This is a genomic window from Nocardiopsis baichengensis YIM 90130 (assembly GCF_000341205.1).
GTDB lineage: Bacteria > Actinomycetota > Actinomycetes > Streptosporangiales > Streptosporangiaceae > Nocardiopsis_A > Nocardiopsis_A halophila.
On record NZ_ANAS01000013.1, the window covers coordinates 1 to 57,671 of the forward strand.

At 71.4% G+C, this 57,671-nt stretch carries 50 protein-coding genes and 1 pseudogene (1 of these 51 running past the window's edge); 31 read left to right on the plus strand and 20 right to left on the minus strand.

Going from position 1 to position 57,671, the window contains the following annotated elements; genetic code table 11:
* The first annotated feature begins 163 nt into the window (after positions 1-163).
* Positions 164-403, plus strand: coding sequence for a hypothetical protein (locus C892_RS0112290; RefSeq protein WP_017557449.1), 240 nt, complete (start codon positions 164-166; stop codon positions 401-403).
* Positions 404-1,141: 738 nt separating this feature from the next.
* On the opposite strand, the gene C892_RS0112295 is transcribed toward C892_RS0112290, so the two are convergent.
* Positions 1,142-1,930 carry an SDR family NAD(P)-dependent oxidoreductase gene (locus tag C892_RS0112295; RefSeq protein ID WP_017557450.1) on the minus strand — a complete coding sequence of 263 codons (789 nt, stop codon included), beginning with the start codon at positions 1,928-1,930 and terminating at the stop codon, positions 1,142-1,144.
* A 122-nt stretch (positions 1,931-2,052) separates the two neighbouring features.
* On the opposite strand from C892_RS0112295, the gene C892_RS0112300 reads away from it, so the two are divergent.
* Positions 2,053-2,691: a TetR/AcrR family transcriptional regulator gene (locus tag C892_RS0112300; protein WP_026124317.1), complete on the plus strand. Its 639-nt coding sequence runs from the start codon at positions 2,053-2,055 to the stop codon at positions 2,689-2,691.
* Between the two features lie 183 nt (positions 2,692-2,874).
* Here C892_RS0112300 and C892_RS28860 read toward each other — a convergent pair.
* The 5 genes and pseudogenes from C892_RS28860 to C892_RS0112325 form a co-directional block, all read right to left on the minus strand.
* Positions 2,875-3,843: pseudogene (locus tag C892_RS28860) on the minus strand (methyltransferase domain-containing protein).
* Between the two features lie 427 nt (positions 3,844-4,270).
* Positions 4,271-4,792 carry a barstar family protein gene (locus C892_RS0112310; RefSeq protein WP_017557454.1) on the minus strand — a complete coding sequence of 174 codons (522 nt, stop codon included), beginning with the start codon at positions 4,790-4,792 and terminating at the stop codon, positions 4,271-4,273.
* Positions 4,793-4,946: 154 nt separating this feature from the next.
* On the minus strand, positions 4,947-5,603 hold the full coding sequence (locus C892_RS0112315) for a DinB family protein (protein ID WP_017557455.1): 657 nt from the start codon (positions 5,601-5,603) through the stop codon (positions 4,947-4,949).
* Positions 5,604-5,648: 45 nt separating this feature from the next.
* Entirely contained in the window at positions 5,649-6,950 is a 1,302-nt protein-coding gene (locus C892_RS0112320; RefSeq protein WP_017557456.1) for a hemolysin family protein, read from the minus strand.
* Between the two features lie 196 nt (positions 6,951-7,146).
* The gene (locus C892_RS0112325; protein ID WP_017557457.1) at positions 7,147-8,070 is read right to left on the minus strand and encodes an NmrA family NAD(P)-binding protein; all 924 of its coding nucleotides are present in this window, start codon (positions 8,068-8,070) and stop codon (positions 7,147-7,149) included.
* A 100-nt stretch (positions 8,071-8,170) separates the two neighbouring features.
* Here C892_RS0112325 and C892_RS0112330 point away from each other — a divergent pair, with 100 nt between their 5' ends.
* From C892_RS0112330 to C892_RS0112355, 6 genes are all read left to right on the plus strand, one after another.
* The gene (locus C892_RS0112330; RefSeq protein WP_017557458.1) at positions 8,171-8,737 is read left to right on the plus strand and encodes a TetR/AcrR family transcriptional regulator; all 567 of its coding nucleotides are present in this window, start codon (positions 8,171-8,173) and stop codon (positions 8,735-8,737) included.
* A 119-nt stretch (positions 8,738-8,856) separates the two neighbouring features.
* Positions 8,857-9,084, plus strand: coding sequence for a hypothetical protein (locus tag C892_RS0112335; protein WP_017541625.1), 228 nt, complete (start codon positions 8,857-8,859; stop codon positions 9,082-9,084).
* A 98-nt stretch (positions 9,085-9,182) separates the two neighbouring features.
* Positions 9,183-10,091: an SAM-dependent methyltransferase gene (locus tag C892_RS0112340; RefSeq protein WP_017557459.1), complete on the plus strand. Its 909-nt coding sequence runs from the start codon at positions 9,183-9,185 to the stop codon at positions 10,089-10,091.
* A 192-nt stretch (positions 10,092-10,283) separates the two neighbouring features.
* The gene (locus C892_RS0112345) at positions 10,284-10,475 is read left to right on the plus strand and encodes a hypothetical protein (RefSeq protein ID WP_239647371.1); all 192 of its coding nucleotides are present in this window, start codon (positions 10,284-10,286) and stop codon (positions 10,473-10,475) included.
* Positions 10,476-10,581: 106 nt separating this feature from the next.
* Positions 10,582-11,034, plus strand: a complete 453-nt coding sequence (locus C892_RS0112350; RefSeq protein ID WP_239647372.1) for a hypothetical protein — start codon at positions 10,582-10,584, stop codon at positions 11,032-11,034.
* A gap of 2 nt (positions 11,035-11,036) precedes the next feature.
* Positions 11,037-11,258, plus strand: coding sequence for a helix-turn-helix transcriptional regulator (locus tag C892_RS0112355; RefSeq protein ID WP_017557462.1), 222 nt, complete (start codon positions 11,037-11,039; stop codon positions 11,256-11,258).
* Here the strand turns inward: C892_RS0112355 and C892_RS0112360 are convergent.
* Positions 11,240-11,923 carry a DUF4386 domain-containing protein gene (locus C892_RS0112360; RefSeq protein WP_026124318.1) on the minus strand — a complete coding sequence of 228 codons (684 nt, stop codon included), beginning with the start codon at positions 11,921-11,923 and terminating at the stop codon, positions 11,240-11,242. The genes C892_RS0112355 and C892_RS0112360 overlap by 19 nt on opposite strands.
* 329 nt (positions 11,924-12,252) lie before the next feature.
* Here C892_RS0112360 and C892_RS0112365 point away from each other — a divergent pair, with 329 nt between their 5' ends.
* A complete protein-coding gene (locus C892_RS0112365) occupies positions 12,253-13,533 on the plus strand; it encodes a purple acid phosphatase family protein (RefSeq protein WP_017557464.1) in 1,281 nt (426 codons plus the stop codon).
* 72 nt (positions 13,534-13,605) lie between these two features.
* Here the strand turns inward: C892_RS0112365 and C892_RS0112370 are convergent, their stop codons facing one another.
* Positions 13,606-15,369 (minus strand): stealth family protein, encoded by a 1,764-nt coding sequence (locus tag C892_RS0112370; RefSeq protein ID WP_017557465.1) that lies wholly within the window; start codon positions 15,367-15,369, stop codon positions 13,606-13,608.
* Between the two features lie 391 nt (positions 15,370-15,760).
* Here C892_RS0112370 and C892_RS32740 point away from each other — a divergent pair, with 391 nt between their 5' ends.
* The 4 genes from C892_RS32740 to C892_RS31295 all read left to right on the plus strand — a co-directional run bounded on the left by C892_RS32740 (position 15,761) and on the right by C892_RS31295 (position 26,465).
* Positions 15,761-17,206: a DNRLRE domain-containing protein gene (locus C892_RS32740; RefSeq protein WP_017557466.1), complete on the plus strand. Its 1,446-nt coding sequence runs from the start codon at positions 15,761-15,763 to the stop codon at positions 17,204-17,206.
* Entirely contained in the window at positions 17,184-19,202 is a 2,019-nt protein-coding gene (locus tag C892_RS32745; protein ID WP_338040848.1) for a LamG domain-containing protein, read from the plus strand. The genes C892_RS32740 and C892_RS32745 overlap by 23 nt, the downstream gene beginning before the upstream one ends.
* 514 nt (positions 19,203-19,716) lie before the next feature.
* On the plus strand, positions 19,717-25,872 hold the full coding sequence (locus C892_RS28875) for an RHS repeat domain-containing protein (protein WP_161631985.1): 6,156 nt from the start codon (positions 19,717-19,719) through the stop codon (positions 25,870-25,872).
* A 137-nt stretch (positions 25,873-26,009) separates the two neighbouring features.
* The gene (locus tag C892_RS31295) at positions 26,010-26,465 is read left to right on the plus strand and encodes a hypothetical protein (RefSeq protein ID WP_152513387.1); all 456 of its coding nucleotides are present in this window, start codon (positions 26,010-26,012) and stop codon (positions 26,463-26,465) included.
* Between the two features lie 98 nt (positions 26,466-26,563).
* Here C892_RS31295 and C892_RS0112385 read toward each other — a convergent pair whose 3' ends face one another.
* A complete protein-coding gene (locus C892_RS0112385) occupies positions 26,564-27,547 on the minus strand; it encodes an EamA family transporter (RefSeq protein ID WP_017557468.1) in 984 nt (327 codons plus the stop codon).
* Positions 27,548-27,663: 116 nt separating this feature from the next.
* Between C892_RS0112385 and C892_RS0112390 the strand changes: the two genes are divergently transcribed.
* Positions 27,664-28,893, plus strand: a complete 1,230-nt coding sequence (locus C892_RS0112390) for an arginine deiminase (protein WP_017557469.1) — start codon at positions 27,664-27,666, stop codon at positions 28,891-28,893.
* Here the strand turns inward: C892_RS0112390 and C892_RS0112395 are convergent, their stop codons facing one another.
* Genes C892_RS0112395 through C892_RS0112410 form a run of 4 tightly spaced genes read right to left on the minus strand, consistent with a single transcriptional unit; the run spans position 28,894 to position 31,274 of the window.
* The gene (locus tag C892_RS0112395) at positions 28,894-29,109 is read right to left on the minus strand and encodes a type II toxin-antitoxin system HicB family antitoxin (protein WP_026124319.1); all 216 of its coding nucleotides are present in this window, start codon (positions 29,107-29,109) and stop codon (positions 28,894-28,896) included.
* Between the two features lie 35 nt (positions 29,110-29,144).
* Positions 29,145-29,534, minus strand: coding sequence for a hypothetical protein (locus C892_RS0112400; RefSeq protein ID WP_017557471.1), 390 nt, complete (start codon positions 29,532-29,534; stop codon positions 29,145-29,147).
* A gap of 4 nt (positions 29,535-29,538) precedes the next feature.
* A complete protein-coding gene (locus C892_RS0112405; protein WP_017557472.1) occupies positions 29,539-30,333 on the minus strand; it encodes an ABC transporter permease in 795 nt (264 codons plus the stop codon).
* A complete protein-coding gene (locus tag C892_RS0112410; RefSeq protein ID WP_017557473.1) occupies positions 30,330-31,274 on the minus strand; it encodes an ABC transporter ATP-binding protein in 945 nt (314 codons plus the stop codon). Before C892_RS0112410 ends, C892_RS0112405 begins: the two co-directional genes overlap by 4 nt.
* A 266-nt stretch (positions 31,275-31,540) precedes the next feature.
* Here C892_RS0112410 and C892_RS0112415 point away from each other — a divergent pair, with 266 nt between their 5' ends.
* Genes C892_RS0112415 through C892_RS0112450 form a run of 8 tightly spaced genes read left to right on the plus strand, consistent with a single transcriptional unit; the run spans position 31,541 to position 38,260 of the window.
* On the plus strand, positions 31,541-32,356 hold the full coding sequence (locus C892_RS0112415) for a helix-turn-helix transcriptional regulator (RefSeq protein ID WP_017557474.1): 816 nt from the start codon (positions 31,541-31,543) through the stop codon (positions 32,354-32,356).
* Positions 32,356-33,768 (plus strand): Fe-S cluster assembly protein SufB, encoded by a 1,413-nt coding sequence (sufB, locus tag C892_RS0112420; protein WP_017541649.1) that lies wholly within the window; start codon positions 32,356-32,358, stop codon positions 33,766-33,768. Before C892_RS0112415 ends, sufB begins: the two co-directional genes overlap by 1 nt.
* The gene (gene sufD / locus C892_RS0112425) at positions 33,768-34,937 is read left to right on the plus strand and encodes a Fe-S cluster assembly protein SufD (protein WP_017557475.1); all 1,170 of its coding nucleotides are present in this window, start codon (positions 33,768-33,770) and stop codon (positions 34,935-34,937) included. The genes sufB and sufD overlap by 1 nt, the downstream gene beginning before the upstream one ends.
* Positions 34,930-35,259, plus strand: coding sequence for a non-heme iron oxygenase ferredoxin subunit (locus tag C892_RS0112430; protein ID WP_017557476.1), 330 nt, complete (start codon positions 34,930-34,932; stop codon positions 35,257-35,259). The genes sufD and C892_RS0112430 overlap by 8 nt, the downstream gene beginning before the upstream one ends.
* Positions 35,260-35,271: 12 nt before the next feature.
* Positions 35,272-36,039 carry a Fe-S cluster assembly ATPase SufC gene (sufC, locus tag C892_RS0112435; RefSeq protein ID WP_017541652.1) on the plus strand — a complete coding sequence of 256 codons (768 nt, stop codon included), beginning with the start codon at positions 35,272-35,274 and terminating at the stop codon, positions 36,037-36,039.
* Complete coding sequence (locus C892_RS0112440; protein ID WP_017557477.1) at positions 36,036-37,325, plus strand: cysteine desulfurase; 1,290 nt, start codon at positions 36,036-36,038, stop codon at positions 37,323-37,325. The genes sufC and C892_RS0112440 overlap by 4 nt, the downstream gene beginning before the upstream one ends.
* An 18-nt stretch (positions 37,326-37,343) precedes the next feature.
* Complete coding sequence (gene sufU, locus C892_RS0112445; RefSeq protein ID WP_017541654.1) at positions 37,344-37,841, plus strand: Fe-S cluster assembly sulfur transfer protein SufU; 498 nt, start codon at positions 37,344-37,346, stop codon at positions 37,839-37,841.
* The gene (locus C892_RS0112450; RefSeq protein WP_017557478.1) at positions 37,838-38,260 is read left to right on the plus strand and encodes a metal-sulfur cluster assembly factor; all 423 of its coding nucleotides are present in this window, start codon (positions 37,838-37,840) and stop codon (positions 38,258-38,260) included. Before sufU ends, C892_RS0112450 begins: the two co-directional genes overlap by 4 nt.
* Positions 38,261-40,202: 1,942 nt before the next feature.
* On the opposite strand, the gene C892_RS0112455 is transcribed toward C892_RS0112450, so the two are convergent.
* Entirely contained in the window at positions 40,203-42,245 is a 2,043-nt protein-coding gene (locus C892_RS0112455) for a hypothetical protein (RefSeq protein ID WP_017557479.1), read from the minus strand.
* A gap of 221 nt (positions 42,246-42,466) precedes the next feature.
* Positions 42,467-42,877, minus strand: coding sequence for an SseB family protein (locus C892_RS0112460; protein ID WP_017557480.1), 411 nt, complete (start codon positions 42,875-42,877; stop codon positions 42,467-42,469).
* 275 nt (positions 42,878-43,152) lie between these two features.
* Here C892_RS0112460 and C892_RS28880 point away from each other — a divergent pair, with 275 nt between their 5' ends.
* Positions 43,153-44,139 (plus strand): SGNH/GDSL hydrolase family protein, encoded by a 987-nt coding sequence (locus tag C892_RS28880; RefSeq protein ID WP_239647373.1) that lies wholly within the window; start codon positions 43,153-43,155, stop codon positions 44,137-44,139.
* Positions 44,140-44,406: 267 nt separating this feature from the next.
* Here C892_RS28880 and fabF read toward each other — a convergent pair whose 3' ends face one another.
* The 4 genes from fabF to C892_RS0112485 form a co-directional block, all read right to left on the minus strand.
* On the minus strand, positions 44,407-45,645 hold the full coding sequence (gene fabF, locus C892_RS0112470) for a beta-ketoacyl-ACP synthase II (protein ID WP_017540678.1): 1,239 nt from the start codon (positions 45,643-45,645) through the stop codon (positions 44,407-44,409).
* A gap of 109 nt (positions 45,646-45,754) precedes the next feature.
* On the minus strand, positions 45,755-45,994 hold the full coding sequence (locus tag C892_RS0112475; protein ID WP_017540677.1) for an acyl carrier protein: 240 nt from the start codon (positions 45,992-45,994) through the stop codon (positions 45,755-45,757).
* Positions 45,995-46,092: 98 nt separating this feature from the next.
* Positions 46,093-47,064, minus strand: coding sequence for a beta-ketoacyl-ACP synthase III (locus tag C892_RS0112480; RefSeq protein WP_017557482.1), 972 nt, complete (start codon positions 47,062-47,064; stop codon positions 46,093-46,095).
* Complete coding sequence (locus C892_RS0112485; protein WP_017557483.1) at positions 47,061-47,945, minus strand: ACP S-malonyltransferase; 885 nt, start codon at positions 47,943-47,945, stop codon at positions 47,061-47,063. Before C892_RS0112485 ends, C892_RS0112480 begins: the two co-directional genes overlap by 4 nt.
* A gap of 220 nt (positions 47,946-48,165) precedes the next feature.
* Between C892_RS0112485 and C892_RS0112490 the strand changes: the two genes are divergently transcribed.
* From C892_RS0112490 to C892_RS0112505, 4 genes are all read left to right on the plus strand, one after another.
* The gene (locus C892_RS0112490; protein WP_017557484.1) at positions 48,166-49,488 is read left to right on the plus strand and encodes a PucR family transcriptional regulator; all 1,323 of its coding nucleotides are present in this window, start codon (positions 48,166-48,168) and stop codon (positions 49,486-49,488) included.
* A gap of 1,388 nt (positions 49,489-50,876) precedes the next feature.
* Positions 50,877-51,752, plus strand: coding sequence for a hypothetical protein (locus tag C892_RS0112495; RefSeq protein ID WP_017557485.1), 876 nt, complete (start codon positions 50,877-50,879; stop codon positions 51,750-51,752).
* Positions 51,753-52,380: 628 nt separating this feature from the next.
* Positions 52,381-52,737: a hypothetical protein gene (locus C892_RS0112500; protein WP_017557486.1), complete on the plus strand. Its 357-nt coding sequence runs from the start codon at positions 52,381-52,383 to the stop codon at positions 52,735-52,737.
* 159 nt (positions 52,738-52,896) lie between these two features.
* Positions 52,897-53,229, plus strand: a complete 333-nt coding sequence (locus C892_RS0112505; protein ID WP_017557487.1) for a thioredoxin family protein — start codon at positions 52,897-52,899, stop codon at positions 53,227-53,229.
* 37 nt (positions 53,230-53,266) lie between these two features.
* Here the strand turns inward: C892_RS0112505 and C892_RS0112510 are convergent, their stop codons facing one another.
* Positions 53,267-53,962 carry a GntR family transcriptional regulator gene (locus C892_RS0112510; protein WP_017540671.1) on the minus strand — a complete coding sequence of 232 codons (696 nt, stop codon included), beginning with the start codon at positions 53,960-53,962 and terminating at the stop codon, positions 53,267-53,269.
* A gap of 283 nt (positions 53,963-54,245) precedes the next feature.
* Between C892_RS0112510 and C892_RS0112515 the strand changes: the two genes are divergently transcribed.
* The 4 genes from C892_RS0112515 to C892_RS0112530 form a co-directional block, all read left to right on the plus strand.
* Positions 54,246-55,472 carry an NRAMP family divalent metal transporter gene (locus C892_RS0112515; protein WP_017557488.1) on the plus strand — a complete coding sequence of 409 codons (1,227 nt, stop codon included), beginning with the start codon at positions 54,246-54,248 and terminating at the stop codon, positions 55,470-55,472.
* 82 nt (positions 55,473-55,554) lie between these two features.
* Complete coding sequence (locus tag C892_RS0112520; RefSeq protein WP_017540669.1) at positions 55,555-56,349, plus strand: LamB/YcsF family protein; 795 nt, start codon at positions 55,555-55,557, stop codon at positions 56,347-56,349.
* A gap of 42 nt (positions 56,350-56,391) precedes the next feature.
* On the plus strand, positions 56,392-57,003 hold the full coding sequence (locus C892_RS0112525; protein ID WP_017540668.1) for a 5-oxoprolinase subunit B family protein: 612 nt from the start codon (positions 56,392-56,394) through the stop codon (positions 57,001-57,003).
* 47 nt (positions 57,004-57,050) lie between these two features.
* A protein-coding gene (locus tag C892_RS0112530; RefSeq protein WP_017557489.1) for a 5-oxoprolinase subunit C family protein crosses the window boundary here: on the plus strand, positions 57,051-57,671 show its 5' portion. The gene runs 249 nt beyond the window's last position; only the first 621 of its 870 coding nucleotides appear in the window; its start codon is at positions 57,051-57,053; its stop codon lies off the right edge, out of view.

The window sequence follows — 57,671 nt, forward strand, 5'->3', positions numbered from 1 at the left end:
GAGCCGTACTCGTCCTTCAACTCCGAGAAGCAGGATGAAAAGGGCTCAATGATCGGCGCCGGGGCGTTGACCATCTGCACAGGTGTCGGCGTGCCCATCGGTGGAGTCGCTGGGGGTCCGGAAACAATCGGATTCGGGGGCACGGCCGTGTGGGGAGGCGGATATGGAGCGGCTGCCGGATTCCCAGCAGGAATCGGAGTCCGTGTCCACGACAGGTGGTGCTGATGAAAAAATTCTGGACCGTAACGAAGACATCGTCGTCGGCAGTGCTCGGCCGGACGCCCTGAGAGAGGTGACCGCAGCCCTGGAGCGACAGGGGTGGGACATCCATGAATCCGACGCGGGGTACGTGGTCGCCGAGCATGGTTCACGGTTCATGTTCGGCTTGACTGGAGAGCGCTAACACGCCGTCGCCAGAGCCGATGGGCCCGCTCCTGTATCGGTCGATGACGGAGTCGAGATTGGCAGGAATTTGAGAAGCATCCTTTTGGTGAAACCCGATACGACAGTGCTATCGCTGGTCTGGCGTTGGTCGTGCCTGTGCTCCTCGCCGCTCTGGGGTCGATGCTCCTGTAGGAGCCGGTTTCACCGGCCGCCCGGACGTAGAGGGCCGCGTTCCACCCTGCCCCGGTCCCCAGCGAGGACGGATTCTCATGACCGACATCCGCTCTACAGGGCAACCGGCGCGCACTGAACGGGACAGCGTCGGCCCTAGCTCGGCGTGGGCATCACACGGCCAGCACGTTCTCCGGCGGATCCACCACCCCACACTTCCTGCTGCCCGTCGAGGCGGACGGTCCCCCGAGCCGGAGGCGCGGCCTTCTCCCAGAGGTCCCGAGAGCCGCAGGCCTCCGTCTCTTAAGGTCCCGGTCCGGGCTCGTACTCTCCGATCGCCCACGCCCCTGAGCCGTCACGGTCGACCACGTCACCGTGGCCTCCCGGGCTGCGGACAGATCGCCCTCAGCGCCCTCGTAAGAGGCGTGGCCTAGTGGGGGAGACCAGGCCCCCAGGACCACCTGCCAGTCCGTATGCCGGGCGGCCATCCAGTGGGGAACGGCCCAGGACGAGCCGGAGCAGGTGGCGGGGCCGCCTCCGTCTACCATGGCGTCCGCGACCGCACACTCCCCATTGCGATGCCGGCTCAAGCCGCGATGTCGGCTTCGGGTCGGAGTGCGGGACCGAGCAGCAGGCCCCCGTCGAGGACGAATTCCGAGCCCGTAGCGAAAGATGCGTCCTGGGAGGTGATGAAGAGCAGCAGGCGGGTGACGTCGGCGGGGTCGCCGAGGCGGGGGACGGCGAAGGGGTCGGGCGAATAGAAGTCGGCGATGGCCGGCTGGCCTGCGACGGTGGGTTCGTTGATCAGCGGTGTGGAGACGACACCGGGGTGGATGGAGTTGACCCGGATGCCGTCCCGCCCCAGCTCCAGCGCGGCCGTCCTGGTCAGCCCGCGCACGGCCCACTTGCTGGCGGTGTAGGGGGCGTAGAAGGCCGTGCCGCCGTGGGCCATGGTCGAGGCGATGTTGACGATGGATCCGCCGCCGCCCTTGCGCATCGACGGAGCCACGGCCCTGATGCCGAGGAACTGGCCGGTGACGTTGACGCGGAAGGTCTGCTCCCAGGTGCGGAGTTCGGTGTGCTCGATGGGGGCCGCCGGGTTCTGGACGCCCGCGTTGTTCACCAGGACGGTGACCGGCCCGAAGCGGTCTTCGACGTCTCGCACCAGCGCCGCCCAGTCGTCCTCGCTGGTGACATCCAGGTGAAGGGACAGGGCCCGATGGCCGAGCCGAGCGGCGAGGTCGCGGCCGGCGTCGTCGTCGCGGCCGGCGATGACGACGTTCGCCCCCTCGGCGTGGTAGCCCTGCGCATGACTGCTGCCCATGCCGCCGCTTCCGCCCGTGACGATGACGGTCCGGCCCTCATAGCGCCCCATGATGCGTCCTTCCGGATGTGCGTTAATGGCGAGCCGAGTGACTCACCTCGCCTCTTAGAGTAGGGTCGGGGGTAGAGGTGAGTCAAGTGACTCACCTCGTAGCGGGGGGCATACTGGAGGGCATGACGGCACAACCTTCGGAGTACCACCGGCGCGTGGCGGCGCAGAAGCGGACGTCCATCATCGAGGCAGCGACGAAGCTGTTCCTCGACTCCGGGTACGACGGAACCTCGCTGGCCCGCATCGCCGAGGCGGCCGGAGTGTCGAGGGCGACCCTGTTCAAGCAGTTCACCAGCAAGGCGGCCCTGTTCGAGGCGATCGTCGCCGAATACTGGAAGGTCGATGACGAGGAGGCGCCCCTCCCCGAGCCGGGGAACCTCCACGCAGGGCTTGAGGCCATCGGACACCGATACGCGGCCCTCCTCACCCAACCCGGCATGGCCGCCCTCTTCCGCATCGTCATCGCCGAGGTGCCGCGCTTCCCGGAGCTCGGCGAGACCCAGTTCAGGCTCGGCAAGATGCCCTACTTCGAATCGGTCCGGCGCTACCTGGCGGCGGAGAACGCCGCTGGTACAGCCCGGCTCGACGATGCGGAGACGGCGGCGACCCAATTCCTCGGGATGATCTCCAACTACGTGTTCTGGCCGCGGATGCTGCTCGCACGCTGGGAACCCGACGACACAGCCGTCGCCAACGCGGTCGACCAAGCGGTGCTGACCATGCTCGCCCGATACGGCGCGCCAGGGACCCGCGGCGCCTGAGACACCGGGCGCCCGACCGCTCTGCGTGACCACCCGAGAGGGGATCGGCTGTCGGGCTTGTTCGAGTCGGACTCGGCGGGGGCCTTGTGCAGGCCCATCACGCGGTCCTTTCCGGGAGAGGGGCTTTCAGGGTGGTCGGCGCGCACGGAACGGGACAGTGCCGGCCCCGGAACGGCGGCGGGATCACACGCCCAGCACGTTCTCCGGGGCGTCCACCCACACTTCCTGGCGCCCGTCGGGGTGGACCGTCACCCCGAGCCGGTCGCGCCCGGGGCGCCCGGCCGCTTCCCAGACGGCGCGCGCTGAGGCGACCTCCGCCCAGAGGCCCCGAGGGCCGGACCGGAGTACCTCGTAGGAAGCGTCGGCAGGGGAGTACTCGCCGATCGCCCACGATCCCGCTCGGTCGTACAGGCGCACCGTCGCTTCGCCCGCGGCCTCGGTGTCGGCGGCGGCTTCGGCCACGTGGGCGACCAGCTCGGGAACGAGGTGCCCCACCACCACGCCCCAGCCGGGATCCGGGTCGGCCGCCACCCTGGGATTCAGAGTGGTCGTGCCCGCGGTCGTGCCGGCGGGGGCGTCTTCGTCGATGTGGTCGCGCCAGGAGTCGACGGTGCGCCGCTGTTCGCGGAGCCACATGAAGGCGGCGTCCCGGAGAAGCCGCCCGTGTGCCCGGCCCCCTTCGTCGGTGACCAGCCTCAGCAGCGCCGCCGACGTGAACCCCGGCCCCCACGGGACGACCACCCGACCACCGGGGCGCACCTGCTCCAGCCACGCAGGGGGGAGCCGTTTGGCGCCGACGGTCGCCAGTACATGGTCGAAGGGGCCGTGGTCCGGGGCTCCGGACGCCCCGTCGCCGGTGAGGATGACGGGTTTGTATCCCAGCTCGCCGAGCGTGCGCCGCGCCTGTTCGGCCACGCCGGGGTCGACCTCGATCGAGACCACCCGGTCATCGCCGAGCCGTTCGCACAAGAGCGCCAGGTTTTACCCGGTGCCGGTGCCGGCGCCGGTGCCGATCTCCAGAACCCGCTCGCCGTCGGCGACGTCGAGCGCTTGGAGCATGGCCACGACGAGGGAGGGCTGGGATAGGGAACTCGTCGGCACGATGCCGGTGCCGTCAGGGCCGGCGGGCTCGCCGTCGTCGACCTGGGTCATCAAGGCGTAGTCCTGGTGGATCCACCGGGACACGTCGGAGTCGGTGCGCGGGTAGGGCGCGAACACGGTGTGGCCCGCGCGCCGGGTGCGGACCCAAACGGTGTCGGGGATGAACGCTTCTCGCGGCACGGCGAGTACGGCTCGGTGCCACGCCGGATCGAGTAGTTCGCCTTTGGCCGTGAGGGCACGGGCGACGTGCGCCCCTGGAACTTCGGTCACTTGTTCGGGTCCTGGCCGTCGCCGCCCCGTCCCTTGCCACCGTCGCGAGGAACGTCCTCATCGCTGTGCTTCCCCGACATCATGGAGTTCTTCCCGGAGGGGACGGCTTCTCGATCACGGTAACCCGGTGATCGCAGGCCGTCACCGCCTTCGTCCGTACACGGCCACGCGATGCCCTCTCGACATGGTCGGCTCGGCCGGGAGGGAGTCAGTCGACATACTCCACGTAAAGCTTGCCCGGCTGCTCCTCTTGATAGCGGAGAAACTGTTCGTGCAGGAGATGCGCGTCGTCGGGAAGGGTTTCCACGAGTTCGGACCAGCCGCACAGGCGGATGCGCCCCGGGATGGGGACGAGCCCCGTGATGGCGTCCCAGAACGCATTCCAGTTGTGTCCGTACATATCCGGGAACCCGAGAGCGAGTTTGAGGATCATGTGAAGGCGGTGTGAGCTGGATACGTATCCGACGTCGATCGTCGCCTCGATCTCGGAATGCGTGTCCGTCAGGCTCACGGTGGCCCAGGGGATTCTCCGGGCCTCGGTCAACGCCTCTTCGATCCCAGGTGCGTCGGCGGGGAAGTCGCGCACGAACTCCGCCCAGTCGGTGACGTGCAGCTCCCTTTGAGGAACCAGAATCGGTCCGTCCCGCCCTTGAGAGATGAGTGATATCCCATCTTTAACCACGGCGAGTGCGTTCGGCTGGACATCTTCGTCTGTGAGATCGACGATCACGGGTCTTCCATCCTGCGGGGAAATGCTCGTATTCCCCACGATAACCGGATGGCGGCTGAGTTATCGGTCCAGAAGACCATTCATTACGGGCCGGTGGCGGTGGCATGTGCCACTCCGCCGCCGACCCGCCCCGTTGTGCTCCCGGGGTCTGGCCCTACTCCCGGGGCTCGCCGTGCCAGCGCCATTCGGTCAGGCGGGGGCGTCCGGCGAGTTCGGTGCGGCCGGTGGCCCATAGCAGCGTGGGCCAGGGGTCGGTGGACTCGGGGGCACCGGGGAAGAGGCGGGCGAGGGCGCGGGCGCACAGGTCGGCGGGCGGGTCCCACTCCACCCCGAGGCCTTCGGCCACGTCGTGGGCGTGCACGAGGGTCTCCACGACCGCCATCGCGGCGAACCCTTCGGGGTCGGAGACACCGTAGACGTGGTACGCGCGCTTGTGCGGGGGCGCCGTGCGCACCATCGCCGCCACCAGCGCTCCGACGGCCTCCCATACCTGGAGCAGGCCCGCCGCGCCCGCGTCGCGGTCGGCGTGGAGGGCGTTCGCCGGTCCTCCGGGCCGGCGGGCCGTGCGCGAGAGGGGCACCTTGTCCTCCACGGGCGGGGTCCTCGGCCCGAGCTGGACGGCGTAGCCGAACAAAGCCTGGACGGTGTGATCGACGGTCTCCCGGCAGTCCCATTCCAGCGAGCCCGCCTTGGCGTCCCAGCTGTCCGGGGGCGCCTGGGCGAGCGTGTCGACGGCCAGGTGGACCGCGTGGTCGACATCGTCGGCGGTGACGGGGGAGCGGGAAGGGCCGGGCTCGGCGGGTCGGTTCATGGAAGGGACCGTACAGTCACCCCGGCGGCGCCCACACCCCCATTTTCACGGGCGCTCGGAGGGCCCGGAGGCCTCGGAGGCGGGGCCGGCCACCTTCACCAGCCGGGTGCGGTTGCCGCTGGTCTGCACGACGGTGATGACCCGCCCCTCCACCGTCACCGCGTCGCCCTCGGCCGGGATGCGCCCCAACCGGTGCATGACCAGTCCGCCCACCGTCTCGTAGGGCCCCTCCGGCAGGGCGAACCCGGCCTGTTCGGCGAACTCCTCCAGGCGCAGCCCGGCATCGTAGGTGCCCGACCCGTTCTCGGTCCCGGCGGGCGGCCCTTCGAGGTCGTGCTCGTCGCGGATGTCCCCGACGAGCTCCTCCACCAGGTCCTCCAGGGTGACGATCCCGTCGGTCCCGCCGTACTCGTTGACGACCACCGCGATGTGGGTCCGCGCGTCGCGCATCTGCCCCAGCGCCGCCAGGGCCTTGTTGGTCGAGGGAAGCGCGGGGATGGGGCGCATGATGCCCCTCAGCGGCCCGCCGCCGCCGTGGTGCGACAGCAGGTCGCGCACATGGAGGAACCCCACGATGTCGTCGATGTCCTCGCCCTTGAGCGGGTAGCGCGAGTAGGGGCGGTCGGCGACCCGCGCCGCGGCCTCGGCGACCTCCATGTCCGCGTCCAGGAACTCCACCTCCACCCGCGGGCGCATCACCTCGCGCAGCGAGCGGTCCGCCGCCTGGAAGACGTCGGCCACGATCTCCCGTTCGTCGGTGGCCAGGTCCGCGTTGGCCGTCACCATCTCCCGCAGCTCCTCGCGGCTGACGTCCTCCCTCTTGGCCGAGGGGTCGCCGCCGAAGAGGCGGACCACCGCGTCGGTGGAGACCGACAGCAGCCAGATGACCGGCCGCATCGCGGTGGCGAACCGGTCCAGGGGCGGCGCCACCACCAGCGAGATCCCGGCCGCCCGCTGGAGGGCGAACCGCTTGGGCACCAGCTCGCCCAGCACCAGCGAGAGGTAGGCGACGAACAGGGTGAGCGCGACGAGCGAGAGCCCGGCGGCGAGCGGCTCGGGCAGGCCGGCCTCCACCAGGAGCGGGGCGAAGTCGGGGGCCAGCGTCGAGGCCCCGTAGGCCGCTGAGAAGAACCCGGTGACGGTGACGCCGATCTGGACCGCGGACAGGAACCGGTTCGGGTTGCGGGCGACCGCCGCGACCTTGGCGCCCCGCCGTCCGCGCTTCTCCAGCTGGCGGATCTGGCTCTCCCGCAGCGACACCAGCGCCAGCTCGGTCCCGGCGAAGACGCCTCCCAAGAGGACGAACGCCAGCACCAGACCGAGGTTGACGAGTGTGTCGAGGTCCATCAGTGCAGCCCGCCCTGGCCCGGTGCGCGATCGTCGTCCCAGGTTAAGAGGCGGCGGCGTTCTCTCCGGCGTCCGAGGTCTCCGGCGTGTCGACCTGGACCCGCGCCGCCTGAAGCGCGATGACGGGGAAGCGGAGCGGCCCTGAGCGGCTCACCTCTGAGCCGACCCACTCACCCCCTCTAGGTCAGGCGCGACCTCAGGCGTCGGCCCGCATGTGGTCCTTCGCCCATTCCTCGAAGCCGGTGAGCGCGATGCCGAGGTCCCTCGCATACTGCGGGCGGGCCGGCTGGCCGACCGCGTTCAACCACGCGTGCGAGGCCCCCATCGCCGGCATGCCGGCGGCCTCGGCCTCCTCCATGGTCATGTCGGGCGCGGACAGGGCCGTTCCCAGCGCGCGCGAGAGGACGTCGGCGATCTCCGTCATCGACAGGTAGTCGCTCGCCAGCTCCAGCTCGATCCGGTCGAAGCGCTCGGGCTCGGCGATGGCCGCGGCCGCCGCCGCGCCGATGTCGTCCACGGCGGTCAAGGAGACCCGGGTCTCAGGCCGCAGGACGGAGACCAGGCCGCCGTCGATGCCGCGCGGGAACAGGTACGCCATGGACGGCAGGAAGTTGTCCATGAAGAAGCTCGGCTTGAGGAGCGTCCACCGGGCGAAGCCGGCCTCCCGGAGCCGGTCCTGGATCGCGCTCTTGGCGCCCAGGGCGGGTTCCATGTAGGACCAGCGGCCTTCGGCCCAGCCAGGCGCGCCGGTGTGCTGACCGGCGCCGCTGACGGAGGTGTGCACGAACTGCGGCACTCCGGCCGCCTTCGCGCCTTCGATGAGGTTGATGCCCTGGGCGGCCTCTCCCTCGAAGTCGACGCCTTCCGCGTCCATGGCGGGCATCTGCACCGAGAAGACCGCGCGGGCGCCCTCGGCGGCGCGGACCACGGAATCACGGTCGTGCAGGTCGCCGACGGCCAGTTCGGCGCCGAGCGCTTCGACGGCCCCGGCCCCGGCCGTGGCCGGGTCGCGCACCAGGGCGCGGACGGGCACGCCCGCCGTGAGCAGGGCGCGTGCGGTGGCGCCGCCCTGCCTGCCGGTGGCGCCGGTGACCAGGACGGGTGCGGAGTCTGCGGACATGGCTCTCCTCAGGTGCTCGAAGCAAAACGGCGGGGCCCGCCGTTTCGCTTGCGCTACGATATGGCGGGCCCCGCCACTTAGCAACCACGGAGGTGACGCCATGCCCGAGCAGCAGCGCTCGGACGCCCGGCGCAACTACGCGCGCATCCTCGCGGTGGCCGAGCAGGAGGTGGCCGCCCACGGCGCCGACGCCTCCCTCGAGCAGATCGCCCGCACCGCCGGCGTCGGCTCGGCGACCGTGCGCCGGCACTTCCCCAGCCGTCGCGCACTGCTGGAGGCGGTCTCCCGGAGCCGCATCGCGGCACTGGCCGACCGCGCCCGCGAGCTGGCCGGCGCGGGCGACGGCCGGAGCGCCCTCCTGGAATGGCTGGGCGAGCTCGTCGCCTACTGCGTCGCGGCGCGGGGTCTGGCGGCCGCGCTGGCCTACGACGGGGCCGGGGCCGACTCGGTGCACGAGAACGCCTGCTCGGCGCCGATCGAGGAGGCCGCCGAACCCCTGCTGCGCCGAGCCGTGCAGGAGGGGGCGGTGGCGGAGGGAACCACCGTCGCGGACCTGATCACGCTGATCGTCGGCATCACGTTGGCCACGGAGCAGCACCCCGACCCCGCGGAAGCGGCGGACCGCCTCTTCCGCATGTCCGTGGCCGGCCTGAGCCCGGCGGCCTGACCCGCCCACCGGGGCCCCGCCCTGCCGTCTCGGCGATCGCACACCGCAGGCGGCAACCTTTGAGCCTCCGGGGACCGTCTTCCCCTCCACAGACCCTGGTCCATCCCGGGAGGTTGGCCATGTCCGTCGAGCCCTACTCGGTCCAGTGGAACGCAGGAAACGGGCACTGGGTGATCAAGTCCGGCACCCGCAGCCTCGTGCCCCGGCCGCGCGGTGCCTCCCGGTACGAGTACGCGCCCACGGTGACCCTGCGCTGCTGCAACTGCGCCTGGGAGTACCGGGACGTCCCGCACGACGAGGCCGAGGACCTCGTCGACCGGCACGCCGAGGACGTCGCGGAGGTCTGAACCGCCTCCATGTGGCCGGAATCGGCCCCCTGCAGGCCTGCCGACACCATTAGGCTCCCCAGGACCGGCGTCTCACCCCCCACCGGAACGGACCCCGCATGACCGACGGCCCCGCCGGCCCGTACGCCCCGCACAGCCCGGAAAGCCCGCACAGCCCGCACAGCCCGCACAGCCCCGCCTGGATGAAGCCTGCCGCCGACGTCTCCGGCGGTGAGGGGCGGCCCGCCCCGGACATCGACACCACCGTCTCCCACCCGGCCCGCATCTGGGACTACTGGCTCGGCGGCAAGGACAACTTCGCCGCCGACCGGGAGATGGGCGACCGCGTCCTGGAGGCCATCCCCGACATGGCCGCCAACGCCCGCGCCGACCGCGGGTTCCTCGCGCGGGCGGTGCGCTGCATGGCGGCCGAGCACGGGGTGCGCCAGTTCCTCGACATCGGCACCGGCATCCCCGGGCCCGGCAACACCCACGAGATCGCCCGGCGGACCGACCCGGGCGCCCGCGTGGTCTACGTCGACAACGACCCGGTGGTGCACGCCCACGCCACGGCCCGGCTCACCGACGGCGCCCCCGGCTCCACCGACTACCTCCACGCCGACCTGCGCGAGCCGCGGACCGTCCTGGACGGCGCCGCACGCACCCTGGACCTGGACGAACCGGTCGGGGTGATGTTCCTGGCGGTGCTGGAGTTCGTCCCCGACAACGCCGAGGCGCGCCGGATCATCACCGAGGTCATGGACGCGGTCCCGCCCGGCAGCCTCCTGGCGCTGTCGCTGAGCACCGCCGAGGTGCGCAAGGAGAACGCCGAGCGCGGCGCCCGCATCTGGAACGAGGGCGGTTCCACACCCCTCCTCCTGCGCAGCGCCGCCGACATCGAGGCGATGTTCGACGGCCTGGAACTGCTCGAACCCGGCGTGGTCTCCTGCACCGACTGGCGCCCCGAGGGCATCGTCCGCCCGTCGGACCGCGTCGCCCAGTACTGCGGCCTGGCCCGCAAGCCCTGACCTCCCGACGTCGCAGCGCAAGGGGGCGCCGCCCTACTCCGCCGTCACCGGTGCGGGCGGACGGATGAGAGGGTGTCTCCCCGCCGCCGGGGACACGTAGAGGCATGCCCAGGCGGCCGCTCACGTCGAGATGTCCTGGAAGGGCGGATGGAGTTCGTCGGCGCGTTCTTGGTCGGGCTCTTCTGTATGTGGATGGGGCGCTTCATCTTCTGTCGCTTCGACCGCTACATGGAGCTGGTCACCCTCTTCGAGACCCTCCCGCGGGGCGGGCGCTTCAGCCAGGCGATGCACCGGTACTGGGGAGGCGGGTTCCTTTTCGTGTTCGGGGCCCTGGCTGTGGTCCTGTCAGTGGTCGTGCCGATCGGAATGCTGTTCGACGGCTGACCCGGCCCCCGACCTGGCGGGCCCGGCGGGCGTCGGCCTCCCCGGCGCGGTGGCCTGGGTGCGCCAATGTCAAAGATCCTTGACATTTCGGTCGCCTTGTGCTTTCGTGGCGCCTCTGGTCGGCGGGGAGAAGGAAGAGCGGGAGGCGGCCATGCCCTACGGGGAGCGGCGCACGTGGGCCTACCTCGTGACGGCCCTCTTGGTCCCCTCGCTCTATGTCGCCGCCGTCCTGGCCGGGCCGGGCCCGGCCCGCTCGGTCGAAGGCGAATTCCAGGCTCCGTTGCTGGTCGCGATCGGTGCCGGACTCGTCGCGAACATGTTCTTCGTCCGGCCGCCGCGCAAGGGGTGGGACCGCCGTGACGAGCGCGATGCCGAGATCGACCGCCGGGGGGAGCGCGTCGGCTTCATCGTGCTGGGCGCGGCGATGATCGCACCCCTCGCCCTGGCGATGCTCGAAGCCGCGTACTTCTGGATCGCCCACGCCGCCTACCTCGCCTATGTGCTTTCGGCGGCCGTGTCCTCGGCCGCGAAACTCGTGTTCTACCGGCGGGGGCTGTAGCCGTGGCCAGGCCGACCAAGGTGACCAACCGGATTCGGGAGCTGCGGTTCGCCAACGGCCGGATGACTCAGGCCGAGCTGGCGGACCGCGTCGAGGTGACCCGCCAGACGATCATCGCGATCGAACAGGGGCGCTATTCGCCCTCCCTGGAGACGGCCTTTCAGATCGCCCGGGTCTTCGGCGCGACGGTCGACGACGTGTTCGCCTATCCCGACCAGGAGTGAACCCGGACGGGCAGGACGACGCGGGAGCCCTTCGCGAGCAGCCAGGCGATGAGGGCGATCTCTCCGACGAAGGTGAACACCGCCGCCTGGAACGCGTAGCCGCTGAACAGGACCGCTCCCAGGCTGTCGGCGAGGTATCCCAGACCGGCCACGACCAGGAGCACTCCGAACGCCGCGTGGATGAAGTCCGCCTTGACGGCCAGCCACCCGATGATGAGCAGGTGGACCCCGAAGACGCCGAGTGCCAGCCCCCACACCGAGTCGAACACCTCGGTCGCCGCCAGCACCGCCTCGGGTTCGTCGAGCCGGTCCACCACCAGTGCGAGGTGTCCGGTCGCCGCCATCAGAACGGCGGCGTAAGCGACTCTGAACCACGCGGCCGCGGTCGCCACCGCCCGGTTCACGCTCTCGAAGACGGAGTACAGGGCGGCCGCCACGACCACGTCGAGCACCGCCACGGCGATCAGGGCCGCCACACCGGAGCGGAACAGGGTCTGCGCTGCGGCGATGTCGGTGGCGGTGCGGACCGCGTCGCCGGGGGTGACCAGCCCCTGCACCACCACGACGCTGCCGAAGACGCCGAGGACGGCCATGAGGATCAATGCGGCGCCGGCCGTGAGGGACGGGGTGCGCAGGGGTCGCACGGGAGGGGGAGAGGTGTTCACGGGGGCTCCTCGTTCAGTGGTGGAGGGAACACCGTCAATGTAAAACACCTTTGACATGATGTCCAGATTTTTTTACATGCTTCGGTCAAGGCGGAAGACCGTCGTGCCTACGCCTGCACCGACGAGGGCCCCAGGGGGCGTTCGGCGCGCCGCGACGGCCGCCGGGCCGGACCGGGAAGGACGGCGATTCCGCCGCACCGCCCCCGACCTGGCGGGTCCGGCGGGCGTCGGCCGAGTGAACCGTCCCGTCCTCCACCCGTTCATCCGGGATTACCCCGCCCTCCTTACCGTCACGTAGGACCGCATCGTCCCCGTGTGGATGAGGAGACATGGCCCTATCCCCCCTGTCCCGCGCCGGCGCCCGGCGCGGGGCCGCAGTGACGACCGCCCTGACCCTCGCGCTCGCCGCCGCCTCCCCGGTCCAGGCCGCCTCCGCCCCCGAGCGCACGACCCTGACGCCCACCGCCGACCAGTCCACCTCCCAGACCGTCACCTGGCGCTCCGCCGACGACTACGCCCCCGTCCTGGAGATCGCCCCCGAATCCGACCCCGGGCAGGTCCGCCGCGTCGAGGGCGAGCGCACCGGCAGCACCGAAGGCGTGCACTACCGCGCCACCGCCGACGCCCTCCGGGCCGGCACCGACTACCGCTACCGGGTCGGCTCGGCCGACGGCTCCTCCTTCGGCGACTGGCTCACCTTCACCACCGCGGCCGAAGAGCACGACCCGTTCCGCTTCCTCTACTTCGGCGACGTGCAGAACGACATCACCAGCGGCGCCGCCCCCACCGTCGAGGCCGCCCTGGCCGACGCCCCCGACGCCCACCTGGCCGTCCACGCCGGCGACCTGGTCAACTCCGGCGGCAGCGACGACGAATGGGGCGAGTGGTTCGGCGCCTTCGGCCAGGAGGCCACCGGCACCATGAACCAGGTGGCCGCCCCGGGCAACCACGAGTACTCCGGGTGGAGCGTGACCGACCACTGGCCGCTGCAGTTCCCCGGCGCCGGCAACGGGCCCGACGACGACGACCTCGAGGACACCGTCTACTACACCGACCACCAGGGCGTGCGGTTCGTCGTGCTCAACGCCAACTACCGCAACGCCCCGTGGTTCGACACCAAGGACTGGCTGGAGGACCAGGCCGCCTGGCTGCGCGGTGTGCTGGAGGACAACCCCAACCCCTGGACCGTGGTCACCTTCCACCACCCGGTCTTCTCCAACACCCCCGGCCGCGACAACGGGAAGTTGCGGGACATGTGGCTGGACGTCTTCGAGGAGTACGACGTCGACCTGGTGCTCCAGGGGCACGACCACAGCTACGGCCGCGGCAACATGGTCGCCAACCGCACCGACGACCCCGACGTGCAGACGGGTCCCGTCTACGTCGTGGCGGTGACCGGGCCCAAGATGTACGACGTCACGGACGCCAACTGGACCGACAACGGAGCCGAGGCGCGGGTGCAGCGCGGCGAGACGCAGACCTACCAGGTCGTCGAGGTCGACGGGTCGCGCCTGGACTACGTCTCCAAGACCCGCGAGGGCGAGGTCATCGACCGCTTCAGCATCACCAAGGACGCCGGCGGCAAGCAGGTCACCGACGAGCTTCCGTAGCCGGTCCCACCCCGCGGTGATCTCGGGGAAGTCGGCCTTATACCGGCCGGTACAACCCCAGGATCCCCGAGATCATCGCGGAGAACCGTCCTTTTCCCAGGGGGAGGGGAACGGGAAGTAGTCCTCCAGGAAGCGGCGCACCGTGCGGTCGACCTCTTCTCGGCGCTCAGGCGGGGTGTCGACGTCGTTCAGGCAGAAGAAGTCATGGGCGCGCTCGGTGCGCAGCTCGTGCAGGCGGTCCTCGGCGTCGTCGGCGGCCACGTCGACGTAGCGGAGCCGGTGCTCGCCGGGGACGGCCCTCCCGGTCAGCAGCGCGTGGTGGTGGTGCAGGGTCGCGGTCATCGCGATGTCGCCCGTCGAGCGGAAGCGGGAGGCGGCCGTCGCCTGTACCGATGCGGCGAACGTCTTCTCCAGCTCGCCCATTACCTCGCGGTTTTGGGGGTGCGGGACGTGCTTGAACTTGTGCGTGATGAACCGGCCATGCTCGGCCTCCAGGAGTGTGCGGACGTTCTTGCCCGCCGAGTTGGGCGCGGGCTCGTCGGGGTGCGGCTCCCCGAGCCCGAACTGGAAGGGGGAGGGGGCCACCTTGGCGATTCCGCTGGCGTGGAAGAAGTCCTCGGCGGCCGCCGGGCGCCCGAAGAAGACGTCGTCGTTCAGGTACAGGTAGCGCTCGCTGAGCCCGGTGATGTGGTGCAGCTGGGTCTCGATGGCGTGGGAGTTGAACACCGGGAGCGCGTCGGGGTCGGTGAAGATGTCGCGGTGGTCGACCACGGTGACCCTGTCTGCCGACGTGTCCAGCCAGTCCGGTGTCTGCCCGTCGGTGACGATGTAGACGTGCCGGATGAACGGCGCGTAGGCGTGCAGGGAGCGCAGGGAGTACTTGAGCTCGTCACGGCTGGTGTACCGGGAGGCGCCGGCACCGTGGGCGGCGATGTCCGATGCCTCTCCCCGGTGGTGCACGCGTTTGGCCGCCAGGTCCGGGTCGTCCCCGTCGACCCAGGTGTAGACGGCGTCGATGGGGAAGTCGACCTGGTCGACCCGGGGGCGGGTGAAGGGCTCGAAGGTGGGGTGGGGACGGCCGGCGACGGGCACCGTGGCCGGTACGCGCTGGTCGGCGGGGAGCACGTCGGCGACCTTGTTGCGGCGCGGCGCCACCCACGAGCGGGAGAGGACGTCCTCGGGGGCCTGGACCCGCAGCCGCGCATACTTGTCCTCGAAGGCGGGGTCGGCCAGGAGCTTCTCCCCGTCGCGCCAGAACTCCACGTCGCACCCGTGCTCCAGGCCGGCGAGGAGCTGGTCGGCGGGGCCGAGGAGGTAGCGGCCGAACCGGATGACCGCGGACTTCTTGACCTCCTCGGGGAGGGCGCCCTCCGCGTAGAGGGCGGGGCCGGCCTCTAGGGCGCCGCCCGAGGCGGGCTTGGCCGCGTAGACCGGGGCCTGGCGGTACAGCTCGCGCATGGCGTCCAGGAACGTCTTCTTGTCGGCGCGGCGCAGGCCCACCACGTGCCGGGTCCGGGAGCGGCCGGGCACGAGGAAGTAGTCCACGCCCGCGCGCACGGCGGCCTCGGTGACCAGGCGTAGGTTGTCGGCGGCGGCCTGGTGCGAGGTGAAGGAGTCGGGGACGAGTCCGATCAGCTCCCGGCCGTCGGGGCCGGTGAAGGTGCGCAGGCGCTCGTCGGAGTCCAGCAGGGCCCGGCGCCTGCGGGCGATGCGTTCGGCACGCTTGCGCTCCTCGGCGGCCGCGCGGTCGCGGCGCCGCTCCTCCTCACGCCGTTCCCGGACCGAGGAGGGGAGGAGCCGTTCGCCGGCTCTCTTGATACGCGTCTGCACGCCCATGCTGCTGTCCTTCCGGAGGCGGAGCGAGGGCGCCTCGGCATCTCATCTGCGGCCCGTCGAACGGGTGGAACTGCTTTTGACCTGCCGGTCATGTGCACAACCAGGAGGTCCGACCGGACGGTACGAACTAAAGATGAAGCGGACATAACGGGAGTAACGGCTCGGTCTCGCTTGTGGCCGGGGGTGGTCACGGGAATTTCGAGAGAAACCTGAGTGGATCCTCGGATGCGCAGGACACGGCGCCATGATCCGCCAGGAAAGTTTCCTGTGTGATCTATGCCATGCATTGCGGCCTCTGTGGTGATCCGCCTACGGTCGACCGCGCACGACCGCCGTCCGCCTTACCCGCTCCAGGTGGGCGCATCCCCCGACCTGGAACAGGTGTGTCCGAATGCCGTCCGGAAGACCTGCGAGCGCCGCCGCACTGGGCCTCGCACTGTCCGCCTCCCTGCTGGCCGCCCCGGCCGCCGCCGACCCGGGTGAGCTGTCCCCGGAAGAGGAAAAGGCCCAGCAGACCGCTCAGGAGACGGGCGAGCGGACCGAGATCGAGGCCTTCACCGACGAGACCACGCAGGTCTTCGCCGAGCCGGACGGCTCGTTCACTATGGAGACCTCCCCGGTCCCCCAGCGGGTCCGCGCGGACGACGGGTGGGCCCCGGTCGACACCGACCTGGCCGACGCCGGCGACGGAACGGTGCGGCCCAAGGCGGCCGCGGCAGAGGTGGCCTTCTCCGGTGGAGGAGACGACCAGCCCATGGCCAGGGTGGGGATCGGTTCCAACGCCGTGGAGCTGGACTGGCCGGACGCGCTGCCCGAACCGGAACTCGAAGGGGACCAGGCCACCTACCCGGAGGTGCTGCCGGGAGTGGACCTCGTGCTGACCGCGTCGGTCGACGGCTTCACGCAGGTGCTGGCCGTCAAGACGCGTGAGGCCGCCGAGCAGGAGGAGCTTGCCGAGCTGAACATGGCGCTGGCGACCCAGGGCGTGACCATGCGCGAAGACGACGGCGGCAACCTCACGGCGGTCGGCGACAACGGCGGCGAGCGGGTCTTCACCGCTCCGGCCCCCGAGATGTGGGACTCCTCCGGGAAGGAGGAGCGCACTGCGTCCGAGCAGGCCGTCGCTCCCAAGGCGGACGCACGCGTCGAGGCCGTGGAGACCGACGTGGAGGTCGACCGTCTGAACCTGAAGCCCGACGCTGACATGCTCGACGACGAGTCGACGGAGTTCCCGGTCTACATCGACCCTTCCGTGTCCGTGGCGCGCCACTCCTGGGCTTACGTGAACAAGCGTTTCCCCAGTACCAGCTACTACAACTCCTCCGATGACGACACCGGGGTGGGCTACGAGCCGCAAGGAGGAAACACCAAGCGCGCGTTCTGGCGGTTCAAGGTCTACGAACGCACCAAGAAGTCCGGCACCCGAATCGACTCGGCCACCATGCGCTTCGAGGTCGACCATGCCTTCGGATGCACCGACGCCACCTTCGAACTATGGCGCACCCGCTACCTGAAGTCGAGCGTGACCTGGAACAACCAGCCCGAGAAGCTGACCAAGCAGGACACCGTCAATGTCGACCTCGGTCGGCCGGAGTGCGGCGGCGAGAACGTGGAGTTCGACGCCACCCAGGCCTACGAGTCCGCGGCGGCCTCGGACAACCAGACGGTCACCTACGGCCTGTACGGCAACGAGACCGTCTCCGGTGACAACTGGGACTGGCGCAGGTTCGAGAAGGACCCCAAGCTGGTCGTCCGCTACAACAACCTGCCGGCCGAGCCTTCGACCTCGAAGATGTCGGACTCCCTGGGGCGGAGTGTGCTCCACCGACAAGAATGACCCGCGGCTGATCAACTCCACTTCGCCGGTGCTGCGCGCCTATGCCCGCGACTACGACACCAAGTTCGCCGGCCAGAAGGTCAAGGCCCGCTTCGCGTGGTGGATCGGTGGCGAGGGGGACCGCGTGGGACAGGCCGACTCCGCCTACGCTGATCCCAAGCCCTATCCGGATGGCATCTACCGCACCGCCACCGCCGAGGACCTTCCTGAGAACGAGCTGATCGGATACCGGGCCATCGTCCACGACGGCCAGGACTGGGGTTCCTGGTCCGATTGGTGCTGGATCGAGGTCGACACCTCGGCACCGGACACCGGCCCGACGGTGACCTCGGAGGACTACCCGGAGAGTGATGAGGCCGCAGGCGGTGTGGGCGAACCGGGCGACTTCACCTTCTCGGCCAACGGGGTGGGCGACGCCGCCGCCTATCACTACAGCGTCAATGACGCCTCGTGCTCCACGAAGGTCGAGCCCGCCGAAACGGGCGGAGACGCCACGGTGACCATCACACCGAAGGACGACGGCCCCAACCTGGTCCACGCCCGCACCACTGATGCTCACGGCAACTCTTCGGAGTGCGTGCTGGTGCACACCTTCACCGTCGCGCCGCCCAGCAATCCGGTCGCGCACTTCACCTTCGATGAGGGATCGGGTACCACCGCCGCCGACAGCATCGATGACGGGCGCACTGCCCAGGCCTCGGAAGGCGCGGAGTGGACGCGCGGTCGTGTGGGCGAACGCCACCAGCTGGAGAATGCGGCGATCGCCACCGATGGGTCGGGTGGACGCATGGCTACAGACGGGCCGGTCTTGGACACCACCGGTGCCTACAGCGTCTCGGCCTGGGTGCGCCTGGACGACAAGACAGCTAATCACTCTGCGGTCAGCCAGGACGGTGAGGTGCACAGCGCCTTCAGCCTTGGCTATCAGTCCACCTACGACTACGACAACTGGGTGCTTAAGCTCCCTCCCGCGGACGAAGAGGGAGCCTCTGGCTGGACACGTGCCGTCTCTGATGAGCCAGCGAAGATCGGTGTATGGACCCACCTGCTCGGTGTGGTCGACCCCGAGAACAATGAAGCCACCTTGTACGTCGACGGGGTGAAGCAGCAGACAACCGAGACCATCGATACTCCGTGGGCGGCGGAGGGTCCCCTAGGGATTGGAGAAGCCAAGTTTGTTGGTGGTCCGGCCGACCCGTGGCCTGGCGCCATCGACGACGTCCGGGTCTGGGACCGGGTCGTCGTCGGCGAACGCCCCACCGACGACCCCGAGGAGCGCTCCGAGCCCTGGCGCCTGGCCAACCAGGTGGCTCTTGAAGGCCGCTGGCAGCTGGACGAGACCGACGGGACCACCGCCGCCGACGCCTCGGACCACGGTTTGGACGCCGCCCTGCACGGCGATCCCTCCACCGTGTGGCCGGAAGATGGCGATGGGGCCACGTTGAACGGCCAGGACGAGCATTTCACCACGGACGGGTCGGCGGTGCGGACCGACCGTAGCTTCTCCGTCGCCGCGTGGGTCCGCCTCGATGAGACCGGCACCAACTCCACCGCGTTGTCGCAGGACGGCCAAGCGCACTCGGGCTTCTATCTCGGCCACCAGAACACGTACGACTGGGATCAGTGGGTGCTCAAGATGGCCCCGTCCGATGAGATCGGCGCCTCAGGGTGGCCGCGCGCGCTGTCGGAAGGGGCGCCCGAACTGGGGACCTGGACGCATCTGGCCGCCACCTACGACCACACCGACGGGCGGATGACGCTCTACCTCAACGGGATCGAGGTCGGCACGGACGTTCAGGAGACTCCCTGGCATGCCGACGGCTCCCTGGTCATCGGCGCCGCCCAGTTCGAGGAACAGCTGACCGGCGCGTGGAACGGCGACATCGACGACGTCCACGTCTACCAAGGCGTGCTCGAAGAGAGAGGTCCAGGCCATCGCCGACGGGTTCCTCCCTTCCCCCAGCAGTCTCTGACCCCGAGCCCGCGATCCCCCTGAGGTATCCCCGGCGGCGCTCCGGCCGTCGGGGTGGAGGCCAACAGTGTCCAATCCCCCCGAGAGCGCGAACGCGACCCCGTCCACCGGCAGCCCGGGCACCCGGCGGCGAGGAACGATCTCCCGGCTCGGAGTCAAGGCCACGGCGATGGTCCTCGTGGCCGGCTCGCTGTTCGCGGTACCCGCATCGGCTCTGCTGTTCAACGACCGGCCGGATGTCGATGACGATGTCTCCATCAACGGGCATTCTGCTGTTCAAGAGGCCATCGCCGCGGACGACACCGTGGACAAGGCGGCGGTGACCGGACTCGACGGGGCCGACTGGCCCGAGCCTGAGCGAGTGGAACTCGCCCTGGACGGTCAGGGGGAGATGCGCTCCTTCAGCGCTCCCGCCGAAGGTGAGCAGTCGCAGGAAGGCGAAGGGAAGGCGGTAAGCCTCGGACCGGTCGAGAGTTCGGAGGCCGAAGAGTGGGAGTCGCCGCTCAAGGGCGCCGGGGCTGAGGACGACGCTGACCGCGTGCATGAGCGTCGGCTGCCTAATGAGCCGCAGGAGGCGGAATCCAGCCCCTCGTCCAGCCCGGCCCCGTCCCCCGAGCCCTCTTCCGGATCCGACCCTGGTGAAGAAGGGCAGGACGAGACTCCCGCCCCTGGGGACGGACAGGACGAGTCCGCCGACGGTGACCAGCCCGGGGAAGCACCGACCGAAGAAGAGACACCGGAGCAGCCCGAGGCCCCTGAAAAGCTGGAAGAAGTCGAGCTGGAGGTCCTTAGCCGGGACCAGGCCGACTCCCTGGGGGTGGACGGCCTGCTCCTGCGCCTCAAGCGCACCGACGGCGGCAGTGAGCACGCCCCGGTGCGGGTCGAGGTCGACTACTCCGACTTCGCCACCGCCTACGGCGGCGACTACGGGAACCGGCTGGAACTCACCGCGCTCGACGCGTGTGCCGACGGCGGCGAGCCCGACTGCGTCGCCAGCGTGGACCTGGAATCCGACAACGACACCGAGGCCCGCACCCTGAGCGCCGTCGCACCGGCCACCTCCGGTGAGGGCACTCTTCTCGCCGCGAGCGCCGACACCGACAGCGAGGGCGGCGACGGCGACTACTCGGCCACCAAGCTCCAGGCCTCCTCCGAGTGGAACGTGGGGCCCCAGACCGGCGGGTTCACCTGGTCCTACCCGATCGGCACACCCCCGGTGGCCTCCGGCCTGACCCCGGACATCTCCCTGGGCTACTCCTCGCAGAGCGTGGACGGGCGCACCGCCTCTTCCAACAACCAGACCTCCTGGATCGGAGAGGGCTTCGACTACCACCCCGGCTACATCGAGCGCCGGTACAAGCTGTGCCAGGAGGACGGCCAGGACGTGGCCGACCAGTGCTGGGAACGCGAGAACGCCACCCTCTCGCTGAACGGCATGTCCTCGGAGCTGATCATCGACTCCGAGGGGGAGTGGCACCTCAAGAACGACGACGGCTCGAAGATCGAGAAGCTCACCGGCGCCGAGAACGGTGACAACAACGGGGAGTACTGGAAGCTCACCACCCCCGACGGCACCCAGTACTACTTCGGCCGCAACCGCCTGCCCGGCTACGGGAGCGGGGACGAGGAGACCTACTCCGCCTGGACCCACCCGGTCTACGGTGACGACTCGGGCGAGCCCTGCCACGAGTCGTCCTTCGAGGATTCTTGGTGCCAGCAGGCCTACAAGTGGAACCTCGACTACGTCGAGGACGCCCACGGCAACGCGATGGCCTACTACTACGGCAAGGAGACCAACCACTACGGCCGCAACCTGGAGTCCACCGCCACGCCTTACGACCGGGGCGGCTACGTGGAGCGCGTCGAGTACGGGCTCCGCTCCGACGACGTCTACGGCACGGCGCCGGCCAAGGTCGAATTCGACGTCTCCGAACGCTGCCTGCCCACCGACGACTTCGCCTGCGACCCGGACGAGCGCACCGAGGACAACGCCGACCACTGGCCCGACGTGCCCATCGACCGCGAATGCGGGGCCGACGAGGACTGCACCGGCAACCACTCCCCAGCGTTCTTCTCCACCAAGAAGCTCGACGGTGTCACCGCAAAGGCCCACGACGGCGACGGCTACACGACGATCGACTCCTTCGAGCTGGAGCACAAGTACCCCAAGCCCGGCGACGGGACCGACCCGGCGCTGTGGCTGGACTCCATCACCCACACCGGCCACACCGGGGGCGGCGACCCGCAGGCATATCCCTCGGTGAGCTTCGGCGGCACCCCGATGGTCAACCGGGTCGACTCCACCTCCGACGGCCTTGCCGAGATGTACAAGTGGCGCGTCACCTCCGTCTACACGGAGACCGGCGGGCAGGTCGACATCTCCTACTCGGCCCCCGAGTGCGAGGCCGGCGAGACGCCCGAGCCGCACGAGAACGCCAAGTCGTGCTACCCGGTGATCTGGACCCCGGAAGGCGAAGAGGAACTGACGGACTGGTTCCACAAGTACACCGTCACCCAGGTCTCCGAGATCGACCTGGTCGGTGACCAGCCCGACGTCATCACCTCCTACGACTACGTGGGCGACGCGGCCTGGGCGCACGCCGAGCCCAACGGCATCACCCCCGAGGAGAACCAAACCTGGTCGGTATTCCGCGGCTACGAGACCGTCAAGGTCCGCACCGGTCACCCGGACGCGACGCAGACGGAGAAGGAATACCTCTACTACCGGGGCATGGACGGCGACGAGCTCCCCGACGATGGTGAACGCTCGGTGACCATCACCGACTCCGAAGGCAACGAGGTCACCGACGACGAGCTGTTCAACGGTCAGACCCGCGAGGTCATCACCCGCAACGGTCCTGACGGCGCGGTGGTGGAGAAGACCATCAGCGAGCCATGGAAGAAGAAGACCGCCGAGCGTGACTACTCCTGGGGCACCCTCGAAGCTCACATCATCAAGACCAAGAGCAGCGAGAAATACACCGCTCTGGGCAAGGACGGCGCGGACGGGTGGCGCACCACCCGCAGCACCAACACCTTCGACGATCGGGGCTATGTCGTCCGCGTCCACGACGAGGGCGACATCGACGATACGTCAGACGACCGGTGCACGCTGACCACCTACAACCGCAACACCGACGCCTGGATCATGGAGACCGTGTCACGGGTCCAGAAGCTCGACGTCGGGTGCGGGGACGCCGAGAGCGCAGACAAGCCCGGCGATGTGATCAGCGACGTTCGGACCCACTTCGACGGCAAGGGCTACGGTGAGGAGCCCACACGGGGTCTGCCTACGACCAGCGAGCGGATCGAGGAGTACGCGGACGGACAGCCGCAGTACCAGGTGACCGAGGAGACGACCTACGACTCCTATGGTCGTGCACTGACCTCCACCGACGCCCTCGAAAACACCACGACAACCGAGTACACGTCGAACGTGGCGGGCGGCGCCCCTGCCACCACGACCGTGACGAACGCTCTCGGGCACACCACGAAGTCCGAGCACGACCTGCGCGGCAACCCCGTCGCCGAGATCGACGCCGAGGGGAACCGTGCTGATCTGACCTATGACGCCTTCGGTCGGCTCACTCAGGTCTGGCTACCGGACCGGCCCAAAGGCAGCAGCTATCCCCGGCCCAGCATGGCCTTCGAGTACCACGTGGCCAAGGACAAGCCGGCGACCGTGGTCACCAAGACGCTCAACGCAAGCGACGAATACGTCACCTCCTACGAGATCTACGACGGGCTGCTACGCGAGCGCCAGACCCAGTCCCCGGCGACCGATGAAGGCCGCCGGATCACCGACGTGTTCCACGACAGTCGCGGCAACACGGTGATCCAACGCGACACCTACTACAACGAAGAGGACCCCTCCGGGGAACTGTTCGTCGTCAACAACCACGACGAGATTCCCCGCCAGACCGAGACCAAGTACGACGGTGCCGACCGGGCCACTGCCAAGGTCCATGTCGCCCGCGGCGAAGAGCAGTGGCGCACCAGCACCGAGTACCTGGGGGACCGCACACGGGTCACCGAGCCCGAAGGCGGCACGGGGACCACGACGATCACCGACGCGCGCGGCCGCACGACCGAGAAGCGCACCCACCACGGTCGCAAGCCCGAGGGCGACTACGACTCCACGACCTACTCCTACGCCAAGAACGACGAGATCGCGACGATCACCGACCCTGGCGACAACACCTGGGAGTACACCTACGACCTGGCCGGCCGGAAGGTCGAGGAGGTCGACCCGGACACGGGGCGCACGACGTTCACCTACGATGCGGCCGACCGGATGGTGACCACCACCGACGCGCGCGGGCGCACGCTGTACAAGGGGTACGACGCACTGGGGCGGGAGACCGAGCGCCGCGACGACGGCCCCGACGGCGAGCTGCGGGCGGAGTGGACCTACGACACCGTGGCCAAGGGGCAGCCCGCTGCCTCCACCCGCTACGTCGACGGTGATGCCTACACCTCGGAGATCGTGAGCTATGACCGGATGAACCGGGTGGAGGAGAAGAAGGTCTCCATCCCGGAATCCGAGGAAGGGCTCGCCGGAAGCTACTCCTACGAGTACACCTACAACAGTGACGGCACCCGAAGGTCGATGATCGTGCCCGGGGTCGGAGACCTGGAGAAGGAGAGAGTCGGCTACAGGTACGACGACATCGGCCAGGAGTACGCGCTCAACGGCACCGAATACGGCATGCAGCACGACATGGTCAAGGAGACCATCTACTCCAAGACGGGCAAACTGCTCCAGCGGGAGTTCACTCGCGGCACCAGTGGGTCCGAGGAGACGTGGGTCACGCGTGATTACGACGAGTCGACGGACCGCCTTGACAAGGCGAGCATGGTCCACAGGGTCGGCGCGGGATCGCTGACCACCCAGACCTACGACTACAACGATGCGGGCAATATCCTGTCCATCCGCGATGAGCCCACGGAGGAAGAGCGGCCTTCGGATGTGCAGTGCTTCGAGTACGACCATCTGCAGCGTCTGACCGAGGCCTGGACGCCCAACGCCACGGGCGAGAGCTCCTGCTCCACTGATCCCAGCACTGACGACCTCGGCGGCGCGGCCCCGTACTGGGACTCCTACACCTACGACGAGTCCGGGAACCGGGTCAGCGAAACCAAGCGCACCCCGGGTGGTACGACCGATCGGGCTTACGTCGGTACGGCGGAGACCGGCGGCCCGGGACATGGTGTGGCGCGGGTCGACCAGTCCGGCCATGGGGGTGAGAGCGTCTCGACGTATGAGTACGACGAGGCCGGCAACATGGTGCGCCGCAACTCTGAGGACGGCGACCAGGAGCTGGACTGGGACGCCGAGGGCAACCTGGCCGGTGTCACGGGTGGTGCTGCTGAGACCGATTACGTCTATGACGCCGATGGTGAGCGGTTGATCCGCCGGCAGGGGACGGAGTGGACTCTGTACCTGCCGGGCCAGGAGGTCACGTGGACCGCGGGTGAGGATTCGGTCCAGGCGACCCGCTACTACGAGCACGCCGGCGAGACGGTGGCGGTTCGCGATGGAGAGGGGCTGTACTGGCTGTTCTCCGACCACAACGGGTCTTCCCAGTTGGCGGTGGATGCGCGTACGGGTGAGACGGTGCAGCGCCGGTTCACTCCGTTCGGCGAGCTGCGCTCGTCGTCGGCGTCGTGGCCGGGCGAGAAGGGTTTCGTGGGGGGAACGGTCGATGAGGCCACGGGGCTGACCCAGTTGGGGGCGCGGTCCTATGATGCGTCGATCGGCCGGTTCATCTCGGTGGACCCGCTGATGAAGGCCGACGATTCCCAGCAGATGAACGGCTATGCCTACGCCAACAACAGCCCGGTTGCCTCCAGCGATGCGTCGGGCCTGCTGATGGTCGGCCCGGGCGGGTGCGGGTGCACGTCGAGTCCGCCGCAGGGGGGCAATGACATCACTCAGATCAAGCAGGAGGCGATGTGGACCCAGCAGGGCCGTGATGTGGCGAAGATGCGCCAGGGGAGTGGTGTCTACCAGAGGCCGTATTACCAGAACTCCAGAAGCACGTTCTACACCGGCGTGACCGCATCGAGTACAAGGTGGAGCGGGGGGGCGTCTCCGACGTATGTCGATCCGTACGACAACAAGTCCTATCAACAGGACCCTGTGAGCGACGCCCTGGACACAGCGAAAGAATGGGGGTCAGCGGCTTGGGGCGCCACGAAGAGTGGGGCATCAGCGGCCTGGAACTGGACGAAGGACAATTGGGAGAACATCGCCACTGTAGGCGTCATGGGAGTGTGTATCGCAACGACAGCGGGCGCGTGCGTATTGGCAGGAGGGGCATTGGTGGGTGCCCAGGTCTTGTCGGATGCCAATAAAAATGGATGGGGTAATGTTTCCTGGAAAAGGCACGGCGTGAATGCTGCGCTCGTTGGGGTCGGTGGAGGGTTTGCCAAATGGGCGATGAGTGGAAAGGTTGTCACCACGCGCGGCTGGAAAGACTTTATGACGAAATTTCCGCATGAAAAAATGACAGTATTTGACCCGAATGCTTATAGGCGGTATCTCGAGGCCAATAGGAAAGTGTACGGCGATTCGATCTCGGAAGGGCAGCCGATCATCACGCCCACACACCCTGGGCAGACGACCTTCAATATGGGAGTGAATGCAGCTTCCTGGACTGTCGGGCAGTCGGGATCCGAGGCCTTCACGTGAAAGTCCTGCACCAAAAGTGTCTAAAGAAGTTTCCTTGCAGGCGGAAGGGTGTGGTGCTTCGAAATTGGTATACTGCGACATTTGCCTTGCTGCTTGGAGGTGGCATCTATGTCGCGGGTACATTGGTGACGTCTCGCATGAAAAATGCTGAGAATGTGATACTGGAGCTCTTGCTTGCCCCTCTGTTCGGTGTTGGATTCCTTGTCTTTGCGCTCTTGCTCGGAGTGTTCTCTCGTGTAGTCGTGACGTCTAATGGGATTGTGGTGACCAATTTTACGGTTAAGCATGTAGTTCCATTTTCCTATGTGAAATCACTTGGCCCTGTGGATGATATGCACATCAATGTTGAGGGGGGCGGGAAAGTGGGAATGATGATTATGGCGAACTCGCCCGTCGGGTTTTTGGCTGGACAGCCGACTAATACTAGGGCTAGGCGGCGACTTCAAGAGGCGATCGACTCGGCCTCTCCTAGTGAGGATGCCGGCGTGCCGCATAAGCACGTTTGGTTCCCCGTAAAATTCACATTGGCGGCCTATGCTCTGAGCGTCCTGACTGCCGGGACGATTTACAGCATCACTGGCGGGGTGGAATGATTCCACTGCGGTATGCGGGGCGGAGCGCTGGGGCTCGTCGGCTGGGACCTCCGGCGCCTTCCCTTGGGTGATGGCTGCGTTGTCGCCGTCAGGTGGGGTTACTCGGGATCTTCTGTAGCCTCGGCGGTCTGCTCGCGCTGTTTGCGCTGTTCTCTGCGCTGCTGGGATCGGGTCGCCCCCGCGCTGGCGGCTACGACGCACAGGACGGCCGCCCACTGCCATGCCGTCAGCATTTCCCCGAGGAGTGCCAGGCCGATGAGGGCTGCTGCGGCCGGTTCCAGGCTCATCAGGATTCCGAAGACTCTCGGGGGCATCTTTCGCAGGGCCTGCATCTCCAGGGTGTAGGGCACTACGGAGGAGAGCACTCCGACCAGCAGGCCGAAGAGCAGCAGGTTGGGGTCGAGGAGGGCGGTTCCGCCTTCGGCGATGCCTGCGGGGGCCACGAGGATCACGCCGACCAGGCTCGCGATCGCCAAGCCGGATGTCCCGGAGAAGCGGCGGCCGGTGGCCGCGCTGAGCAGGATGTAGCCCGCCCAGCCCACCGCCGCCAGCAGCGCGAACAGCACCCCGGCGAGGGTGACCGTGCCCGAGCCGTCGTCGCGGCCGAGGAGCACCACCCCGACGGCCGCCAGCCCGACCCACACCACATCGGTCTTCCGCCGCGACCCGGCGACCGCCACCGCCAAGGGCCCCAGGAACTCGATCGTCACCGCGATGCCCATCGGGATGCGCGCGATCGCCTGGTAGATCGAGAAGTTCATCAGCGCCAGCGACGCGCCGAAGCCCGCCACCACCGCCCAGTCCGCCCACGTGCGCCCGCGCAGCGCCGGCCGGGCCAGCACCAGCAGCAGCGCCGCCGAGGTGAGCAGTCGCAGCCACACCACCGCGCTCGGCGGCAGCACCCCGAACAGGTTCTTGGCGATCCCCGCCCCCGCCTGGACCGAGACGATGCCGATCAGCACCATCCACGTCGGCGGGATCGAATCGCCCAGGGCGCGCAGCCGTCCCGAGGCGAAGGGGTTGGCGAACCGGGGGGAGCGGGGGAGGCCGGCGGAGGGCTCGGCCGCGGCATGGGTACTCACATCCGACCATCCTAGGTATGGTGCGCCACCTCTGGGCCGTGGTCCCCGGGTTCCGGCCGCCTCTGCGGGGGAATGCAGCCTGCGTCGGAACTCCGGAGACGGGGAGGAACGGGCGCATGGTCTTCCGCGTGGACTCCGAGGTCGGCCGGCTGCGGCAGGTCATCGTGCACCGGCCCGACCTCGAACTGCGCCGCCTGACCCCCTCCAACAAGGACGACCTGCTCTTCGACGACGTGCTCTGGGCCCGCCGCGCCTGCGAGGAGCACGACGCCTTCACCGCCCTCCTGCGCGACCACGGCGTCCGCGTGCACTATTTCGACCGTCTCCTCCGGGAGGTCCTGGCCGTCCCCGAGGCCCGGTCGTTCGTCCTGGGCGAGGTCATCGACGAGCGCTTCCACGGCCCCCAGGCCGCAGGCGCCATCCGCGACGCCCTCGACGCCATGGCCGACGCCGAACTGACGCGCTTCCTCGTCGGCGGCATAACCAAGGCCGAGGTGCGCGAGCGCACCGACGACCCCGCGTCGCTGTGGCTGCACTCCCTGGGCGACGACGACTTCGTGCTCGACCCGCTGCCCAACCACCTCTTCACCCGCGACACCTCGGCGTGGCTGTACAACGGCGTGACCATCAACGCCATGCGCAAGAAGGCCCGCCGCCGCGAGACCATCCACTACGAGGCCGTCTACCAGTGGCACCCCATGTTCGCCAGGGCCGGCTTCGAGGTGTGGAACCGGGGCCGTGCCCACGCCCCGGCGACCCTTGAGGGCGGAGACCTGATGCCGATCGGCGGCGGCGCGGTCCTGGTCGGCACCAGCGAGCGAACCCGACCGCAGGCGGTGGAGCTGCTGGCGCGTGAGATGTTCGCCCGCGGCGGCGCCGAGCGCATCCTGTGCCTGCGCATGCCGCACGCCCGCGCGGTGATGCACCTGGACACGGTCATGACCGAAGTGGACTACGGGGTCTTCACCAAGTACGCGGGCCTGGGGATGCTCCCCTCCTCGACCCTTGAGCCCGGTGACGGCGGCCCCGGAGGCAAGGAACTGAAGGTGACCGACCATCCCCCTGAGGACATGCACCGCGCGATCGCCCAGGCGGCGGGCCTGGAGGAGATCCGCGTCCTCACACCCACACAGGACGTGTTCTCCTCGGAACGCGAGCAGTGGGACGACGGCTGCAACGTCTTCGCCCTGGAACCCGGGGTCGTGGTCTCCTATGAGCGCAACGTGACCACCAACGCTCATTTAAGGGCGAACGGGATCGAGGTCCTGCCCATAGCCGGGAGCGAGCTGGGTCGAGGCAGGGGAGGGCCCCACTGCATGACCTGCCCTATTCAGCGAGAGCCGTGATCAGGCGGCTTCGACTTCCGAGCTCGCGACTGTCGAGGGCTCAAGGACGGGGAACCCGGTTTCGCGCAGCCCTTCGATGTGGAATCGGATCGCCCCGCGCATCTCCTCAACGGTCTCGGGGACCGTGTCGCCGACGGCCACGCAGCCGGGCAGGTCCGGGCACCAGGCCCCGAAGCCGTCCTCGCTCTGCTCGATCAGGACCACGTATCGGCTCAACCGTCGCCTCCGGCTCGCAGGGACGAACGCCGCGGTCAGTGCCGCCCTTCGGCCTGCGACGCGGACTCCTCGATGATCATCTCACCGGGGGCTGCGGCCCGTTCCGAGTCCGGGGAACCTGTGCGGCGCGGCCTGAGGAACACCGCCCCCAGCACCAGCAGCCAAGCGCCGAACTCCACCGCGGGCTGGAGGAGCGTCATGATCAGGCCGACCAGGGTCGTCCCGGTGACCCCCGCCGTGGCCTGGAGCAGCAGCCACCCGTACGGCAGCGCCGCGGCGGACAGGTGCGCCAGGACGGCGGCCCACAGCAGGCCCGGGCGCGCAGGGCGTCGGCGCCGGATCAGGAACGCCACCACGGCCAGCAGCACCAGGGGAGGGCCGAGCGAGCGGACGAGCTGGTAGGCCGGGACTCCGATCAGCTCCACGCGCTCACTCCCAGCGGAAGAAGCGGGCGGCCAGTGCGGCACCGGCCGCGGCCCACACGGCGAGTACCGCCACCGGAAGCAGTGACGGCGCCGCACCGTCGGCAAGGACGGCGCGCAGCCCGCCCGCGAGCGCCGTGATCGGCAGCGCCTCCACCGCCGTCTGCGCCGCTCCGGGGAAGCGCCCGGTGTCGAACAGGACCCCGCCCAGTCCCAGCAGCACCACGTAGACCAGGTTGGCCGCGGCCAGCGTCGCCTCAGCGCGCAGGGTGCCCGCCATCAGCAGCGCCAGCGAGCTGAACGCCGCCGTGCCGAGCAGGACCAGGAGCACGGCGTAGCCGAAGGCCGCGGGGCCGCCCTGGGGATCCCACCCCAAGGCCAGGGCCACCGAGCACAGCACCGCGATCTGGATCGCCTCCACGGCCAGCACCGCCAGCGTCTTGGCCGCCAGCAGGCCGAACCGTGAGAGGGGCGTCGCTCCCAGCCGCTTGAGCACCCCGTACCGGCGCTCGAAGCCGGTGCCGATGGCCTGCCCGGTGAAGGCGGTCGACATCACCGCCAGGGCCAGGACGCCCGGCGTCAGGAAGTCCACCCGAGGCCCGTCGCCCAGCTCCACCACGTCGACGGTGCTGAACCCCACCAGCAGCAGCACGGGGATGACCATGGTCAGCAGCAGCTGCTCCCCGTTGCGCAGCATGATGCGCAGCTCCATGCCGGCCTGTGCGGCCACCATGCGCGCCATGGGCGCGGCCCCCGGGGCGGGGGTGAAGTCCAGGGCGGGGCGGGCGGTGGTCTCGGTCATGAGCGAAGGTCCCGGCCGGTGAGTTCGAGGAAGACGTCTTCAAGGGTGCGGCGCTGCACGCGCAGCCCCTCGGGGTGCACGCCGTTGGCGGCGCACCAGGTGCCGACGGTGGCCAGCATCTCGGGCCCGATCTCCCCGCCGTCGGCGCGCGCGACCGCGCACTCGGCGGGGCGCCCCGCGGTGGCCGGACGGGCCTCCACCCGCACGCCGGAAGGCAGGGCCGCCTCCAGGGCGCCGGTGTCCACCGCCTCACGGGCCTCGAAGCGCAGCTCCTGCCCGTCGCAGGTGAGCTCGCCGGTGGCGCCGTCGGCCACCACCCGGCCCCGGTCGATGATCACCACACGGTCGGCCAGGTTCTCGGCCTCCTCCATGTGGTGGGTGGTCAGTACGACGCCGACCCCGGCCGCGCGCAGCTCGGCCACCAGCTCCCAGGTGGCGTGGCGGGCCTGCGGGTCCAGCCCGGCGGTGGGCTCGTCGAGGAAGACCAGCTCGGGGCGGCCGATCACGGCCGCGGCCAGGGAGAGCCGCTGCTGCTGCCCCCCGGACAGGCGGCGGAAGGGCGTCCGGGAAGCATTGGTCAGGCCCAGGCGTTCCAGGAGCGTGTCGGACGAGAGGGGGCGGGCGTGGAACGAGGCCGTCAGGCGCAGCCACTCGCCCGCGCGGGCACCGGTGGGCACCCCGCCGGACTGCGGCATCACCCCGACCCGCGGCTTGAGCCGCGCCGCGTCGGCGGCCGGGTCGAGCCCGAGCACGCGCACGCTGCCGCCGTCGGCCCGGCGGAAGCCCTCGCACACCTCGACGGTGCTGGTCTTGCCCGCTCCGTTGGGGCCGAGCAGCGCCGTCACCGCCCCTCGGGGCGCGGTGAAGGACAGGCCGTCGACGGCGGTGGTCGCGCCGTACCTCTTCACCAGGTCGGTGACCTCGACCGCGGCTGTCTCCATGGCCTCAGAGTCTATGGCCGCCCGTGTGCGGGCCCGCACGGGGTGCGTCTCCGTGGGCGCGCCGCCGCCGGATGAGGCGTTCGTATCGCGAGATGCGCGTCTCGCCATTCGGGCGAATCGGGGGCGTCCGGGGAGCGCGCGCACGACGCGGCGGTCGGACAGGCGTGCAAAACCCCAGAAAGGTAAGGCTTACCTGGGTGATCAATGGCATGGATCACGGTTTGCCCGCAGGGAAGCATTTACGCCACACTGATGTTGTGAAAAAGGTGAGCGACGGACAGAAGACGAGCGGGGGCAGTGCCCCCGGCGTCCCGCGCACGCCTTCGCCCGACCTGGGCGCCGAGACCGGGACGCGCGCGAGGGTGGCGCGACTCATCCTGGAGCAGGGCCCGATCACCGCCTCCTCGCTGGGGGAGCGGCTCGGGCTCACGCCGGCGGCCATCCGCCGGCACCTTGACAACCTCATGGGCGAGGGGCTCGTCGAAGCCCGCGACGCGCGGCCCCTGGGCCGCCGGGGCCGGGGGCGCCCGGCCCGGGTCTTCGCGATCACCGAGGCCGGTCGCGACGCGTTCGTGCACGGCTACGACGACCTTGCCTCCAGCGCCCTGCGCTTCCTGGCCGAGCGGGCCGGACCCGGTGCCGTCACCGAGTTCGCCCGGCGCCAGGTGGCCGAGCTGGAGGAGCGCTACCGCCCCCTGCTGGAGGGCGTGCCCCCGCAGCAGCGGGTGCGCAAGCTCGCCGAGGCGCTGAGCAGCGACGGCTACGCCGCCGCGGCCGACCGGGCCCCGGCGCCCGGCGGGGGCCAGCAGCTCTGCCAGCACCACTGCCCGGTCGGGCACGTGGCGGCGGAGTTCCCCGAGCTGTGCGAGGCCGAGGTCGAGGCCTTCGCCCGGCTGCTGGGCACCCCCGTGCGGCGGCTGGCCACCATCGCCCACGGCGACGGCATCTGCACCACCCACGTGACCCCGCAGGAGGGCACGCAGACCAGCACCCAGCACAGCACCGAGGCCGGGGCCGCCAGCGGCACCGCCGACGGTGACGGCAGAGAATCAGGACGTCTGAGTCCAGGAGGATCCGCGTAATGACGTCTATCGCGCACCCCGAGCTCGAAGGGCTCGGCACCTACGAGTACGGATGGGCCGACCCCGACACGGCCGGCGCCTCCGCTCGGCGCGGCCTGAACGAGGAGGTCGTCCGCGACATTTCGGCCAAGAAGGACGAGCCGGAATGGATGCAGAAGGCCCGCCTCAAGGCGCTGAAGCTCTTCGACAAGAAGCCGATGCCCTCGTGGGGTGCCGACCTGTCCGGGATCGACTTCGAGAAGATCAAGTACTTCGTGCGGTCGACCGAGCAGCAGGCCACCTCCTGGGAGGACCTGCCCGAGGACATCAAGAACACCTACGACAAGCTGGGCATCCCCGAGGCCGAGAAGCAGCGCCTCGTCGCCGGCGTGGCCGCCCAGTACGAGTCCGAGGTCGTCTACCACCAGATCCGCGAGGACCTGGAGGAGCAGGGTGTCCTCTTCCTCGACACCGACACCGCCCTGAAGGAGCACCCCGAGCTCTTCCAGGAGTACTTCGGCACGGTCATCCCGGCCGGCGACAACAAGTTCTCCGCGCTCAACACGGCGGTGTGGAGCGGCGGGTCCTTCATCTACGTCCCCAAGGGCGTCCACGTGGAGATCCCGCTGCAGGCCTACTTCCGGATCAACACCGAGAACATGGGCCAGTTCGAGCGGACCCTGATCATCGTCGACGAGGGCGCCTACGTGCACTACGTCGAGGGCTGCACCGCGCCGATCTACAAGACCGACTCGCTGCACTCGGCGGTCGTGGAGATCATCGTCAAGAAGAACGCGCGCTGCCGCTACACGACGATCCAGAACTGGTCGAACAACGTCTTCAACCTGGTGACCAAGCGTGCCGTCGCCTACGAGGGCGCCACCATGGAGTGGATCGACGGCAACATCGGCTCCCAGGTGACCATGAAGTACCCCGCGGTGTACCTCATGGGCGAGCACGCCAAGGGCGAGACGCTCTCCATCGCCTTCGCCGGCGAGGGCCAGCACCAGGACACCGGCTCCAAGATGGTGCACTGCGCCCCCAACACCTCCTCCACCATCGTCTCCAAGTCGGTGGCCCGGAGCGGGGGCCGCGCCTCCTACCGGGGCCTGGTGCAGGTGCAGGAGGGCGCCGACCGCGCCAAGTCCACGGTCAAGTGCGACGCGCTGCTGATCGACACCGTCAGCCGCTCCGACACATACCCCTACAACGACATCCGCGAGGACGACACCGAGCTCGGCCACGAGGCCACGGTGTCCAAGGTCAGCGAGGACCAGCTCTTCTACCTGATGAGCCGCGGCCTGGACGAGGACGAGGCCATGGCGATGATCGTGCGCGGGTTCGTCGAGCCGATCGCGCGCGAACTGCCCATGGAGTACGCCCTGGAACTGAACCGGCTCATCGAGCTGCAGATGGAAGGAGCGGTTGGTTAATGGCCGGCCCGAACCTCGGAGTCAAGGAGCACAGCCACGGCGGCGAGCTCCCGATCTCCAAGCTGGACGTCCACGGGTCCTTCGACGTGGACGCGTTCCCGGTCCCCACGGGCCGGGAGGAGGAGTGGCGGTTCACGCCGCTGCGCCGTCTGCGCGGGCTGCACGACGGCCGCGACATCAAGGACGGCGGCGTCTCGATCGAGGTGACCGCCCCTGAGGGCGTCACCCACGAGACCGTCGGCTCCGACGACCCGCGGCTGGGCACCGCGTTCCTGCCCACCGACCGGGTCTCGGCGCTGGCCTTCCGCGACTTCGGCTCCTTCGGCGGCGCCACCGTGGTGACCGTCGCCAAGGACGCCCAGGTCGCCGAGCCGGCCTACATCAAGGTCACCGGCGAGGAGCAGGGCGACGCCTACGGGCACGTCCTGGTCCGCGCCGAGGCCCACTCCAAGGCCACCGTGGTCCTGGAGTACGCCGGGCAGGCCGTCTACGCCGACAACGTCGAGTTCATCGTCGAGGACGGCGCCGAGCTGACCGTGATCAGCCTGCAGGACTGGGGCCGCGACGCGGTGCACGTGGGCCACCACTACACCAAGGTCGGCCGCGACGCCCGGTTCAAGAGCTTCGTCATCACCCTGGGCGGGGACCTGGTCCGCATGTCGCCCAAGGTCGCCTACACCGCCCCCGGCGGCGACGCCGAGCTGCACGGGCTCTACTTCACCGGGGACGGCCAGCACCACGAGCACCGCTCGCTGATCGACCACAACGTCTCGCACACCCGCAGCCGCGTCGAGTACAAGGGCGCGCTGAGCGGCGAGGGCGCGCACGGCGTGTGGATCGGCGACGTGATCATCGGCGAGGGCACCGAGGGCACCGACTCCTACGAGTACAACCGCAACCTCGCGCTGACCGACGGCACCCGGGTGGACTCGGTCCCCAACCTGGAGATCTTCACCGGCGAGGTGGAGGGCGCCGGGCACGCCAGCGCCAGCGGGCGGCTCGACGAGATCCACCTGTTCTACCTGCGCTCGCGCGGCATCCCGGAGGACGAGGCCCGCCGCCTGGTCATCCGGGGCTACTTCGCCGAGCTGATCGGCCGGATCAACGTTCCCGAGCTGCGCGAGCGGATCATGGCCGAGGTCGAGGAGAAGCTGGCCGAGCATGAGTGAGGGCACCTTCACCCGGGTCTGCGCGCTGAGCGACCTCCCCGAGGAGGGGGCGCTCGGCGCGGAGGTCGGCGGCACCCCGGTGGCGGTGGTGCGCAGTGAGGGCGAGCTGTACGCGATCAGCGACATCTGCTCGCACGCCGAGGTCAACCTGTCGGAGGGCGAAGTGGAGGACGGCACCATCGAGTGCTGGCTGCACGGGTCCTGCTTCGAGCTGACCTCCGGCAAGCCGATCAACCCGCCCGCCGTCAAGGCGGTGCCCACCTACGCAGTCAAGATCGACGGCGACGACGTCCTCGTCTCGCTGGACACCACCGATTCCTGAGGCTTGAAACAGATGACGAAGTTCGAAATCCGCGGGGTGCGCGCCGACGTCCTGATCGGGGCCGACGAGCGCGAGGAGATCCTCAAGGGCGTGGACCTGACCGTCAACAGCGGTGAGACCCACGCGATCATGGGCCCGAACGGCTCGGGCAAGTCCACCCTGGCCTACGCCATCGCCGGCCACCCCAAGTACGAGATCACCGCGGGCGAGGTCCTGCTCGACGGGGAGAACGTGCTGGAGATGAGCGTGGACGAGCGCGCCCGCGCCGGCATGTTCCTGGCCATGCAGTACCCGGTCGAGGTCCCGGGCGTGTCCATGTCCAACTTCCTGCGCAGCTCGGTCACGGCCGTGCGCGGCGAGGCGCCCAAGCTCCGCCAGTTCTCCAAGGAGCTGCAGGGCACCATGAAGGACCTGTCCATCGACGGCTCCTTCGCCGCCCGCGGCGTCAACGAGGGCTTCTCCGGCGGTGAGAAGAAGCGCCACGAGATCCTCCAGCTGGAGCTGCTCAAGCCGAAGATGGCGATCCTCGACGAGACCGACTCCGGCCTCGACGTCGACGCCCTCAAGGTCGTCTCCGAGGGGATCAACCGGGCCAAGGCCAACACCGACGTGGGCGTCATGCTGATCACCCACTACACCCGGATCCTCAACTACGTGAAGCCCGACTACGTCCACGTCTTCGCCGACGGCCGGATCGCCGAGTCCGGCGGCCCGGAGCTGGCCGACCAGCTGGAGAACGAGGGCTACGAGCGTTTCGTGAAGGCAGGCGCTGAGAAGTGACCCGAGGCGAGCACGCGCCGCTCGACGCCGAGGCGGTCCGGGGGGACTTCGCGATCCTGTCCCGGACCGTCCGCGACGGGCGCCCCCTGGTGTACCTCGACTCCGGGGCGACCTCCCAGAAGCCCCGGCAGGTCCTCGACGCCGAGCGGGAGTTCTACGAGCGCCACAACGCGGCGGTCCACCGCGGCGCGCACCAGCTCGCCGAGGAGGCCACCGACGCCTATGAGGCGGCGCGGTCCACGATCGCGTCGTTCGTGGGCGCCGGTCCCGGCGAGGTGGTGTTCACCAAGAACGCCACCGAGGCGGTCAACCTGGTCGCCTACGCCATGGGGAACGCGGCCACGGCCGACGAGCCCTACCGCCGTTTCTCCATCGGCCCGGGCGACGAGGTCGTCGTCACCGAGATGGAGCACCACGCCAACCTGGTGCCCTGGCAGGAGCTGTGCCGGCGCACCGGCGCCACGCTGCGCTGGTTCGGCCTGACCGAGGACGGGCGGCTCGACCTGTCCGACATGGAGGACCTGGTCAACGAGCGCACGAAGATGGTCGCGCTCACCCACCAGTCCAACGTGCTGGGCACGGTCAACCCGGTTGAGCGGGTCGCCGCCCGCGCCCACGAGGTGGGCGCGCTGGTGCTGCTGGACGCCGCCCAGTCGGTGCCGCACATGCCGGTGGACGTGCGCGAGCTCGACTGCGACTTCCTGGTCTTCTCCGGCCACAAGATGCTGGGGCCCAACGGCATCGGGGTGCTCTACGGGCGCGCCGAGCTGCTGGCCGCGATGCCGCCGTTCATCACCGGCGGCTCGATGATCGGCGTGGTGCACATGGACCACAGCACCTGGGCCGAGCCGCCGCAGCGGTTCGAGGCCGGGGTGCCCATGGCGCCGCAGGCGGTCGGGCTGGCCGCGGCCTGCGACTACCTGTCGGCGATCGGCATGGACCGGGTGGCCGAGCACGAGCACCGGCTGACCGAGTACGCGGTCAAGCTCCTCGGCGGGATCGAGGGGGTGCGCATCGTCGGCCCCACCGACACCGTCGACCGGGGCGGGGCGGTGTCCTTCACCGTCGAGGACATCCACCCCCACGACCTCGGCCAGGTGATGGACGACGAGGGCGTGGAGGTGCGGGTGGGCCACCACTGCGCCTGGCCGCTGCACCGCCGCTACCGGGTGCAGGCCACCACGCGGGCCTCGTTCTACCTGTACAACACGCTCGCGGACGTGGAGGCGCTGGCCGAGGCCGTGCGCACCGCGCAGCGGTTCTTCGGGACCGCCGAGGCGCGCTAGGAAGGGCGGAACGCACCGATGCGCTTGGACGCGATGTACCAGGAGATCATCCTGGACCACTACCGCAACCCGCACAACAAGGGGCTGCGGGAGCCTTTCGAAGGGGAGGCGCACCACATCAACCCCACCTGCGGGGACGAGGTGACGCTGCGGGTGCACCTGACACCCGGATCCGGAGAAGGGGGCGCCGCGAAGGTCGCCGACGTGTCCTACGACAGCATGGGCTGCTCGATCAGCCAGGCCAGCGCGTCGGTCATGACCGACCTGCTGATCGGGCGCACGGTGGACGAGGGCATGGAGATGCTCGAGGCCTTCAACGAGCTCATGCACTCCAAGGGCCAGGGCGAGCCGGACGAGGACGTTCTGGAGGACGCGGTGGCGTTCGCCGGGGTGTCGAAATACCCTGCCCGTATCAAGTGCGCCCTGCTCGCCTGGATGGCGTGGAAGGACGCGACCGTGCAGTCCCTGGAGAGCGACCCCCGCACCAGCGGGGAAGGACCGGAGGGTGTCTCATGAGCGAGAACGAGACCGTGGCCCCGGCCCCGGAGCAGGGGGCCGCTGAGCAGCAGTCCGAGCCGGCCGAGCAGTCCGGGCAGACTGCGCAGGGGGCCCAGGGCGGCATGAGCCAGGAGGCCCTGGCCGAGGAGATCAGCGAGGCCCTCAAGGACGTCATCGACCCCGAGCTCGGGGTCAACGTGGTCGACCTGGGGCTGCTGTACGGGGTGAACGCCGACGAGTCGAGCATCACCCTGGACATGACGCTGACCAGCGCGGCCTGCCCGCTGACCGACGTCATCGAGGACCAGGCGACCAGCGCGCTGGACGAGTTCGAGCGCGAGGTCAAGATCAACTGGGTCTGGATGCCGCCGTGGGGTCCGGACAAGATCACCGAGGACGGCCGCGACCAGCTGCGGATGCTGGGCTTCAACGTCTGATTCAACGTCTGACCGGTCCGCCGGGAGACCCCGGCCGGACCCCCTCCCTCAGGAGCGGACACCGAGGGCCGGGACGCCGAAGGGCGTCCCGGCCCTCGGTCTTTTTCCTGGGGGCGGGGCGGCGGGGCCCTTCGGTGCAGAGGGGGGAGGGCAGCGGCGACGAAGCGGGGGCGGTTCCCCGGGGCCTGGCGGTCGGCCGCCGGGCCGCTCACGGTCCCGGAACAGCAGCAACGACGGCGCGGCCGGTGCCCCGCTCACGGCCCCCGGCCGGGCGCCGGCGCCCCGGGCGGTACCGGCGGTGAGCGGCAACGACGGGTCGGCCGGTGCCCCGCTCCGGCCTGCTTGCCGGGCGGCGGGCCGCCGCGGCGCCGGGGAGAGGGCGGCGACGAAGAGGAGGGGGCGGTTCCCCGGGGCCTGGCGTTCGGCCGCCGGGCCGCTCACGGTCCCGGAACAGCAGCAACGACGGAACGGCCGGTGCCCCGCTCGCGGCCCCGGCCGGGCGGCGGGCCGCCGCGGCGCCAGGGAGAGGGCGGCAACGAAGAGGAGGGGGCGGTTCCCCGGGGCCTGGCGGTCGGCCGCCGGGTGGCCGGCCGCCTCGGCCTTGGAGAGGCCCCTCCCTTTACGCATTCCGGGCATACCGGGCGCGTGCGGCGCTGCTCGGGTATCGAGAGTGGTGATACCGCCGCGCAATGTGCAACCGGGTGGCGGTATCACCACTCACGTTGGAGAACCGGCCCTTCCGGGGCGGTCTCCGACGGACCAGGCCCGCCGGACGTCCCGTTTGTCCGGATCTGACGGGGGTGCGGGCCCCGCGCACGCCCGGAGCGACCCCCGAGACCGGGCGGGCGTACGGTGACAGCCAGACCAGAACGGGATTCGGTGCCCGAGACCCCTTCTACCGGCACACCGGACCCGATAGCGGCGCTCTCGGTCACCCCGGGTGACCGGGGGCGGGGCGACACCGACACGGGCCCCGGCCCGAGCGGGCGCCCCGCCCCTGCCTCGCCGCCCTCTCCCCGCCGGCGAGCGGACGAACAGGGGCAATACGGGCACAGTGGCACCGAACCCCGTTCTGGTCTGGCCGGGATCGCACCCGGGAGCCGCCGCGGGGCGCCGATCAGCGCGCCCCCGCTCGCCCCACCCCTATAACGGTGCGTATTCACCCAGGTCACAAGGGGCCCTCTGGTTGGAGGGGCGCCGGGCGCGGGCCAGGGAGGGGCGCCGCGGGCGGGCGGCGACCGGCCCCGACCGCGCACCCGGCCCGGACCGCGAGAGGCCGGGCAGCCGACTGCCGAGCCCCCGGGGAACCGCCCCGCTTCCTCGTCGCCGCCCTCCCCCTTGCACCCCGAGGACCCGCCGCCCGGCGAGCACCCCGAGCGGGGCACCGGCCGTTCCGTCGTTGCCGCTGTTCCGGGACCGCGAGAGGCCCGGCGGCCGACTGCCGAGCCCCCGGGGAACCGCCCCGTTTCCTCGTCGCCGCCCTCCCCCTTGCACCCCGACGGCCCGCCGCCCGGCGAGCACCCCGAGCGGGGCACCGGCCGCGCCGTCGTTGCTGCAGTTCCCGGACCGCGAGAAGCCGGGCAGCCGACCGCCAGGCCCCCGGGGAACCGCCCCGCTTCCTCGTCGCCGCCCTCCCTTGCACCCCGACGGCCCGCCGCCCGGCCGACAGCCGTGAGCGGGGTACCAGCCGTTCCGTCGTTGCCGCTGTTCCGGGACCGCGAGAGGCCCGGCGGCCGACTGCCGGGCCCGGGGAACCGCCCCGCTTCCTCGTCGCCGCCCTCCCTTGCACCCCGACGGCCCGCCGCCCGGCCGACAGCCGTGAGCGGGGTACCAGCCGCGCCGTCGTTGCCGGCGACCACCTGCACCATCCGCACGCCCGCCACCCGGCAGCGCTACCCGATTGAGCGCCTCCCGTCGGGGGCGAGGGGGTTCCCCGCCCGGCTCAGTGCGGGGTGGCCATGCTCTGGCGCAGTTCCTCGGCGATGTCGTCGTCGCCGCGTTCGGTGAGCATGTCCAGCAGGGTGCGCGGGTCCGGCTCGGGGTTCTCCTCTTCGGTGATCCGGCGGGCGATGATGCGCAGGGCCTCCTCCGTCGGGGCCGGCGCCGTGTAGCCGATCAGGTGCAGCGCCCTGCCCGTGGGGCCGTGCCCGCCCAGGTCGGCGGCGGGCAGTCGGCGGGCGTCCAGGCGGTCGCCGTCCACGGTGATGAACACCCGGTCGCCCGGCTGGGCCGACAGCCGCCGCAGCAGCGGGCGCAGCGAGTCGAAGGCGGGCTGGTCGCGCCAGACCAGCACCAGCAGGTCGGCCCCCGGCGCGGTCAGGCACAGTAGCCGGCCCGGCTGCAGCCCCAGGTGGGTGGCGTACCCCGGGGGCACGGTCACCGGGGCGCCGTTGAGGTGGTCGGCCCCGATGTCCACCCGGTGCCACCACCGGCCGTCGGGCGCGTGGAAGCACCGCGGCGAGGTGGCCACCCCCGGCGGCGCGGGCGCGGACGGCGGCGCGGCCACCGGCCCCTCGTGCGGCGGCGGGACCGCGCCCGCCTCGTGCGCGGCGCCCGGACGCCGCCGGATCGGCAGCCCGCCCGCGGTGGTCGAGCCGTCGTCCTCCGCCAGCTCCGGCCGCCCCCCGAAGGCGGGCGCCGGGGCGGGGCCCTCGGGCGGCAGCGACGGGTCGATCAGCACCCGCCCGTCGCGGACCTCGATCCCCGGCGTGCTCTGCAGCCACGCGCGCAGCGACCGGCGGCGGATGCCGATCCGGTCCAGCCGCGCCGCCGCGTCGTCCAGGGTGGGGGCGTCGCCCAGCATCTCCCGGGTCTGCCAGCGCATCCGCTGCGGGTCGTCGGCCACCAGCCAGCCGTTGTGCAGGCGCCGGTCGGTGAAGAAGGTGATGAGCACCCGCCACAGCGGCGCCTTCAGCGAGGGCACGGTGACCGGGTGGTCGGGGTGGGCCCCGATCAGGGTGTCGATGGTGGTGGCCGCGCCCAGCTCGTCCGACAGCTCGCGCAGGTGCCGGGTGACCGGCTCGCCGCCGGGGGAGGAGAGCCACTGCAGCAGCCGCTCCTCCACGCTCCGCTGGGCGTTGCGGATGTCCCCGACGTCGGCGCCGGTCTGGTCGGCGAGCAGCCGGATGCTGATCGGGTCGGCGGCGAAGAGCCGCTCGGCGGCGACCGTGCGCTCCAGCGGGCTCCACCCGCGCAGGAACTCCTCCAGCAGGTCCACCATCGGGTGGGTGCCCAGATCCGGGGCCGGGCCGCGGTCCCCTTCGGGGGCCTCGCCGCCGGGCGCGCGCTCCTGCTCCCGGGCGTGCTGGTTGCGCAGCGCGCGCAGGGTCCGGATGGCGCGGGTGGCGGGGCTCTGCGGGACGTCGGCGCCCCCCGGGGGCGGCTCCGACACGGACGGCGGCGGCCCCTCGTCCAGGTCGGCGCCGGTGGCCGCGGACAGGTAGCCCAGGGCGCGGCGCACCCGGTCCGGGGCGCTGTCCGGCAGCCAGTGGGCGACCGTGCGCACCGCCTCGATCATCAGGGCGGGGGAGGGCAGCGGACCGATGCGCGCCTCCTCGCCGCAGAACGGGCGCAGCGCCTGCCAGGCGGCCGACCCGATCACCTCGACCGGGCCGCAGTCGGCGGGGAAGGACCAGGCGGCCACACAGGAGGGGGCCGACCCCACCAGCGTGGCCCAGTCCCCGGCCGTGGCCAGGACGGCGCCGCGGACGGGCTCGGCGACCCCGTCCATGTCCACCGGCAGGGCGCGCAGCACCGGCAGGAAGTCGCCGATGGGGATGTGGTCCCAGTACTCGGACATGAGCAGCGCCAGGTTGTGCGCCAGCCAGGCGGGGCCGGCGATCTCCAGCACCCGAGGCAGCGGCAGCGAGCGCCACCAGCCGTCGACCAGGCGGCTGTGCTTGAGGTAGGGCGCGAGGTCCTCGGGCCGGCTCCAGCGCAGCGCCGGTGCCAGGTCGGTCAGGCAGATCGGGGAGATGGCGTTCATCCGCGGTGGACCTCGACCTCCAGGGGTACGGCGCATGGACTCGGGCGGCCGCCGGGACCGGGAGGGGGCGACCGCTGTTCCACTTTATGCGCCCTTGCCGGATTCGGTGCCCGCTGTCCTGCGACGGCCCGGGGCGGCGGGGACACGGGCGCCCAGCGCGCCCCGCCGGTGATCGTACGACGGCGGGGCGCGGAAGGGTAGGGCGCACCCGGGGCGCGGGGTCACTCCCCGGCGAGTCCGGCGACCGTCTCCGGGGCCAGCGGCACGCTCGGGCCGTTGCCGGGGTTGACCGCCAGGCCGACCCCCTCCGGTAGCACCGAGGCCAGGTCGCGCACGGGCAGCACCGCGCAGGGGACCTCCGAGCTGCGCTCGTCGTACTGCTCCTGGGAGGTGAACACCGGCACGTACACCTGGCCCTGGAGCTCCAGTGAGGGCAGCGCGATGGTGCCGTCCTGCTGGGTGCCCGACCCCTCGGGGACGGGGACCCACAGGCTGCCCTGGGCCATGGCGGCGAGGAAGGCCTCGGCGGCCCCTTCGTCGGCGCCTTCGGTGCTCAGAGCCCGGTCCAGGGCCTCCTCGACCGCGTTGGCGGGGAAGGAGGCTGTCGCTTCTGCGCTGTCACTGCTGGTCATGGGGTGTGGACCCGTTCTCTTCTCGGGATCGCCGCGGGGCGGGTGCCAGGTCACGGCGAAGGTCGCTTGCCGGTCTCGGTCAGGCGTCGCCCCGGCCCCGCGTCGGTGGTCGGCGGTATGCTTGTGGGGCACGCCGTACCCCTGCCTTTCTCCTTTGACACGTGCTCGTCGGTGTTGCGAGAGGCACACGTGGCGGTCCTCCTCACCGCGTGCTCCCTACCGGATCCCGACGCGGCGTGCCGCGCGTCAACGCCCGATCGGCATGATAGGTGGAAGTGACTGACCTGCAGATGAATCCCCCTGATGGAGAGCGGGCGAAGGGGCCGGCGCTCATCCGCTCGTACATGGCCATCGGCGACAGCCTGACCGAGGGCCTGGAGGACGTCGCACCCGACGGGGGCTACCGCGGGTTCGCCGACCGCCTGGCCGAACACCTGTCCGCGGACGAGCCCGGCTTCCGGTACGCCAACCTGGCGGTGCGCGGACGGCGGATGCGGCACATCGTCGGCGAGCAGCTGGAGCAGGTTCTGGAGCACCGCCCCGACCTGGTGACCGTGCACGCGGGCGGCAATGACGTGCTGCGCCCGGGGACCGACCTGGACGAGCTGGCCGCGCAGCTGGAGGCCGCCGTGCGGAGCATGCGCACGGCCGGGGTCCGCGTCGTGCTGCTCTCCGGGCACGACACCGGATGGGTGCCCGTGCTGCGCATCTACCGCGGGCGCATCGCGGTGTTCAGCATGCACCTGCGCGCCATCGCCGAGCGCACCGGCTGCGACATCGTCGACCTGTGGTCGATGGAGGCGCTGAACGACCCCCGCGCCTGGAGCGAGGACCGGCTGCACTTCAACGGCGACGGCCACCGGATCGTGGCGGCCCGGATCGCCGAGCTCCTGGGGCGGCCGATGGGGCCGCGCGAGCTGTGGGCGCACCCGTGGGAGACCCCCCGGCAGCGGCTGCCGCTGATCCTGCGCCGCCGCGAGCACAGGCGGTGGGCCCGCGAGTACCTCGTGCCCTGGGTGGGGCGCCGGGTGATGGGGCGCTCCTCCGGCGACGGGCGTGAGCCCAAACGGCCGGAGCTGACCCCGTTCCAGCCCCCGCCCTGGGCCGAGCGCTCCCCCGGGGCACCGGCGAACGGGGAGCGGCCCGAGGGCGTGCAGGCGGCCGGAGGAACCAAGCGGATCAACGGCACGGCACGCGTCCCCGGCACGCCCCCGAAGAACGGCGCCCCCCGGACAGAGAACTCCGAGGCCACCGAAACCTGACCAGAGGGCGCCGGAGGGCGGCGGCCCGGACGGCCGGAGAAGCTGCCCGCGGTCGCCGCCGCGCCCGACCACCGGGGGCGTGTTCCGCGTGCATGCCCGAACGGGGGTCGGCCTTCGGCCCCCTCCCTTGCGGCCCCATGGGCCGGACACGCGAAAAGGGCCCGCCGATCGTCTGATCGGCGGGCCCTGTGCGTCCTGCGTGCCCTGTGCGTCCTGTGCTCCGCGTCGGCGCATGTGCCGGGCGAAGCGCCCCGGCCGCCGGCCGGATCAGGCCCGGCGGAAGGCGACGGCGACGTTGTGGCCGCCGAAGCCGAAGGACTCGTTGATCGCGCCCACCGCGTCGGCGGGCAGGTCGCGGGCCTTGTCGCGGACGATGTCCACGACCACGCCCGGGTCCAGCTCGTCGATGTTGATCGTCGGAGGCATGCGCCCCTCGTGCAGGGCCAGCACGGTGGCGATGGCCTCGACCGCGCCGGCGCCGCCCAGCAGGTGGCCGGTCATCGACTTGGTGGAGGTGACCGCCACCCGGTCGGCGGCGGCGTCGCCCAGCGCGCGGCGGATCGCCAGCGTCTCGCCCACGTCGCCGGTGGGCGTGGAGGTGGCGTGCGCGTTGATGTGCGCCACGTCGCCGGGGCGCATGTCCGCGTCCTCCAGCGCCATGGTGATGGCCCGCGCCTGCCCTTCGCCCTCGGGCTCGGGGGCGACGATGTCGTGGGCGTCGTCGGAGTACCCGGCGCCCGCGGCCACCGCGTACACCCGGGCGCCGCGGCGGGCGGCGTGCTCGGCCGACTCCAGCACCACGATGCCCGCGCCCTCGCCCATGACGAAGCCGTCCCGGCCGGTGTCCCAGGGGCGCGAGGCCGCCCGCGGATCGTCGTTGCGCGTGGACAGCGCCCGCATGGAGGCGAAGGAGGCGATGTTGAGCGGGTGGATCGCGGCCTCGGTGCCGCCCGCGATGACCATGTCGGCGCGGCCGGAGCGGATCATCCCGATCGCGTCGGCGATCGCCTCGCTGCTGGAGGCGCAGGCGCTGACCGGGGCGTGCGCGCCGGCGCGGGCGGTGAACTCCAGCGCCACCGCCGCCGAGGGGCTGTTGGGCATGAGCATCGGCACCGTGAACGGCGAGACGCGCTTCCAGCCCTTCTCGCGGAAGATGTCGTACTGCTCGAGGATGGTCAGGATGCCGCCGATGCCGGAGGAGACGACCGTGCCCAGGCGGATCGGGTCCACCTCCGGGGCGCCGGCGTCCTGCCAGGCCTCCTGGGCGGCGATCAGCGCGAACTGCTGGGTGCGGTCCAGCCGGCGCAGCCGCTGCCGGGGCAGCTTCTCCGAGGGGTCCACCGCGGCGCGCCCGGCGATGCGGGCGGGCAGCTCCTGGGCCCAGTCCTCGGTGATCTCGGTGATGCCGGACCGACCTTCGAGGAGGGCGGACCAGGTCGACGAGACGTCACCGCCCAGCGGGGTGGTGGCGCCCAGGCCCGTGACGACGACTTCGGTGCTGTTCATCGGCCTTTCGCCCTTCGCGTCATGGTAGGTCGTACCCGGCGGCGCGCCGGGGCAAGGGGGGAGGGTGCTCCGGCGGCGGCGCGGTGGCGCCGCCGCCGGAGAAGGGGCGCTACTTCTGGATGAAGTTGATCACGTCCTGGACCGTCTTGAGGTCCTTGAGCTGGTCGTCGGGGATCTCGACGCCGAACTTGTCCTGGGCCGCGACCGCGATCTCGACCATGGACAGCGAGTCGATGTCGAGGTCGTCGACGAAGCTCTTCTCCGGCGTGACCTCGGCGGCGGGGACTCCGGCGATCTCGTCGACGATCTCGCCGAGGCCGGCCAGGATCTCCTGCTCGGTGTGCGCCATGTTGCGGTATCTCCTTCTCGGTGCGCCCCGGAGTCCCGGGGCCGTGTTCGTCGCCGTAGCGGCCCGGCCGTGCGCGGACGGACCGCGACGGCAGGCACTTAGGGGATGCGCAGGACCTGCGCCGCGTAGGTCAGTCCGGCGCCGAATCCCAGGGTGAGCACGGTGCTCCCCGATGGCAGCTCGCCGCGTCCGCCCATGCGCGCGATGGCCAGCGGGATGGACGCGGACGAGGTGTTGCCAGCGGAGACGATATCGCGGGCGATGAGCGCCTGCGGCGCCCCCAGCTTGCGCGCGATGGCCTCCACGATGCGCAGGTTGGCCTGGTGCGGAACGAACGCGGTGAGCTCGGAGGGCTCCACCCCGGCCCGCTCCAGGGCCTCCAGCGCCACCTTGTGCAGTTCGGTGGTGGTCCAGCGGAAGACCGCCTGGCCCTCCTGGTACAGGTAGCGGTTCTCCCGCAGGTAGATCTTGTCGGCCCGCTCGCCCGAGCTGCCCCAGACCACCGGGCCCACGCCGTTGTCCTCGGCGGGGGCGGCGCCCACCACCGCGGCGCCGGCGCCGTCGGCGAAGATCACGCAGGTGGACCGGTCGTCCCAGTCGACCCAGTCCGAGAGCTTCTCCGAACCGACCACCAGCACGTTGCGGGCCGAGCCGCCGCGCACCGCGTCGGCGGCCAGCCCGGTGGCGTAGCAGAACCCGGCGCAGGCGGCGTTGACGTCGAAGGCGCCCGGCGCGGAGATCCCCAGCCGCGCCGCGACCGTGGCCGCGGCGTTGGGGATCTGGTCGCGCTGGGTGCAGGTGGCCACGATGACCAGGTCGATGTCGTCGGGGGAGAGCCCGCCGGCCGCCAGCGCCTTGCCGCCGGCCGCGACGGCCATGGACTCCACCGAGTCGGAGTCGTCGGCGATGCGGCGCTCCTCGATCCCGACGCGGCTGCGGATCCACTCGTCGCTGGTCTCGACCCGCCGGGCGAGGTCGTCGTTGGTGACGACGTTGGCGGGCTGGTACTCGCCGAAGGCGAGAACCCGTGCGCCCCCGAGGGAACGGGGGACGGGCAGGGCGGTGCTCATCGGGATCGGCCTTCCGAAGCGGCGGTGGTGCCGGCGTGCTCCGCGACCAGTTCCCGGGCCCGGTCGAGGTCGTCCGGCGTCTTGACGGCCAGGGTCTCGACCCCGCGCAGGGCCCGCTTGGCCAGGCCCGCCAGGGTTCCGGCGGGCGGCAGTTCGATGAGCGCGCTCACCCCGAGGTCGGCCAGGGTGGCGGTGCAGGCGTCCCAGCGCACCGGGGAGCTGATCTGGGAGACCAGCAGGTCGAGGTAGTCGCGGCCGGAGGCGACGACGGAGCCGTCGCGGTTGGTCAGCAGGCGGGTGCGCGGGTCGGCGGGCGCCGCGCCGCGGGCCGCCTCCTGTACGCGCTGCACCGCGGGGGCCATGTGCTCGGTGTGGAAGGCCCCGGCGACCGACAGCGGGCGTAGCCGGGCGCGGGCCGGGGGGTTCTCGGCGAACGCGGCGAGCTGCTCGGCGGTGCCGGCGGCGACGATCTGCCCCGACCCGTTGTCGTTGGCGGCGGTCAGCCCGGCCGCGGCGAGGGCGGCCAGCACCTCGTCCCGGTCGCCGCCCAGCACGGCGGTCATCCCGGTGTCGGCGGCGGCGGAGGCCTCGGCCATGCCGCGGCCCCGCTCGGCCACCAGGGAGAGGGCCTCCTCCGGGGTCAGAACCCCGGTGATCCCGGCGGCGGTGAACTCGCCCACGCTGTGCCCGGCGACGGCGTCGGCCGTGTCGGCGGCGGTCGCCAGGTCGCCGAAGAGCGACGTCGCGGCGGCCAGCCCGGCGCTCACCAGCAGGGGCTGGGCGACCGCGGTGTCGCGGATCTCCTCGGCGTCGGCGGTGGTGCCGTAGCGCACCAGGTCCAGCCCGGCGACCTTGGACCAGGCCTCGAAGCGCTCGGCCATGCCGGGCGCTTCGAGCCAGGGGGAGAGGAAGCCGGGGACCTGGGCGCCTTGGCCCGGAGCAACGATTACAAGCACGACATCAACCTTGCCCTGTAGGACATCACCATCTGGATGAGGACAACGACGAAGTTTACGAGACGGCGTTTGTGAATAGTCCACAAACTCCCGGGTCAGGCGTGCGCTGGCGGGACAGGCGCGGCGGGGATGCCACTCTGGAGGGGTGAGCACCGAGATGAACGACCGCGACCGCGAGGCGGAGGGCGCCGACGGCAGCAACGGCACCGATGGCACGGACGGCCCCGACGGTACCGACCACACCGACGGAATCGACGGCACCGACACCACCGACGGCGGCGCCGCGGTCCGCGCCGAGACCGTCAAGCGGCTGGAGAAGGCGATGGGCGCCCTGGGCACCGCCGCCGTGGCGCGCATGGAGAGCCGCCTGTCGTGGTTCCGCCGCATGTCGGCCGAGGACCGGTCCTGGGTGGGCCTGGTCGCCCAGTCGGGGGTGGCCGCCTTCGTCGACTGGTTCAAGAACCCCGCCCGGGGGCGCCCCGCCATCACGGTGGAGGTGTTCGGCACCGCCCCGCGCGAGCTGACCCGCTCGGTCTCCCTGCAGCAGACCGTGGACATGATCCGGGTGGTCATCGACGTGGTGGAGAACCAGGTCGAGGAGCTGGCCGCGCCCGGCGGCGAGCAGCAGCTGCGGGAGGCGGTGCTGCGCTACACCCGGGAGGTGGCGTTCAGCTCGGCCAAGGTCTACGCCCGCGCCGCCGAGGCGCGCGGGGCCTGGGACGCCCGGCTGGAGGCGCTCATCGTCGACGCGCTGCTGCACGGCGACCGCGACGAGGGGCTGCAGACCTGGGGGTCGGCGCTGAGCTGGTCGCGCACCCCGGTGGTGGCGGTCGCCGGGGCGGCCGGTGACGACGGCCGGGGGGTCATGGAGGACCTGCGCGGGGCGGCCCGGCGGGCCGGGCACGACGTGCTGGCCGGTCAGCAGGGCGACCGCGTGGTGCTGGTGCTGGGCGTGGGCGCCAAGCTCGCGGCCCGGGAGGCCGAGGGCGAGCTGCCGATGGCCGCGGCCGAGCCGCTGGCGGGGCTGTTCGCCCCGGGGCCGGTGGTGGTGGGGCCCCCGGTGGCCGAGCTGCGGGGCGCGGGCACGTCGGTGGCGGCCGCGGTCAACGGGCTCAGGGCCTCCGTGGCCTGGCCGGACGCGCCGCGCCCGGTGCTCGCCGAGGACCTGCTGCCCGAGCGCGCGCTGGACGGCGACCGGGCCGCCCGCAAGCAGCTGGTGGAGGAGATCTACGAGCCGCTGTGCAAGGCGGGGTCTCCGCTGCTGGACACGCTGTCGGTGTATCTGGAGCACGCCTCCTCCCTGGAGGCGACGGCCCGGATGCTCTTCGTGCACCCGAACACCGTGCGGTACCGGCTGAGCCGGATCTCCGAGCTGACCGGGCACATGCCGGCCGACGGGCGGGGGTCGTTCATCCTGCGGGTCGCGGTCACCCTGGGCCGCCTCACCGAGGGCGCCGCACAGCGTTGAGCGTCCTTACCTCCTCACCTCTCCTATGAGTGCTGACGGGGCGCTGCGAACGGCTCGTTCCGTGGAGAGAGGCAGGAGCGCCTGGGGCTCCCAGAGGCCGCTCGGATGCCGCTGGAGCGCGGAGCCTCCCGAACGGTGTCCGGCCGCCGGTGTGGTGTCGTTCCCCCCGTTCCGAATGGCGGCCGGGTCCTCCTGCGCACATCGATAGTGGCGGAACCACCACTATCGGCGCTCTGGAGTGGTGGCACTTTCGTCCGCGTCCTTGTGAACAGTGCGGCCGCTGCGGCGCGATCGGCGGCCCCGCCCCGGGTGCGCGCCCCCTCCTCGGCGTTGATCTCGGGGAAGCCGGGGTAATACCGGCGAGTATTACCCCGACTTCCCCGAGATCAACGGGGGTGTCGGTGTGGGCGGCCGGGGCCCGGAGAGTTCCACCACGCCAGCGGACACGACCTCGCAATCCCGGCAGCACGAGCGGATCGGGGGGACGCGCCCCTCTGGAGGGGCCGCACGTGTGCAACGGCCCTTTGCAGGTCATGTCCCGCAGAGTGGTGCAACTTCGTTCGACTCGGAGGCAGCAGGGACACCAGCTGGTTGGCCACCAGGAGCGCATCTGTTCGAACGGCGCCGTGAAATTGCACCACTCGGCGGGACACCATCCCTCTGCGCAGGGCCGTCTTCGACACCCGACGGTCACGTCCGCTGGAGTGGTGGAGTTTCCGTCCGGCCGGTTCAGCGCCATCGTCACGGCTCTGAGCCGGGCCCGAGTCGCCTTCGCAGCTCCGACCGGCGCTCCGCCCACCGGCGACGGCCACGGCCGCCGAAGGTTCCACCGCTCCAGCGGACGCCATCCTCCTGCGGATGCGGTCCATGCCGGAATTCTTTTCGGATGTGGTGTTCGCCGCCGATTCAAGGGAGGGGCGGATCACTTTCGCGCGAAGGCTGCAAGGCCCCGCCTCTGCCCCTTTAGGGCGGATCCACGCTGGGCCGGGCTGCGGAAACCGTCTCTGAGCTGGGAAGGCCTGCTCTGTGGAGAGGGTCCGCCCACGCCGTCGACGCGGGCCGTCCGCGGTCCCCCGAGCCCCGTTTCCCCTCCCGGCGCGTCGACCCCCTTCATCCACAGGCGACCTGCTTTATCCCCGGTTGACCCGCGATGCGATAGACCTGGCCACACAGTGCGCGATCGTCGTCCGAGTGCTGGAACGCGGCGGTTGCCGCGGACGTTTGCGCAGGAGAGGATGAGAGGTGTGTTCCGCCTCTCTTCTCCCGTTCGGGGAGTGAACCTCCCTTGAGGCGGCGGCGTCCTGTCCGGTGAGCGGCCGGGAACAGGACGCTTCGAGGAGGGGCCGGCCGCACCGACGACGGCCATGTGAAGGTGTGGGGGCGTTGCAGTGGTGAAGAGGCTGTGGGAGACCGCGAAGCGGCTCTATGACGAGGCGGCCGAGGCCGTCCTCGCGCCGACCGAGTCCGGTCAGCTCTGGCGCAAGGTCCTGTTCTTCGTCCCGGTGCCGATCCCCGTCCTCGCCCTCGTGGCGCTGATGGTCGGCGGTCAGGTGTCCGCGGCCGGCGTGTGGATCATGGCCTCGGCCTCGGTGGCGGTCGCCTCGCTGCTGCTCGCCTCGGTGGTCCAGCCCACCCCGCTGCCCGAGGGCCTGTCCACGGGCGCCTCGGTCCGCCGCTCGCTGCACCGGTTCCGGCAGATCACCTCGTTGCGGATCGCCCTCGCGCTGACCCCGGTCGTGGTCGGCGCCGGCTTCGCGGTGGCCGGCGGCGGGCTGCTGCCGCTGCTGACCGCGCTCGCCCTGGCCTGGCCGCAACTGGTGCTGGCGGCGCCGACCTTCTTCGTGATCACCCGCGCCCGCCGGGCCATGGAGGCCTGGGGGACCAAGGCCTACCTGTGGGCGGGGCTGGCCCAGCCCGCCCCGGTGGAGTGGCCACTGGCCACCGAGCTGGCCGCGCGGGTGCGCGCCTTCCGCGCGGCGCGCGCCCAGGGCGCCCCGAACGCCGGGGAGAAGTCCTCCGCGGGCGGCGACGCCGGGGACGCGGGCGCCTCCGGCGAGGAGGCCGACGGGGAGGCCGAGGCCGCCACCGGCCTGCCGACCCGCCTGGCCACGCCCAGCGGCACCCGCTCCGAGCCCTCCGACCTGCTTCCGGGCTTCCCGGCCGAGGGCGCCCCGCCCGCGCGGCCCATCGCCCGGGGGAGCGCCGCCGGCCGTCGGCTGGGCCGCCTGGCCCGCCGCGACCGCCGGCCCCGCGCCAAGAGCTGACCGCACCGCACCGCACCGCGCGGCCGGGCAGGGGAGCGTCCCTGCCCGGCCGCGCGGCGTTTCCAGCGACATCTCCGTTCGGCTGCGGCGTTCCCGTGCTCGGTGCGCCGTCCTCGGGTCTTCGAAGAGCCCCGGCCGCGGGCGGGGCGCCGTTTCCGCAGGGACCTCACCGTTCCTGCCTGATCGCCTGTTCGGCGCCGCTTTGGGTCCTGTCCGCTGCGATGCGCGCCCCTCCTCGGCGTTGATCTCGGGAAAGCCGGGGTAATACCGGCGAGTATTACCCCGGCTTTCCCGAGATCAACGGGGGTGTCGGTGCGTGCGGCGGGCCCTGTCCCTTTCCCGTGGGGAGAAGAGGTTCGGTGCCCAGGGTGAGGCCGGGGCGGCGCCCGACGGCGGGCGGGTACGGCAGGCGGGGCAGAGGGGGCCGGGGAGCACACCGACGGGACAGAGGGGAAGAGGCGGCGAATTCGGCCGCGCCTAACGGCGCCCCCGATTCCACCTGCTGTCATGGCCGTATGTGTTGTTGCTATTGCCCTGTGTGATCACACCCTCGATACTCGATCCGGCGGACGGGCAGCGGCTCCACCGGAGCCGCCCCGGACGGGAGCGACATTCGAGAGGAAGTGCGATGCACGCTGGTGGGAAGGGTGTCCGCGCCGCGGGGGCGGTCGGGGGTGCGCTGCTGACCGCGGCGGCCGCCGCCGCGATCGCCGGGGCGCCGTCGGCGTCGGCGCAGGAGGCGCAGGCGCAGCGGTCCCCGGCCGCGCCCCTGTCGTACTGCACCACCTGGATCGACGGCGAGTGGGGCAAGGCGCGGTGCTACAACGACGCCGGGTTCACCCGCACCGCGTGGATCCAGGTGACCTGCGTGGACTGGTGGGACCCGGACGTGCGCAACACCGCGACGGTGCAGCACGGCAGTGACGCGCTGCTGAGCGGCCACTGCTGGGGAGGCGTGGAGAAGGTCGAGGCCGGCTGGGAGTGATTCCGGGCCCGCGGGCGCGGGGGCCGGTGATGGGCGGCCCACCGCGCCCGCGGGTGCGTCGGCGGCCGCCCCATCGGGTAGGAGAACGGTGGCATCGGTGGCGCGGCCGGTCCGGGGGCGGCCCTGCGCGCGCCCTTCACCCGGCAGAAGGGAGCCGTCATGGGGGACGAGGTCGTCCATGTGACCGATGAACGGTTCGAGGCGAAGGTCCTGGGGGCCGCCGAGCCGGTGCTGGTCGATTTCTGGGCGCGGTGGTCCGGGCCGAGCAGGTACATGGCCTCCGTCCTGGACGAGATCGCCGACGAGTACGCGGACCGGCTGACCGTCGCCCGGCTGGACATCGACCACGACACCGCCACGCCTCCCGCCTACAAGGTCGAGAGGGTGCCGACCCTCATCCTCTTCAACGGCGGCGTGGAGGTCGGGAGGAAGGCCGGGTCGCTCACCGCCCACCAGGTGCGCGAGTTCATCGACCGCCTGCTCCCCGACTGACCGGCGGCCCGGAAGACCCCGTCGTCCGGGCCCTGCCTCACCCGGGCTCTGCGGAGAAGGCCTCCACCAGCTGCCGTTCGGCCGTGTCGAAGTAGTCGGCCAGCTCGTCGGCCGCCTCCTGGAGGCGGCCCTCTTCCAAGAGGCGGTGGATGCGGCGGTTCAGGGCGACGTAGGGGACGTGGAAGTCCCGGGGGGCCGCCATCGCGTGGAAGACCAGACGCAGCTCGGCCAGCAGGCGCCGCACCACCTCGTCGGTCCGGGGGCTGTCCGCCAGCGCCGCCAGCGCCTGGTGGAAGCGCATGTTGGCGGTGCCCACCCCCCACCAGTCGCCGCGCCCGGCGGCCGCCTCGCCCTCCTGCACGGCGGCGCCCACCCGCGCCACCGCGCCCTGCGGGGCCCGGTCGGCGCGGCGGACCGCGTCCAGTTCCAGGGCGCGCCGCACCCGGTACAGGTCGACCACGTCCTCCAGCTCGGGCACGGCGACGAACACGCCGCGGTTGAACCGGTGCACCAGCAGCCGCTCGTGGCCCAGCAGCCGGAACGCCTCGCGCAGGGTGTTCCGGGACACCCCCAGGGCCTGGCCCAGGGCCTCCTCCGACAACCGCGCCCCCGGGGCGAGGTCGCCGTCGATGATCCGCTCGCGCAGCGCGTCCGCCACGCGCTCGGCGGTGCTCGACCGCTCCAGCGCCCCCCGCAGTGCGGCCAGCGCCTCCAGCCCCTCGCTCGTCGTCACCCTGGTCCCCGCTCCGTCGCCGCGTGTGCCCGATCCGTCGCCGGGGCCGGCCCGGGCGGCCCCGCCCCCCAATTCTGTCGGACGCGCCCGAGGCCCGCGGTGCGGGGCGTGCGGGCGCCGGCGGTGACCCCGTTCACGGAGGGGTGTGGCTTGGAACGCGTGACGGGGGTACGATGACCTCCGCCCGCGCGATCGGTGAATTGTTCAACAATCCTCATGACGACCGTGCGGTGGCCCGTGTCCCCCATCCCCGCATCGGGATCCCCAGACCAGCGAGGTCCGCATGAGCACCACCACGACCACCCCCGCCCGCGGGCGCGGTGTGCTTCTGGGCGCCATGTTCCTGATGGCGACCAGCGCCGTCGGCCCCGGATTCATCACCCAGACCACCGAGTTCACCGCGACGATGGGCGCGGCCTTCGCCTTCGCCATCCTCGTCTCGATCGTCGTCGACATCGCCGTCCAGCTGAACCTGTGGCGGGTCATCGGGGTGGCCGGCATGCGCGCCCCCGAGCTGGCCAACAAGGTCCTGCCGGGCGCCGGGTACGTGCTGGCGGCCCTGATCGTCTTCGGCGGCCTGGTCTTCAACATCGGCAACATCGGCGGCACCGCCCTGGGCCTGGACGCGCTCGCCGGCATCGACGTGCGCATCGGCGGGGCGGTCTCGGCGCTCATCGCCATCGCGATCTTCCTCAGCAAGCGCGCGGGCATGGCCATGGACCGGATCATCGTCGTGCTCGGCGTGCTGATGATCGCGCTGACCCTCTACGTCGCCTTCTCCTCCTCCCCGCCGGTCGGGGAGGCGCTGCGCGGGGCGGTGGCGCCGGGCGCGCTCGGCTCGGCGGAGTTCACCGCCATCGTCACCATCATCGGCGGCACCGTCGGCGGCTACATCACCTACGCCGGGGCGCACCGCCTCATCGACGCCGGGGTCACCGGCCGGGAGAACCTGCGCGCCATCTCGCGCGCCTCGGTCACCGGGATCGTCGTCACCGGCGTCATCCGCGTGCTGCTCTTCCTGGCGGTGCTGGGCGTGGTCACCGGCGGCGCCGCCATCGCCGACGCCGACAACGCGCCCGCCGCCGCCTTCCAGGCCGCCGCCGGCGAGGTCGGCCTGCGCCTGTTCGGCATGATCATGTGGGCCGCGGCGATCAGCTCGGTCATCGGCGCCTCCTACACCTCGGCCTCCTTCATCACCGCGTTCTCCCCGGCGCTGCGCCGCCGCTCCACCTGGGTGGTGGCCGCCTTCATCGCCGTGTCGGCCGCCGCCTACCTGCTGCTCGGCCAGGCGCCGGGCACCCTGCTGGTGATGGCCGGCGCCATCAACGGCCTCATCCTGCCGGTGGGGCTGGCGCTGATGCTGTGGGTGGGCTGGCGCCGCTCGCACGACCTGCTGCACGGCTACCGCTACCCGCGCTGGCTGCTGCTCCTGGGGGCCGCGGTATGGGTGCTGACCGTGTACATGGGGTGGAGCGCCCTGTCGGGCATCGCCGCCCTGTGGGGCGCCTGAGGGCGGCCCCGCCCCGCCGCCTTGCGCACAGCCGCGGCGGCACCGACCCTGACGACCACGAGACGAGGAGGGGGCCGAGCCCGTGCGCATCGACCTCAACGCCGACCTGGGCGAGAGCTTCGGCCGCTGGGAGCTCGGCGACGACGAGGCGCTGCTGGCCATCGTCACCAGCGCCAACGTCGCCTGCGGCTTCCACGCGGGGGACCCGACCGTGCTGCGCGGCGCCTGCCGGGGGGCGGTGCGCACCGGGGCGGCCGTCGGGGCCCAGGTGGGCTACCGGGACCTGGCCGGTTTCGGCCGCCGGTTCATCGACGCCGCGCCCGAGGACCTGGCGAACGACGTGCTGTACCAGATCGGCGCGCTGGACGGCATCGCCCGCGCCAGCGGGGGGCGCGTCGCCTACGTCAAACCGCACGGCGCGCTCTACAACGCGATCGTGCACCACGAGGAGCAGGCGCAGGCCGTCGCGGCCGCCGTGCGCGACTTCGCCCCGGGGACGCCCGTGCTGGGCCTGCCCGGCTCGGCGTGGCTGAGCGCGGCCGAGCGCGCCGGGCTGCGCCCGGTGCGGGAGGCCTTCGCCGACCGCGCCTACACCCCCCAGGGCACCCTGGTGCCGCGCCGGGAGCCGGGGGCGGTGTTGCACGACGCCGGGGAGATCGCCGAGCGGTGCGTGCGCATCGTGCGGGGCGAGCCCATCGCGGCGGTCGACGGCACCCCGGTGCGGGTCGAGGCCGAGTCGCTGTGCGTGCACGGCGACAGCCCCGGAGCCGTGGAGACGGCCCGGGCCGTGGCCGCGGCCCTGCGCGCCGAGGGCGTGGAGCTGGCCCCCTTCGCCGGGGCCGACGGCGCCGGCGGGGAAGGGGGCCGACATGCGTGACGGCGGCGGAGCGGCCGCCGCGAGGGACGCGGGGGAGCGGCCGTGCGCGTGCTGAACTGCGGCGACTCCGGGGTCCTGGTGGAGGTCGCCGACCTCGGCGAGGCGCTGGCCCTGCAGGCCGCGCTCGCCGAGGACCCCGTGCCCGGGGTGACCGAGACCGTCCCGGCCGCCCGCACCGTGCTGCTCAAGGTCGACCCGGGCGCCCCGGGCGGGGCGCGCGCCGTGGCCGCGGCCGCCGCCCGGCTCCGCCCGCGCCCGGGGGCGCTGCCGCGCGGCGGCGAGGTGGAGATCGAGGTCCAGTACGACGGCGCGGACCTGGGCGAGGTCGCCGAGCTCACCGGGCTGACCGAGCGCGGGGTGGTCGAGGCGCACACCGGCGCCCACTGGACCGTGGCCTTCGGCGGGTTCGCCCCCGGCTTCGGCTACCTGGTCGGCGACGACCGCCGGCTGGACGTGCCGCGCCGCGGCGAGTCCCGCACCCGGGTGCCCGCCGGGTCCGTGGCGCTGGCGGGGGGCTTCGGCGGGGTGTACCCGCGCAGCTCCCCGGGCGGGTGGCGGCTGCTGGGGCGCACCGACGCGGTGGTGTGGGACCTGGACCGGGACCCGCCCGGCCTGCTGGTGCCCGGCACCCGGGTGCGGTTCCGCGAGGTGTGAACCGCCGCCGGGGGACCGGGGCGGACGAGAGCGAGGGGGGACGAGAGGTGGCGCAGGGGGCACTGGAGGTGCTCGCGCCCGGGCCGCTGGCGACCGTGCAGGACGCAGGGCGGCACGGCCACGCCGCGTTGGGCGTGGGGACGTCGGGGGCCGCGGACGCCGCGTCCTACGCCCTGGCCAACCGGCTGGTGGCCAACCCGGAGGGTGCGGCGGCGCTGGAGGCGACCATGGGCGGGCTGGTGCTGCGCGCCCGCGGACGGGTGTGGGCGGCGGTGACCGGCGCCCCGTGCCCGGTGCGGGCGGGCGGACGCGGCGCGGCGTGCGCCGAGGTGCTGCTCCTGCGCGACGGCGAGGAGCTGCACCTGGGGGCGCCCGAGCGCGGGCTGCGCACCTACGTCGCGGTGCGCGGCGGCGTGGACGTTCCCGCCGTACTCGGCTCGCGCAGCACCGACCTGCTGTCGGGGCTGGGGCCGGCGCCGCTGCGGGCGGGCGACGTGCTGCCGGTGGGGGCGCCCCCGCGCGCCTTCCCGGTGCTGGACGCCGCCCCCGGGCCGCAGGTGGGCGGGGACCGGGTGGAGCTGGGCGCGGTGCTCGGCCCGCGCGACGACTGGTTCGCCCCCGAGGCGGTGGAGTCCCTGCTGGGCGCGGAGTTCGAGGTGACCGGCCGC

Coding starts and splice junctions, on each gene's coding strand:
- C892_RS0112340 (WP_017557459.1), top strand. CDS start 9,183: ATGACCGACGGCCCCGCCGGCCCGTACGCCCCGCACAGCCCGGAAAGC.
- C892_RS0112320 (WP_017557456.1), bottom strand. CDS start 6,950: ATGGACCTCGACACACTCGTCAACCTCGGTCTGGTGCTGGCGTTCGTC.
- sufB (WP_017541649.1), top strand. CDS start 32,356: ATGACGTCTATCGCGCACCCCGAGCTCGAAGGGCTCGGCACCTACGAG.
- C892_RS0112405 (WP_017557472.1), bottom strand. CDS start 30,333: ATGACCGAGACCACCGCCCGCCCCGCCCTGGACTTCACCCCCGCCCCG.
- C892_RS0112330 (WP_017557458.1), top strand. CDS start 8,171: ATGCCCGAGCAGCAGCGCTCGGACGCCCGGCGCAACTACGCGCGCATC.
- C892_RS0112515 (WP_017557488.1), top strand. CDS start 54,246: ATGAGCACCACCACGACCACCCCCGCCCGCGGGCGCGGTGTGCTTCTG.
- C892_RS0112505 (WP_017557487.1), top strand. CDS start 52,897: ATGGGGGACGAGGTCGTCCATGTGACCGATGAACGGTTCGAGGCGAAG.
- C892_RS0112295 (WP_017557450.1), bottom strand. CDS start 1,930: ATGGGGCGCTATGAGGGCCGGACCGTCATCGTCACGGGCGGAAGCGGC.
- C892_RS0112460 (WP_017557480.1), bottom strand. CDS start 42,877: ATGACCAGCAGTGACAGCGCAGAAGCGACAGCCTCCTTCCCCGCCAAC.
- C892_RS0112335 (WP_017541625.1), top strand. CDS start 8,857: ATGTCCGTCGAGCCCTACTCGGTCCAGTGGAACGCAGGAAACGGGCAC.
- C892_RS0112365 (WP_017557464.1), top strand. CDS start 12,253: ATGGCCCTATCCCCCCTGTCCCGCGCCGGCGCCCGGCGCGGGGCCGCA.
- C892_RS0112475 (WP_017540677.1), bottom strand. CDS start 45,994: ATGGCGCACACCGAGCAGGAGATCCTGGCCGGCCTCGGCGAGATCGTC.
- C892_RS0112500 (WP_017557486.1), top strand. CDS start 52,381: ATGCACGCTGGTGGGAAGGGTGTCCGCGCCGCGGGGGCGGTCGGGGGT.
- C892_RS0112455 (WP_017557479.1), bottom strand. CDS start 42,245: ATGAACGCCATCTCCCCGATCTGCCTGACCGACCTGGCACCGGCGCTG.
- C892_RS0112315 (WP_017557455.1), bottom strand. CDS start 5,603: ATGAACCGACCCGCCGAGCCCGGCCCTTCCCGCTCCCCCGTCACCGCC.
- fabF (WP_017540678.1), bottom strand. CDS start 45,645: ATGAACAGCACCGAAGTCGTCGTCACGGGCCTGGGCGCCACCACCCCG.
- C892_RS31295 (WP_152513387.1), top strand. CDS start 26,010: ATGAAAAATGCTGAGAATGTGATACTGGAGCTCTTGCTTGCCCCTCTG.
- C892_RS0112345 (WP_239647371.1), top strand. CDS start 10,284: ATGGGGCGCTTCATCTTCTGTCGCTTCGACCGCTACATGGAGCTGGTC.
- C892_RS0112410 (WP_017557473.1), bottom strand. CDS start 31,274: ATGGAGACAGCCGCGGTCGAGGTCACCGACCTGGTGAAGAGGTACGGC.
- sufD (WP_017557475.1), top strand. CDS start 33,768: ATGGCCGGCCCGAACCTCGGAGTCAAGGAGCACAGCCACGGCGGCGAG.
- sufU (WP_017541654.1), top strand. CDS start 37,344: ATGCGCTTGGACGCGATGTACCAGGAGATCATCCTGGACCACTACCGC.
- C892_RS0112300 (WP_026124317.1), top strand. CDS start 2,053: ATGACGGCACAACCTTCGGAGTACCACCGGCGCGTGGCGGCGCAGAAG.
- sufC (WP_017541652.1), top strand. CDS start 35,272: ATGACGAAGTTCGAAATCCGCGGGGTGCGCGCCGACGTCCTGATCGGG.
- C892_RS0112390 (WP_017557469.1), top strand. CDS start 27,664: ATGGTCTTCCGCGTGGACTCCGAGGTCGGCCGGCTGCGGCAGGTCATC.
- C892_RS32740 (WP_017557466.1), top strand. CDS start 15,761: ATGCCGTCCGGAAGACCTGCGAGCGCCGCCGCACTGGGCCTCGCACTG.
- C892_RS0112450 (WP_017557478.1), top strand. CDS start 37,838: ATGAGCGAGAACGAGACCGTGGCCCCGGCCCCGGAGCAGGGGGCCGCT.
- C892_RS0112290 (WP_017557449.1), top strand. CDS start 164: ATGGAGCGGCTGCCGGATTCCCAGCAGGAATCGGAGTCCGTGTCCACG.
- C892_RS0112480 (WP_017557482.1), bottom strand. CDS start 47,064: ATGAGCACCGCCCTGCCCGTCCCCCGTTCCCTCGGGGGCGCACGGGTT.
- C892_RS0112430 (WP_017557476.1), top strand. CDS start 34,930: ATGAGTGAGGGCACCTTCACCCGGGTCTGCGCGCTGAGCGACCTCCCC.
- C892_RS0112370 (WP_017557465.1), bottom strand. CDS start 15,369: ATGGGCGTGCAGACGCGTATCAAGAGAGCCGGCGAACGGCTCCTCCCC.
- C892_RS0112325 (WP_017557457.1), bottom strand. CDS start 8,070: ATGTCCGCAGACTCCGCACCCGTCCTGGTCACCGGCGCCACCGGCAGG.
- C892_RS0112485 (WP_017557483.1), bottom strand. CDS start 47,945: ATGGCCGAGCGCTTCGAGGCCTGGTCCAAGGTCGCCGGGCTGGACCTG.